Origin of the sequence: Bacillus sp. FSL R5-0512 (assembly GCF_038593295.1) — a bacterium.
In the GTDB taxonomy this organism is placed as follows: domain Bacteria; phylum Bacillota; class Bacilli; order Bacillales; family Bacillaceae; genus Bacillus; species Bacillus safensis.
This window is the reverse complement of record NZ_CP151982.1, coordinates 57,672-115,342: the sequence shown is the minus strand read 5'-3', so window position 1 is coordinate 115,342 and position 57,671 is coordinate 57,672. Positions and strand designations below refer to the sequence as shown.

Sequence of the window (57,671 nt, the reverse complement as noted above, 5' to 3'; positions counted from 1 at the left end):
GTCAGCTGCTCACTTACCTTGCCTGCCTTTTGAAGATGTGGAAGTGTTAGTGCCACAACCTGATCAAGATCAAGAGCTTTCACGTATTGGTTGTTCACCCATTTTAGTTTATGCATATCGAATAGAGCTGGTGACTTAGAAAGTCGGTTCACATCAAAAATGTCGATGAATTGCTCTTTTGTAAACAGTTCTTCTTCGCCTACTGGAGACCATCCAAGTAATGCAATGAAGTTAAACAGGGCTTCAGGTAAATAGCCTAAATTCTTATATTGCTCGATGAATTGAATAATCGATTCATCACGTTTACTTAATTTCTTGCGGTTCTCGTTCACAATCAGCGTCATATGTCCGAATAGCGGAACATCCCAGCCAAATGCATGAAAAATCATGATTTGTTTAGGGGTATTTGAAATATGATCCTCTCCGCGAAGAACGTGAGTCATTTTCATCAAATGATCATCCACGGCAACTGCAAAGTTATAAGTTGGCGTGCCATCTTTCTTCACAATAACAAAGTCACCAATGCCGTCTGTTTCAAATGAAATATCACCTTTGACCATGTCGTCAAATTTGATGATTTCTCCTTTTGGTACTCGGAAGCGGATGCTTGGCTCTCTTCCTTCAGCAATCAGCTTGTCCTCTTCTTCTTTTGATAAATGACTGCATTTACCAGAATATCGAGGCATTTCGCTGCGGGCGATCTGTGCTTCACGCTCTGCCTCTAGCTCTTCTGCCGTACAATAGCACTTATACGCCAAGTCCTTCTCTAGCAGCTCATCATAATATTTTTTATAAATATCATTACGCTCTGATTGTCTGTAAGGACCGTAGCCGCCATCTTTATCAATGCTCTCATCCCAATCAATACCGAGCCATTGCAGGTGGCGAAGCTGGCTTTCCTCCCCGCCCTCTACATTACGCTTTTGATCCGTATCCTCGATTCGAATAATAAATTTGCCGCCTTGGCTGCGTGCGAACAAATAGTTGAAAAGAGCCGTTCTAGCATTCCCAATATGTAAATGACCAGTTGGACTCGGTGCATAACGAACACGCACTTCATTTCCCATGAGTTTAACTTCCTTTCATCTGCATCATGTTGTCTGACACCAATTTTTTATAAACGTATTTTATCATCAAAACCCATTCTCATCAAAATGGATTTTACTTTTTCTGAAGAAGCACTGTTGCCTGAGAGGCAATTCCTTCGCCTCTTCCTGTAAATCCAAGTTTCTCTGTCGTTGTTGCTTTGACATTCACCTGTGTGACATCTGCCTCAAGCGCTTCTGCAATTTTCTCACACATTGGTTGAATGTAAGGTGCCATTTTTGGCTTTTGCGCCATGATGGTGCAGTCAATATTCACAAGTGTGTAGCCCTTTTCTTTCACAAGTGCCCACACATGCTGCAATAATTTAAAAGAATCTGCATCCTTAAACTCAGGGTCAGTGTCCGGGAAATGTCTGCCGATATCTCCTTCAGCAATCGCACCCAGGCATGCATCTGCCACTGTGTGAAGCAGTACGTCAGCGTCTGAATGACCTAGCAGTCCCTTTTCATAAGGGATGGTGACCCCGCCAATAATCAGAGGTCTCCCCTCTGTTAATTGATGTACATCAAAACCTTGTCCTATTCTCAACATGATCTAGTACCCTCTTTCCGCATCCATAATTGCTTTGGCAACCAATAAATCATCCGGTGTTGTCAGCTTAATATTGGTATAGTCTCCTTGGACAATATACACATTCTCACCCTGTAATTGTTCAACAAGACTGGCGTCGTCTGTTCCAAAGAAGCCTGTCCGCTCCGCATATTCATGCGCCTCTTTTAAAATAGAATGACGAAAAGCTTGTGGGGTCTGGACTGCCCACAAGCTCTGACGTTCAATGGTTTGTTCCACTTTGCCTTCTTGAACGCGTTTGATTGTGTCTTTCACTGGTACCGCTACAACTGCGGAGCCTTTTTCAATCGCTGCTTTAACGAGCAAGTCAATCTGTGTATGCTTAATAAAAGGCCTTGCTCCATCATGAACAAGCACGATGTCCGCATCTTTCACAGCCTTTAATCCTTCGTATACACTTTGCTGACGTTCTTCACCGCCAGTGACAAGTGAAACAGGCGTTTGAAAAGCGTGTACCTTGAGTAGCCTTTCAAAGTCTTGACGCTCCTCTTCATTGATCGCTAGGATCATGCGTTTGCATTGCGCATGAGCGTCAAACACCTTTAGTGTATGAATGATGACCGGCATTCTTTTCAGCTCAATAAAAAGCTTATTACGGCCGGCCTTCATTCGTTTCCCCTGCCCCGCAGCCGGAATAACTACTTCATAATACATGTTCGTTCTCCCTTTAGAGCGCCTTCTCCAGAAGTTTTGGCTTCGCAAAAATCATTCTTCCAGCAGCAGTCTGCAGCACACTTGTGACGAGCACGTCAATGTCTTTTCCAATGTAATTGCGTCCTTCTTCGACCACAATCATCGTACCGTCATCTAAGTAAGCAACACCTTGGTTATGCTCTTTTCCATCTTTGATGACCTGTACCTTCATTTCTTCCCCAGGCAGTACAACCGGTTTAACGGCATTGGCTAGATCATTGATGTTTAACACTGCTACTTTTTGAAGTTCGCATACTTTATTTAAATTAAAATCATTGGTCACAACAACACCTGAAGTTAATTTCGCCAGCTTCACAAGCTTGCTATCAACCTCTTGAATGTCTTCGAAGTCACCTTCGTAAATTTCAACTTTGATATCCAATTCTTTTTGAATACGATTTAAAATATCTAGACCTCTTCGGCCTCTATTTCTCTTTAATACATCTGAAGAGTCTGCAATATGCTGTAATTCCTCGAGTACAAATTGAGGAATGACCATGACGCCTTCTAAGAATCCAGTTTGACAAATATCTGCGATTCTTCCATCAATGATAACACTTGTGTCTAAAATTTTCAGCTTTTTATCTTCTATTTCAGGTTCATCATCAGCTGCTCCCTTTTTCTTTGTGACCTTTGCAGATCGGGAGAACAGCCCTATCATTTCATCCTTCTTCTTAAATCCTACCTGAAATCCAAGGTATCCTAAAAAGAAAGCCAGGAAAATCGGAATAATGGTACCAAAAATATGATATGGGATATTGTTTAGCGGGATCACGTTTACAATAAGATATGCTAGAATAAGTCCAAATACTAATCCGAAACTTCCAGATATAAGATCAGGAAGAGGCGCCTTCAATAGAGAATCCTCGATCCATTTCACCCAATTTACCACATAACCTGTGCACCATTTACCAATGATGAAGAACACAACGGCTCCTATTAGTGCTGATGAGTAAGCATTTGTTATGAAAGGTATGTCCTTTACATTTAAAAGCAGAAATAACTCTGGAATGATAAAAATCCCTACAACTGCACCCAAAATGATAAAAAACGCCTGAACGATTCTTTTTAACATACCTTCACCTCCTTTATTTTTCATCTGTCAATCCACCTTCATCTGACATTAATATATGTTTGAGTTTCCTATCATGAGCAACAGAAAACAAAACCATCATTAATATACCCATATTCATCCATTTTTAACCGTAATAGAGAAAAATTTCTCTTCTTAAAGCTGACGGTCAATGTAATGTTTTTCTTGTAACCTTTTTAATCCTTTTTTTATCTTTTTCGCTCTTACTTCTCCAATTCCTTCTACTTCATCCAATTCTTGTACATCTGCTTCCATAATTCGATCTAGCACACCGAATGCTTCAACCACATTTTCGACGATTGGCATTGGCAGTCTAGGGATTTTATGGAGCAATCTATATCCTCTTGTGTACACATATTCGTCAATATTTGTAGAAGCTGGATATCCAAGTAACTTGTACAGAATGGAATCATCTAAAAGCTCAAAGCTCGACATATCTTGAAGTTGTTTAAGCAGCACATACGGATCTTTGATCTTTTCTTTCACGTAATCTTTAATAAATAAAGCTGCTTCCTGCTCCATATCTGTAATCAATTCATTGACTTGCAGGCGGATCAAGTGTCCCTCTGTTCCGAGCTCTTTGATATACATATTGATTTCATTTTTGATCCTGAGTACCATTTCGTAGCGGTGCAACACGGATAATACATCACCAAAGGTCACAAGCTCTTCAAATTCTAGGGCGCTTAACGCAGAAATGGCGTGATCTAAAATCGTTTTATATTTCTCAAGTGTTTGAATGGCTTGATTGGCCTTTGTTAAAATAAAGCCAATATCTTTCAGCGTATAACGACGATTCCCTTGGTATAAGGTAATGACGTTCCTCCGTTCAGAAATGGCAATGATTAAGCAGCCTGTCTGCTTTGCTACACGTTCAGCCGTCCGGTGCCTCATGCCTGTTTCCGATGAATGAATGGTTGCATCTGGCATCAGCTGTGTATTCGCATACAAGATTTTTTGACCAGAATCGCTAAGAATAATGGCCCCGTCCATCTTCGCCAATTCATATAAATGTGCTGGGGAGAAGGCCGAATTAATGTGAAATCCTCCATCTACCACACTCTTTACTTTGTCATTATAACCAACAACAATGAGCCCGCCAGTATTGGCTCTCAGGACGTTTTCAATCCCTGCCCGCAGAGGTGTTCCTGGTGCCACAAACTGTACAATATCTAAGAGATCGAGTTCTCTCGCTCCTTTTTTCTCTTTTTCCATTTCTATGATCCCCCTAGTGAAATTCGAAGTGCCTCCGCTACATTTTCTACACCAACTAACTCAATCCCTCTCGGCTTTTTCCATCCGTCTATATTCGCCTGAGGAATAAACATTCGCTTAAATCCTAGTTTTGCAGCTTCCTGCACTCGCTGTTCAATTCTTGATACTCTTCTGACTTCTCCCGTCAGACCGACCTCTCCTATAAAGCAATCCGCTTGATGCGGCGCTGCATCTTTAAAGCTTGATGCAATACTGACAGCAATAGCTAAGTCAATCGCCGGTTCGTCAAGCTTCACACCGCCTGCGACCTTTAAATACGCATCTTGGTTTTGCAGCAGCAGCCCCACGCGTTTTTCTAAAACTGCCATGAGCAGCGATACTCGATTATGATCAAGGCCAGTGGCCATTCTTCGCGGATTCCCAAAGCTTGTCGGGGAAATTAATGCCTGTATCTCGACAAGTACGGGTCTTGTTCCTTCCATTGAGGCAACAACACACGAACCAGATACACCTGCCGACCGCTCTTCTAGAAAGATTTCTGATGGGTTTAATACTTCCGTGAGCCCTTCCTCTCTCATTTCAAAAATTCCCAATTCATTCGTTGAACCAAATCGGTTTTTGACCGCCCGTAAGATACGAAACGTATGATGACGCTCGCCTTCAAAATAAAGAACTGTGTCCACCATATGCTCTAAAAGGCGTGGACCTGCGATCGAGCCTTCTTTGGTCACGTGACCAACGATAAAAATAGGAATACCATTTGTCTTGGCAATCTTCATCAGCTGCGCTGTACATTCTCTAACTTGAGATACAGAGCCGGGAGCTGACGTGATATCGCTTTGATAAACGGTTTGAATCGAATCCACCACAACAAAAGCAGGTTTCATCTCCTGTATAGCAGACGTTATATACTCCATATCGGTTTCAGCCAAAACATGTAAAGAGGCGCTTTCAATGCCAAGGCGGTCCGCTCTTAGCTTCGTTTGTTTAATGGACTCCTCACCAGATATGTATAACACATTCTGATTTTTGTCTGAGAGCTGTGCTGATACTTGTAATAATAATGTGGACTTCCCAATCCCAGGATCTCCGCCGATGAGAACAAGAGAACCTTTGACAATTCCACTTCCTAATACTCGGTTAAATTCTTCTAAATTTGTTTTAATTCGGGGTTCTTCGGATGTTTCAATTGCAGATATAGGTGAAGGTTTTTGAATGGTTTGAACAGAATGATTAAAAGCACTTCGACGGTTTGCCGGCTCTTTGCGAACGACCTCTTCTGTCATACTGTTCCACGTGCCGCAGCCTGGACATTTCCCCATCCATTTGGCTGACTCATAACCGCACGATTGGCATATAAATTTTGATTTTGTCTTAGCCATAGATTGAAGAATACAACTCCTTATACTGGTCAGAAAATAAGTAAAGGGAGGCATACACCTTACTGGTATGCCTCACACTTTTTTCTTACTATATTAGTTCGTAGCAGCCGTCGCTTTTACGACAATCTCTCCATCTTCCACATCTAATACGATATGTTGACCTTTTTCAATATTCCCCTTCAGAAGCTCTTCAGAAAGTCGATCTTCTACATGCTTTTGAATCGCTCTTCTTAACGGACGCGCACCGTACTCAAGATCTACTCCTTCGTCGGCAATCTTCGCTTTTGCTGCTTCCGTCAATTCAATTGATAGGTCTTGTTCTTTTAATCGTTTTGTCAATTGATCAGACATGAGAGACACGATCTCTTTTAGATGTTTCTTCTCAAGCGAGTGGAAGACAATGATTTCATCAATACGGTTGATAAACTCAGGTCTAAACGCACGTTTCAACTCGCCCATCACTTTGCCTTTCATATCCTTGTAATTTTGACTTTCATCCTGCACGTTAAACCCAACATATTTATTGCGCTTCAGCTCACTAGCTCCAACGTTTGATGTCATAATCAAAATCGTATTTCTAAAGTCAACGGTACGCCCTTTAGAATCAGTCAGACGACCATCTTCTAACACTTGCAGTAAGATATTAAATACATCTGGATGCGCCTTTTCAATCTCGTCTAAAAGAACGACAGAATAAGGTTTTCTTCTCACTTTTTCAGTCAGCTGTCCACCTTCATCATAGCCCACATAGCCTGGAGGTGACCCAACAAGTCTGGATGTAGAGTGCTTCTCCATGTATTCAGACATATCAATACGGATCATTGCTTCTTCATCACCGAAAATAGACTCAGCAAGTGCTCTTGCAAGCTCCGTTTTACCAACCCCTGTTGGACCTAAGAAGATAAAGGAGCCGATTGGGCGCTTCGGATCTTTCAGGCCAGCACGCGCACGTCTCACCGCTTTTGCTACAGCGACAACCGCTTCATCCTGTCCGATCACGCGAGAGTGGAGCAATTGTTCCATATTCAGAAGCTTATCTGTCTCCGTTTGAGCAATTTTCGAAACAGGCACTCCCGTCCAGCTGGAAACGACCATTGCGATATCATCTACAGATACCTCTGAATTCTCTTGTCCCTGCTTTTCTTTCCATGATTTCTTTGTAACTTCTACTTTTTCACGCAAACGCTGTTCTGTATCGCGAAGAGAAGCTGCTTTTTCAAATTCTTGGCTTTGAACTGCCGCATCCTTTTCCTTGCGTACTTCATCCAGCTTTTGCTCTAATTCTTTTAGGTTAGGCGGTGTTGTGAACGAACGTAAACGGACTTTCGAACCTGCCTCATCAATTAAATCAATCGCCTTATCTGGAAGAAATCGGTCAGAAATATAACGGTCAGACAGCTTCACCGCCGCCTCAATCGCTTCATCTGTAATAGACACACGGTGATGTGCTTCATACCGGTCTCTAAGCCCTCTTAAGATTTGAATACTTTCATCAACAGACGGCTGATCTACTTGAATTGGCTGGAAACGTCGTTCAAGCGCAGCATCCTTTTCAATATATTTACGGTACTCATCTAACGTTGTCGCCCCAATACATTGAAGCTCTCCACGTGCTAGGGATGGCTTCAAGATATTAGACGCATCAATCGCGCCCTCTGCTCCACCAGCACCAATAAGTGTATGAAGCTCGTCGATAAAGAGAATGATATTTCCTGCCTGGCGAATTTCGTCCATCACTTTTTTCAAACGATCCTCGAATTCACCACGATATTTCGTACCAGCTACAACAGTTCCCATATCCAGGGTCATTACTCGTTTATCACGCAGGATTTCAGGCACTTCATTATGAATAATTTGCTGTGCAAGACCTTCTGCGATGGCTGTTTTACCAACACCAGGCTCACCAATCAGCACAGGGTTATTTTTTGTTCTTCTACTTAGGACCTCAATGACACGTTGAATTTCTTTGCTTCGGCCAATGACAGGGTCCAAGCTGTCCTCTTTTGCGATAGCTGTTAAATCTCTTGCCAGGCTATCTAGTGTTGGTGTATTTGCATTGCTATTAGAGCCAGCTGCAGATGCACCTGTTTCATTGCTTCCAAGCAGCTGCAGGACTTGCTGGCGTGCTTTATTTAAGCTCACTCCGAGGTTATTTAAGACACGGGCAGCGACACCCTCTCCCTCACGAATAAGACCTAATAGAATATGTTCTGTCCCTACATAGGAATGACCTAGCTTTCTTGCTTCATCCATTGAAAGCTCAGTGACCTTCTTCGCTCTAGGCGTATAATGAGGAATAGCTTGAGACACCTCTTGCCCTCTTCCAATCAAGCTTTCGACTTCTTTTTGGATTTTATCTGAAACAAGGCCCAGTGCTTCTAACGCTTTGGCAGCGATGCCCTCACCTTCACGTACAAGGCCAAGTAAAATGTGCTCAGTACCAATATTCTTATGGCCTAGGCGAATGGCTTCTTCTTGTGCAAGTGCTAATACCTTTTGAGCTCTTTCAGTGAATCTTCCAAACATCATATCGTTTCATCCTCCTGTCCATTCCTATGCATTTCTAAGCGCAGCCTTTCTCTAATAATCGCTGCTCGTTTTATATCTCGTTCATTTGGCTCTAAGGCTCCTCCTGAATATTGTTGAAGGAAGCCGGGCTGAGTCAAAATCATGAGTTCATTCAGTATATTACTTGAAAGCCCCTTAATGATACCTAAATCAATTCCAAGCCGCACATCTGACAAACACTTCGCTGTTTCCTTTGATTCAATCATACGACAATTGGCCAAAATCCCTAAAGAGCGGTACACTCTGTCCTCAAGTTCAATTTTAGATGTTTGATATAACGCTTTTCGTGCAGATCGCTCTTGTTCAATGAGCTGAGCGGTCACACTATTCAAGTCATCTACAATGTCTTCTTCTGATTGACCAAGTGTCATTTGATTTGAAATTTGAAAGATGTTCCCTATTGCTTCGCTGCCCTCACCATAAATTCCTCTGACCACAAGACCTAATTGATTAATGGCCGGAATAATCCGATTCATCTGTCTTGTGAGCGCTAATGCTGGTAAATGCATCATGACCGAAGCCCTAATACCTGTACCTACATTGGTCGGACAGCTTGTTAAGTATCCTCGCTTTTCAGAAAACGCGTAATCCACTTGCTCTTCAATCCAGTCATCTACCTGATTAGCCGCTTTTAGTGCATTGGCTAGCTGAAAACCTGGGAATAAGCACTGGATTCGAATATGGTCTTCTTCATTCAGCATCACACTGATTTCTTCATTTTCAGAAAGCAAACAGCCGCCAAATCTTGATTCAGCTAAATTGGGGCTAATCAAATGCTTTTCAACAAGTACCCTCTTTGCTAAAGGCTGCGTTTCATTCATTCGAATCAGAACAAAGTTTCCAATGTCCTTCACTTCCTGGCTAGCAAACTTTTGCTCGAATTGCTGGAGAACAGCTTCAGCTTCAGCTTGAGAAAACTGAGTTGGGAAACGAACATGCTCTAGATTGCGAGCTAGCCGGATACGACTACTTAGAACAATGTCACTTTCTGGTCCTTTTTGTTTCATCCACTGACTAAGAGCGTCTTGAATAAAATGCTGGAGCGACATGACGTTAATCTCCCTCCCTCTGCTGAGATTGCTCATGCTCTAATGCACGAATTTGATCTCGAACTTCCGCTGCCTTTTCGAACTCTTCCTGTTCAATCAGCTGCTTCAGCTCTTGCTGCATTAACTCAAGTTTCCGGCGAACATGCAGGCTGCCGGCAATTCGTTTTGGTACTTTTCCATTATGGACTGTATTCCCACTATGGACTTTCCGTAAAACAGGGTTCAGATACTGATCAAATGTACGATAGCATTCTGCACAGCCAAATCGGCCTGTTTTTCTGAACTGCTGAAAGGTTAAGCCACACTTAGGACATTGATCCACTTCTTTCGCTTCTTGAAAAATAGACGAGCCCTTGTTAGCACTTGTGGTGAAGCTAGGATCAATATTCAATAAGCCTGATAATAAGTTGTGAATCGAGAAACCTTGGTTTCCACTCATAGCATATGAATCACTGTTTTCTTTTGCACATTGTTCACATATGTGCATTTCTTGTTTTTCTCCATTTATAACTTTCGTAAAGTGAAAAGTGGCTGGTCTCTCATTACATTCTTGACAAATCAATCTTTTCACCCGCTTTACTTTAATTTCAAAGCATTTAACATCGCTTTCATCATCCGAGCCCGCAGTTCATCTCGTTCAGGTAAATCAATATGCAATACAGAACGGTCCATGACACTAATCATCATCTTAGCTTCTCTTTCAGATAATATGTTATTTTCAACAAGACGCATGATGATATGATCAGATGCAGCCTGTGATAACCGATGATATATTTGGGAAATAATATTGTTCAATAAGTCGACTTCATCATTCATTTTGACTTTAATGATGCGGATATAGCCACCGCCGCCACGCTTACTTTCAACGATATAGCCTCTCTCGCTCGTAAAGCGTGTATTGATAACATAGTTTATTTGTGAAGGTACGCATTGAAACTTATCTGCAATTTCATTGCGTTTAATTTCTAATATTTCTCGACCGTTCTGATCCAAGACTTCCTTCAAATACTGCTCGATGATATCAGAAATATTTTGTGCCACTCCGCCTCCTCCTCCATTGACTTTGACTATATTTGACTTTAATCTTACTATAAATTTTTTCGATCAATTTTTCAAGATAATCGCTCAACTAACAATATTATTTCCACATTTATATGGTGTCAAACCTCCCAAAAACACAAAAAAGACCAGTTCCGACTGGAACTGATCCTAATAGAAGCTTGGCGGCGTCCTACTCTCACAGGGGGAAACCCCCAACTACCATCGGCGCTGAAGAGCTTAACTTCCGTGTTCGGTATGGGAACGGGTGTGACCTCTTCGCTATCGCCACCAAACCTGATGGAGAGAATGTTCTCTCAAAACTAGATAACAATGTTCATGCTTCACAATAGAATATAGGTTAAGTCCTCGATCTATTAGTATCTGTCAGCTCCACGTGTCACCACGCTTCCACCTCAGACCTATCAACCTGATCATCTTTCAGGGATCTTACTTCCTTGCGGAATGGGAAATCTCATCTTGAGGGGGGCTTCATGCTTAGATGCTTTCAGCACTTATCCCGTCCGCACATAGCTACCCAGCGATGCCCTTGGCAGAACAACTGGTACACCAGCGGTGCGTCCATCCCGGTCCTCTCGTACTAAGGACAGCTCCTCTCAAATTTCCTGCGCCCGCGACGGATAGGGACCGAACTGTCTCACGACGTTCTGAACCCAGCTCGCGTACCGCTTTAATGGGCGAACAGCCCAACCCTTGGGACCGACTACAGCCCCAGGATGCGATGAGCCGACATCGAGGTGCCAAACCTCCCCGTCGATGTGGACTCTTGGGGGAGATAAGCCTGTTATCCCCGGGGTAGCTTTTATCCGTTGAGCGATGGCCCTTCCATGCGGAACCACCGGATCACTAAGCCCGACTTTCGTCCCTGCTCGACTTGTAGGTCTCGCAGTCAAGCTCCCTTGTGCCTTTACACTCTGCGAATGATTTCCAACCATTCTGAGGGAACCTTTGGGCGCCTCCGTTACATTTTAGGAGGCGACCGCCCCAGTCAAACTGCCCACCTGACACTGTCTCCCTGCCCGATAAGGGCAGCGGGTTAGAAGGTCAATACAGCCAGGGTAGTATCCCACCGATGCCTCCACCGAAGCTAGCGCTCCGGTTTCCAAGGCTCCTACCTATCCTGTACAAGCTGTACCAACATTCAATATCAGGCTGCAGTAAAGCTCCACGGGGTCTTTCCGTCCTGTCGCGGGTAACCTGCATCTTCACAGGTACTATAATTTCACCGAGTCTCTCGTTGAGACAGTGCCCAGATCGTTGCGCCTTTCGTGCGGGTCGGAACTTACCCGACAAGGAATTTCGCTACCTTAGGACCGTTATAGTTACGGCCGCCGTTTACTGGGGCTTCAATTCGCACCTTCGCTTACGCTAAGCGCTCCTCTTAACCTTCCAGCACCGGGCAGGCGTCAGCCCCTATACTTCGCCTTACGGCTTCGCAGAGACCTGTGTTTTTGCTAAACAGTCGCCTGGGCCTATTCACTGCGGCTTCTCGGGGCTTTAACACCCTAAGAAGCACCCCTTCTCCCGAAGTTACGGGGTCATTTTGCCGAGTTCCTTAACGAGAGTTCTCTCGATCACCTTAGGATTCTCTCCTCGCCTACCTGTGTCGGTTTGCGGTACGGGCACCTCTCACCTCGCTAGAGGCTTTTCTTGGCAGTGTGGAATCAGGAACTTCGCTACTAAATTTCGCTCGCCATCACAGCTCAGCCTTTACGGGAAACGGATTTGCCTATTTCCCAGCCTAACTGCTTGGACGCGGATATCCAATACCGCGCTTACCCTATCCTCCTGCGTCCCCCCATTGCTCAAATGGTGAGGAGGTGGTACAGGAATATCAACCTGTTGTCCATCGCCTACGCCTTTCGGCCTCGGCTTAGGTCCCGACTAACCCTGAGCGGACGAGCCTTCCTCAGGAAACCTTAGGCATTCGGTGGACGGGATTCTCACCCGTCTTTCGCTACTCATACCGGCATTCTCACTTCTAAGCGCTCCACCAGTCCTTCCGGTCTGGCTTCACAGCCCTTAGAACGCTCTCCTACCACTGTTCGTAAGAACAGTCCGCAGCTTCGGTGATACGTTTAGCCCCGGTACATTTTCGGCGCAGAGTCACTCGACCAGTGAGCTATTACGCACTCTTTAAATGGTGGCTGCTTCTAAGCCAACATCCTGGTTGTCTAAGCAACTCCACATCCTTTTCCACTTAACGTATACTTTGGGACCTTAGCTGGCGGTCTGGGCTGTTTCCCTTTCGACTACGGATCTTATCACTCGCAGTCTGACTCCCAAGGATAAGTCATCGGCATTCGGAGTTTGACTGAATTCGGTAACCCGGTAGGGGCCCCTAGTCCAATCAGTGCTCTACCTCCGAGACTCTTACCTTGAGGCTAGCCCTAAAGCTATTTCGGAGAGAACCAGCTATCTCCAGGTTCGATTGGCATTTCACCCCTACCCACACCTCATCCCCGCACTTTTCAACGTGCGTGGGTTCGGGCCTCCATTCAGTGTTACCTGAACTTCACCCTGGACATGGGTAGATCACCTGGTTTCGGGTCTACGACCACGTACTCATGCGCCCTATTCAGACTCGCTTTCGCTGCGGCTCCGCATCTTCTGCTTAACCTTGCACGGGATCGTAACTCGCCGGTTCATTCTACAAAAGGCACGCCATCACCCGTTAACGGGCTCTGACTACTTGTAGGCACACGGTTTCAGGATCTATTTCACTCCCCTTCCGGGGTGCTTTTCACCTTTCCCTCACGGTACTGGTTCACTATCGGTCACTAGGGAGTATTTAGCCTTGGGAGATGGTCCTCCCGGATTCCGACGGAATTTCACGTGTTCCGCCGTACTCAGGATCCACTCTGGAGAGAACAATATTTCAGTTACAGGGCTGTTACCTTCTTTGGCGGGCCTTTCCAGACCTCTTCGCTTATATCATTCCTTTGTAACTCCGTATAGAGTGTCCTACAACCCCAAGAGGCAAGCCTCTTGGTTTGGGCTGTTCCCGTTTCGCTCGCCGCTACTCAGGGAATCGCATTTGCTTTCTCTTCCTCCGGGTACTTAGATGTTTCAGTTCCCCGGGTATGCCTTCTCATACTCTATGTATTCAAGTATGGATACTACTCCATTACGAGCAGTGGGTTTCCCCATTCGGAAATCTCCGGATCAAAGCTTGCTTACAGCTCCCCGAAGCATATCGGTGTTCGTCCCGTCCTTCATCGGCTCCTAGTGCCAAGGCATCCACCGTGCGCCCTTTCTAACTTAACCATTTCTTACTTTAGAAAGAATCACTATGTGTGATGAACTTTGCATTGCATTCAATGTGAATGTATTACTTATTGTTATCTAGTTTTCAAAGAACAATCCTGTCTCGCTAGAGACATGTTTTGAAGGAATGATCCTTCAAAACTAAACAAGACGAAAACGTACGCTGCTCCATATATCCTTAGAAAGGAGGTGATCCAGCCGCACCTTCCGATACGGCTACCTTGTTACGACTTCACCCCAATCATCTGCCCCACCTTCGGCGGCTGGCTCCATAAAGGTTACCTCACCGACTTCGGGTGTTGCAAACTCTCGTGGTGTGACGGGCGGTGTGTACAAGGCCCGGGAACGTATTCACCGCGGCATGCTGATCCGCGATTACTAGCGATTCCAGCTTCACGCAGTCGAGTTGCAGACTGCGATCCGAACTGAGAACAGATTTATGGGATTGGCTAAACCTTGCGGTCTTGCAGCCCTTTGTTCTGTCCATTGTAGCACGTGTGTAGCCCAGGTCATAAGGGGCATGATGATTTGACGTCATCCCCACCTTCCTCCGGTTTGTCACCGGCAGTCACCTTAGAGTGCCCAACTGAATGCTGGCAACTAAGATCAAGGGTTGCGCTCGTTGCGGGACTTAACCCAACATCTCACGACACGAGCTGACGACAACCATGCACCACCTGTCACTCTGTCCCCGAAGGGAAAGCCCTATCTCTAGGGTTGTCAGAGGATGTCAAGACCTGGTAAGGTTCTTCGCGTTGCTTCGAATTAAACCACATGCTCCACCGCTTGTGCGGGCCCCCGTCAATTCCTTTGAGTTTCAGTCTTGCGACCGTACTCCCCAGGCGGAGTGCTTAATGCGTTAGCTGCAGCACTAAGGGGCGGAAACCCCCTAACACTTAGCACTCATCGTTTACGGCGTGGACTACCAGGGTATCTAATCCTGTTCGCTCCCCACGCTTTCGCTCCTCAGCGTCAGTTACAGACCAGAGAGTCGCCTTCGCCACTGGTGTTCCTCCACATCTCTACGCATTTCACCGCTACACGTGGAATTCCACTCTCCTCTTCTGCACTCAAGTTTCCCAGTTTCCAATGACCCTCCCCGGTTGAGCCGGGGGCTTTCACATCAGACTTAAGAAACCGCCTGCGAGCCCTTTACGCCCAATAATTCCGGACAACGCTTGCCACCTACGTATTACCGCGGCTGCTGGCACGTAGTTAGCCGTGGCTTTCTGGTTAGGTACCGTCAAGGTGCGAGCAGTTACTCTCGCACTTGTTCTTCCCTAACAACAGAGCTTTACGATCCGAAAACCTTCATCACTCACGCGGCGTTGCTCCGTCAGACTTTCGTCCATTGCGGAAGATTCCCTACTGCTGCCTCCCGTAGGAGTCTGGGCCGTGTCTCAGTCCCAGTGTGGCCGATCACCCTCTCAGGTCGGCTACGCATCGTCGCCTTGGTGAGCCATTACCCCACCAACTAGCTAATGCGCCGCGGGTCCATCTGTAAGTGACAGCCGAAACCGTCTTTCATCCTTGAACCATGCGGTTCAAGGAACTATCCGGTATTAGCTCCGGTTTCCCGGAGTTATCCCAGTCTTACAGGCAGGTTACCCACGTGTTACTCACCCGTCCGCCGCTAACATCCGGGAGCAAGCTCCCTTCTGTCCGCTCGACTTGCATGTATTAGGCACGCCGCCAGCGTTCGTCCTGAGCCAGGATCAAACTCTCCGAAAAAGTACAAAACCGAAGTTTTGCTTTTCGCCAGTTTGACTGACTACCTATGAAGTTTCATAGGATTTTTTTATAAAAACTCGAATTAACAGGTACGTTTTGTCTTGTTTAGTTTTCAAAGATCATATTGGTGGAGCCTAGCGGGATCGAACCGCTGACCTCCTGCGTGCAAGGCAGGCGCTCTCCCAGCTGAGCTAAGGCCCCATAAAAGATGGTCGGGAAGACAGGATTCGAACCTGCGACCCCTTGGTCCCAAACCAAGTGCTCTACCAAGCTGAGCTACTTCCCGATCTTAATGGCGCGCCCGAGAGGAGTCGAACCCCTAACCTTTTGATCCGTAGTCAAACGCTCTATCCAATTGAGCTACGGGCGCTTATTTATAATGCCGAGGGCCGGACTTGAACCGGCACGGTAGTCACCTACCGCAGGATTTTAAGTCCTGTGTGTCTGCCAATTCCACCACCCCGGCGTGGATGGTATAAGCGGAAGACGGGATTCGAACCCGCGACCCCCACCTTGGCAAGGTGGTGTTCTACCACTGAACTACTTCCGCATTACAGGATTTCTTTATTTTATTTGGCAATGCGGGTGAAGGGACTTGAACCCCCACGTCATAAAGACACTAGATCCTAAGTCTAGCGCGTCTGCCAATTCCGCCACACCCGCATGAAACATGGTGAGCCATGAAGGACTCGAACCTTCGACCCTCTGATTAAAAGTCAGATGCTCTACCAACTGAGCTAATGGCTCGCTTTAAAAGCGACTTGTCTATCTTACCATATGAAAGTGGTGCCGGCAAGAGGACTTGAACCCCCAACCTACTGATTACAAGTCAGTTGCTCTACCAGTTGAGCTACACCGGCTTTATCTATCCTAACATTATGTAAGAATAAATATGGTGGAGGATGACGGGCTCGAACCGCCGACCCTCTGCTTGTAAGGCAGATGCTCTCCCAGCTGAGCTAATCCTCCATATTGTGTCGTTTCGAAGTGTCTCTCGATCTGACAAATAGTATTATATAACGATAAGATATTGTTTGTAAAGACTTTTTTAAAATAATTTTTGAATTTATTTTAAAGCTGTTTTTTCACCTTTTCGTTAAGGCACCTAAAGAATTTTACCACTTGTCTCATCATTTTAAAAGCCTTTTTTTCATTTTTTTATGTTTTTTTGTTAAAAAGAGCGCTTATATGGCTCTATCATTGCAAAAACAGCAATTTCGAAGCTTTCATATCCTTGTTTTATTTCATATATCTCTGGATAAAAAACATCCAAAAAAGAAATTCTATTATTATTTTATTTTTCTGAGAAATCTTTTTTGCCTAAAAAAGTGTAAAAATAATTACTGGTCTTTACTATTTTTCAACAAATCGTTTCACATTAATTTTTCTGCTGCTTCAAACACTCAACAGTCTTATCATCGATATAAAGTTTTACCAGGAGAATTAATAATAGTATTGTTTCTTTCTCCTTTTAAGTTAAAAATTTAGCAATAGCTGACTATCCCCTTTGGGGTGAGGGTGCCTTTCTATCTCGTGACCCTATACATCACCTCTTTACATCTATTTAGTCCAAGGAGAGGTTTTCTTATGCTTTTAGTGTTGACCCTTGATAATTTGAACTACTGGTTCATATATGACTGAAATGTTAAATTGAAGGAAAGTAAAGTTTGATTTATTTAGCAATCAACGAGGAAACAACGTATTTTTACTTTACGAACCTATTATATAGAAGCAAGTCATTCAAAAACACAAAAAAGACCAGTTCCGACTGGAACTGATCCTAATAGAAGCTTGGCGGCGTCCTACTCTCACAGGGGGAAACCCCCAACTACCATCGGCGCTGAAGAGCTTAACTTCCGTGTTCGGTATGGGAACGGGTGTGACCTCTTCGCTATCGCCACCAAACCTGATGGAGAGAATGTTCTCTCAAAACTAGATAACAATGTTCATGCTTCACAATAGAATATAGGTTAAGTCCTCGATCTATTAGTATCTGTCAGCTCCACGTGTCACCACGCTTCCACCTCAGACCTATCAACCTGATCATCTTTCAGGGATCTTACTTCCTTGCGGAATGGGAAATCTCATCTTGAGGGGGGCTTCATGCTTAGATGCTTTCAGCACTTATCCCGTCCGCACATAGCTACCCAGCGATGCCCTTGGCAGAACAACTGGTACACCAGCGGTGCGTCCATCCCGGTCCTCTCGTACTAAGGACAGCTCCTCTCAAATTTCCTGCGCCCGCGACGGATAGGGACCGAACTGTCTCACGACGTTCTGAACCCAGCTCGCGTACCGCTTTAATGGGCGAACAGCCCAACCCTTGGGACCGACTACAGCCCCAGGATGCGATGAGCCGACATCGAGGTGCCAAACCTCCCCGTCGATGTGGACTCTTGGGGGAGATAAGCCTGTTATCCCCGGGGTAGCTTTTATCCGTTGAGCGATGGCCCTTCCATGCGGAACCACCGGATCACTAAGCCCGACTTTCGTCCCTGCTCGACTTGTAGGTCTCGCAGTCAAGCTCCCTTGTGCCTTTACACTCTGCGAATGATTTCCAACCATTCTGAGGGAACCTTTGGGCGCCTCCGTTACATTTTAGGAGGCGACCGCCCCAGTCAAACTGCCCACCTGACACTGTCTCCCTGCCCGATAAGGGCAGCGGGTTAGAAGGTCAATACAGCCAGGGTAGTATCCCACCGATGCCTCCACCGAAGCTAGCGCTCCGGTTTCCAAGGCTCCTACCTATCCTGTACAAGCTGTACCAACATTCAATATCAGGCTGCAGTAAAGCTCCACGGGGTCTTTCCGTCCTGTCGCGGGTAACCTGCATCTTCACAGGTACTATAATTTCACCGAGTCTCTCGTTGAGACAGTGCCCAGATCGTTGCGCCTTTCGTGCGGGTCGGAACTTACCCGACAAGGAATTTCGCTACCTTAGGACCGTTATAGTTACGGCCGCCGTTTACTGGGGCTTCAATTCGCACCTTCGCTTACGCTAAGCGCTCCTCTTAACCTTCCAGCACCGGGCAGGCGTCAGCCCCTATACTTCGCCTTACGGCTTCGCAGAGACCTGTGTTTTTGCTAAACAGTCGCCTGGGCCTATTCACTGCGGCTTCTCGGGGCTTTAACACCCTAAGAAGCACCCCTTCTCCCGAAGTTACGGGGTCATTTTGCCGAGTTCCTTAACGAGAGTTCTCTCGATCACCTTAGGATTCTCTCCTCGCCTACCTGTGTCGGTTTGCGGTACGGGCACCTCTCACCTCGCTAGAGGCTTTTCTTGGCAGTGTGGAATCAGGAACTTCGCTACTAAATTTCGCTCGCCATCACAGCTCAGCCTTTACGGGAAACGGATTTGCCTATTTCCCAGCCTAACTGCTTGGACGCGGATATCCAATACCGCGCTTACCCTATCCTCCTGCGTCCCCCCATTGCTCAAATGGTGAGGAGGTGGTACAGGAATATCAACCTGTTGTCCATCGCCTACGCCTTTCGGCCTCGGCTTAGGTCCCGACTAACCCTGAGCGGACGAGCCTTCCTCAGGAAACCTTAGGCATTCGGTGGACGGGATTCTCACCCGTCTTTCGCTACTCATACCGGCATTCTCACTTCTAAGCGCTCCACCAGTCCTTCCGGTCTGGCTTCACAGCCCTTAGAACGCTCTCCTACCACTGTTCGTAAGAACAGTCCGCAGCTTCGGTGATACGTTTAGCCCCGGTACATTTTCGGCGCAGAGTCACTCGACCAGTGAGCTATTACGCACTCTTTAAATGGTGGCTGCTTCTAAGCCAACATCCTGGTTGTCTAAGCAACTCCACATCCTTTTCCACTTAACGTATACTTTGGGACCTTAGCTGGCGGTCTGGGCTGTTTCCCTTTCGACTACGGATCTTATCACTCGCAGTCTGACTCCCAAGGATAAGTCATCGGCATTCGGAGTTTGACTGAATTCGGTAACCCGGTAGGGGCCCCTAGTCCAATCAGTGCTCTACCTCCGAGACTCTTACCTTGAGGCTAGCCCTAAAGCTATTTCGGAGAGAACCAGCTATCTCCAGGTTCGATTGGCATTTCACCCCTACCCACACCTCATCCCCGCACTTTTCAACGTGCGTGGGTTCGGGCCTCCATTCAGTGTTACCTGAACTTCACCCTGGACATGGGTAGATCACCTGGTTTCGGGTCTACGACCACGTACTCATGCGCCCTATTCAGACTCGCTTTCGCTGCGGCTCCGCATCTTCTGCTTAACCTTGCACGGGATCGTAACTCGCCGGTTCATTCTACAAAAGGCACGCCATCACCCGTTAACGGGCTCTGACTACTTGTAGGCACACGGTTTCAGGATCTATTTCACTCCCCTTCCGGGGTGCTTTTCACCTTTCCCTCACGGTACTGGTTCACTATCGGTCACTAGGGAGTATTTAGCCTTGGGAGATGGTCCTCCCGGATTCCGACGGAATTTCACGTGTTCCGCCGTACTCAGGATCCACTCTGGAGAGAACAATATTTCAGTTACAGGGCTGTTACCTTCTTTGGCGGGCCTTTCCAGACCTCTTCGCTTATATCATTCCTTTGTAACTCCGTATAGAGTGTCCTACAACCCCAAGAGGCAAGCCTCTTGGTTTGGGCTGTTCCCGTTTCGCTCGCCGCTACTCAGGGAATCGCATTTGCTTTCTCTTCCTCCGGGTACTTAGATGTTTCAGTTCCCCGGGTATGCCTTCTCATACTCTATGTATTCAAGTATGGATACTACTCCATTACGAGCAGTGGGTTTCCCCATTCGGAAATCTCCGGATCAAAGCTTGCTTACAGCTCCCCGAAGCATATCGGTGTTCGTCCCGTCCTTCATCGGCTCCTAGTGCCAAGGCATCCACCGTGCGCCCTTTCTAACTTAACCATTTCTTACTTTAGAAAGAATCACTATGTGTGATGAACTTTGCATTGCATTCAATGTGAATGTATTACTTATTGTTATCTAGTTTTCAAAGAACAATCCTGTCTCGCTAGAGACATGTTTTGAAGGAATGATCCTTCAAAACTAAACAAGACGAAAACGTACGCTGCTCCATATATCCTTAGAAAGGAGGTGATCCAGCCGCACCTTCCGATACGGCTACCTTGTTACGACTTCACCCCAATCATCTGCCCCACCTTCGGCGGCTGGCTCCATAAAGGTTACCTCACCGACTTCGGGTGTTGCAAACTCTCGTGGTGTGACGGGCGGTGTGTACAAGGCCCGGGAACGTATTCACCGCGGCATGCTGATCCGCGATTACTAGCGATTCCAGCTTCACGCAGTCGAGTTGCAGACTGCGATCCGAACTGAGAACAGATTTATGGGATTGGCTAAACCTTGCGGTCTTGCAGCCCTTTGTTCTGTCCATTGTAGCACGTGTGTAGCCCAGGTCATAAGGGGCATGATGATTTGACGTCATCCCCACCTTCCTCCGGTTTGTCACCGGCAGTCACCTTAGAGTGCCCAACTGAATGCTGGCAACTAAGATCAAGGGTTGCGCTCGTTGCGGGACTTAACCCAACATCTCACGACACGAGCTGACGACAACCATGCACCACCTGTCACTCTGTCCCCGAAGGGAAAGCCCTATCTCTAGGGTTGTCAGAGGATGTCAAGACCTGGTAAGGTTCTTCGCGTTGCTTCGAATTAAACCACATGCTCCACCGCTTGTGCGGGCCCCCGTCAATTCCTTTGAGTTTCAGTCTTGCGACCGTACTCCCCAGGCGGAGTGCTTAATGCGTTAGCTGCAGCACTAAGGGGCGGAAACCCCCTAACACTTAGCACTCATCGTTTACGGCGTGGACTACCAGGGTATCTAATCCTGTTCGCTCCCCACGCTTTCGCTCCTCAGCGTCAGTTACAGACCAGAGAGTCGCCTTCGCCACTGGTGTTCCTCCACATCTCTACGCATTTCACCGCTACACGTGGAATTCCACTCTCCTCTTCTGCACTCAAGTTTCCCAGTTTCCAATGACCCTCCCCGGTTGAGCCGGGGGCTTTCACATCAGACTTAAGAAACCGCCTGCGAGCCCTTTACGCCCAATAATTCCGGACAACGCTTGCCACCTACGTATTACCGCGGCTGCTGGCACGTAGTTAGCCGTGGCTTTCTGGTTAGGTACCGTCAAGGTGCGAGCAGTTACTCTCGCACTTGTTCTTCCCTAACAACAGAGCTTTACGATCCGAAAACCTTCATCACTCACGCGGCGTTGCTCCGTCAGACTTTCGTCCATTGCGGAAGATTCCCTACTGCTGCCTCCCGTAGGAGTCTGGGCCGTGTCTCAGTCCCAGTGTGGCCGATCACCCTCTCAGGTCGGCTACGCATCGTCGCCTTGGTGAGCCATTACCCCACCAACTAGCTAATGCGCCGCGGGTCCATCTGTAAGTGACAGCCGAAACCGTCTTTCATCCTTGAACCATGCGGTTCAAGGAACTATCCGGTATTAGCTCCGGTTTCCCGGAGTTATCCCAGTCTTACAGGCAGGTTACCCACGTGTTACTCACCCGTCCGCCGCTAACATCCGGGAGCAAGCTCCCTTCTGTCCGCTCGACTTGCATGTATTAGGCACGCCGCCAGCGTTCGTCCTGAGCCAGGATCAAACTCTCCGAAAAAGTACAAAACCGAAGTTTTGCTTTTCGCCAGTTTGACTGACTACCTATGAAGTATCATAGGATTTTTTTATAAAAACTCGAATTAACAGGTACGTTTTGTCTTGTTTAGTTTTCAAAGATCATTTTCGTTATCGCTCGTAAGCGACTTTAATATCTTAACATTTTGCGTCGGTTAAAGTCAAGAACTTTTTTCAATTTCTTTTTTTAACCTCGTTGCTGTTTTGCGGCAACGAATAATAATATACCATCTGGATTCTTTCCTTGCAATAGTTTTTTTAAAAAAAGTTTCATTTTATGAAAAATAAAAAGCGCCATAGATAAAATGGCGCTTTGATTGATGTATTAGCGGTTTCTCATTTGCGGGAAAAGCAGTACATCTCTGATTGATGGAGAATTTGTTAAAAGCATGATTAATCGGTCGATCCCTATTCCTAAACCACCTGTTGGAGGCATGCCGTATTCTAATGCTTCAACAAAATCGTCATCCATTAGGTGTGCTTCGTCATTTCCTTCTTCACGTTCTTTTAATTGAGCTTCAAAGCGTTCTCTTTGATCAATTGGATCGTTTAGCTCTGTGAATGCATTTGCATGCTCACGGCGTACGATAAACAGCTCAAAGCGATCTGTGAAGCGAGGATCCTCAGGATTTTTCTTAGCTAATGGAGAAATCTCCACTGGATGTCCGTAAATGAATGTAGGCTGTACCAATGTTTCTTCTACTTTTTGCTCGAAGAACTCATTGATAATATGACCTACTGTCATATTTTTCGTGATTTCAACACCATGATCAGCAGCATGCTGTTTTGCTTCTTCTACAGACATCTCCTGCCAGAAGTCTACACCTGTTGCTTCTTTGACCGCTTCAACCATATGCAGTCTCTTCCATTCAGGCTTGAGATCAATTTCATCTTCTCCATATTGAATGGTTGTTGTTCCCAGCACCTCTTGGGCAATATGAGCAATTAAGTTTTCAGTCAGATTCATAATGTCTTTGTAGTCTGCGTATGCTTCATACAGCTCAATCATAGTGAATTCTGGGTTGTGGCGAGTCGATACCCCTTCATTACGGAATACGCGGCCAATCTCGTATACTTTCTCTAGGCCACCGACAATTAGGCGTTTTAAGTGCAGCTCGATCGCAATACGCATGTAAAGCGGCATATCAAGTGCATTGTGATGAGTAATGAAAGGACGCGCTGATGCACCACCAGGAATGCTGTGCATTGTTGGTGTTTCAACTTCTAAGTATCCTTTAGAATCTAAGTATCTTCTCATGGATTGAATGATTTTGCTTCGCATAATAAACGTCTGCTTACTTTCTGGATTTACAATGAGGTCCAGGTAGCGCTGACGATAGCGTTGTTCAACATCTTTTAATCCATGATATTTATCAGGAAGCGGGCGAAGTGCTTTTGTCAGAACCTCAAAGCTAGTCGCTTTAATAGAAAGTTCTCCTACATTAGTTTTAAAAACAGTTCCTGTTACACCAATGATATCGCCTAGGTCTGAGCTTTTGAATAATTCATAAGCTTCTTCCCCTACACTATCTTTACGAACATAGATTTGAATTTGTCCTTCTAGGTCTTGAATATGCGCAAAGCCAGCTTTTCCTTTTCCGCGCTTTGTCATCATACGACCAGCGATTGTTACTTGAGCCGCTTTTCCTTCTAAGTCTTCTTTAGATAACTCGTCATATTCAGCGATAATTTGCGCAGATTGATGAGAACGGTCATATCGTTCACCGAATGGATCGATACCCTCTTCTCTCATTTTATTCATTTTGTCACGTCTGACCTGGAATTGGTCATTTAATTCTTCGTTATTAAGCCCTTCATTACTCATTTATATCACTCCAATAATGTATTTTGCAGAGAAAAGCAGAAAAACTGCCAGTACATGCACTAGCAGTGAGCTACAAAAAGAAAGATAGTCTTATCCTACTTTTATACTTTGAAGCTCTTTTGCCTCGGCTTCGATCGTAAAGTCATCAAGAACTTGTACAAGCTCCGCTCTCGTTTCACTTTGATTGATTTGGTTTCTTACGTCAGCGTTGCCGCGGACCCCTTTTAAGTACCATGCTGCATGCTTTCTCATTTCTCTAACAGCGACATGCTCGCCTTTCAGGTCAATGAGTCTGTCTAAGTGAAGTTTGCACACTGACATTTTCTCACGCACGTTTGGCTCTTCTTTCAGTTCACCCGTTTCTAAATAATGAACCGTTCGATAAATCATCCACGGGTTTCCAAGTGCGGCTCTTCCGATCATAACAGCGTCCACACCTGTTTCATCAAGCATACGTTTTGCATCTTGAGGGGTTTTGACATCGCCATTGCCGATGACAGGAATTGATACAGATTGTTTAACCTCTTTTATAATATCCCAATTCGCTGTTCCTTCGTACATTTGCACGCGTGTCCGTCCGTGAAGCGCAACCGCTTGTCCACCAGCTCGTTCAACAGCACGGGCATTGTCGATAGCAAAGATATGATCTTCGTCCCAGCCCATTCTCATTTTCACTGTAACTGGTTTGTCTACAGCTTCTACGACAGCAGAGACCATTTCATAAATCTTGTTTGGATCAAGGAGCCATTTCGCTCCTGCATCACATTTCGTAATTTTTGGTACAGGACAGCCCATGTTGATATCAATAATATCAGCTGTGGTATTCTGGTCTACGAACTTTGCCGCTTCGACGAGTGTGTCTTTTTCCCCTCCAAATATCTGAAGGCTCAAAGGCTTTTCCCGTTCATCAATGTATAGCATACCCATTGTTCTCGCATTGTTGATCAGGATCGCTTTGTCACTGACCATTTCAGCGCAGACTAAGCCCGCTCCAAACTCTTTCACCGTCAGTCTGAAGGCAGAGTTGCACACACCAGCCATTGGTGCGAGCACTACTTTGTTTTTAATCTCGATATCTCCGATTTTAAACATTTTTCCCCCTCCTTTCTTCTTCAAGAATTGGCGAAAGTTCTTCCACCGTTATATTTAAAGCATCTGCTATTTGACCAACCAATTGGTTTGTTGGTAATCGATTGCCTCGCTCAATTTCTCCTAAGACAGAGACAGAGATGCCAAGTCTTTTCGCGAACCCTTCCTGAGTATACCCTTTTAGCTTTCGGTATGCACGAATTCTTCTACCCCACATGTCTTTTTCCATATGCTTACACCTTCTTGGTCTGTTACGGCATTTATTTGTACTTCGCCGATTTCTGGGCAAATCTCACTCATCGGGACAAGAACGAATAAACGTTCGTACATTCTGGGATGCGGCACTACAAGTTGTTCTGTTTCAATATTTTCACGATTATAAAGTAAAATGTCAAGGTCAGCCGTTCGCGGTCCCCATCTCACTTCTCTTGTTCTGCCTAACTCCTGCTCGATTTTCTGAGTAAGAGACAGTAGTTCCTCCGGACGAAGTGAAGTGGTAATTTTCACGGCCATGTTTAAAAAGTCATCTTGGTTTTCATAGCCTACAGGTGCTGTTTCATATATCGATGAGATTAATTCCACTTGAACCTCTGGATGTTCATGCAGTTTTTTGACGGCTTCTTTTAAATAGGTTTCTTTTTTACCTATGTTTGAGCCTAATGCGATGTATGCTGTATTGTTCATGTGCGCGATCTCGTCATTTCAATTGCAACGGACTGATAATGTCCTGGAATTGGGGGATCTGGTTTGATCACCTTCACTGTACATTCCTGAACTGTCGGAAAGTCCTTTAACACTTGGTTTGCAATTCTTTCTGTCAGTGTTTCAACAAGATTGACCGGCTCGCCTTCTACAATGCTTTTGCAGATTTGGTAAAGCTCTGCATAGTTGATGGTCTCATTGAGGTCATCAGTTTGTCCGGCTTTACTTAAATCAAGTGAAGCTGTTAAGTCCACGCGGAATCGCTGCCCTAATTTATTTTCTTCTGCAAATACACCGTGGTACCCGTAAAATTCCATTCCGTTTACATATACTTTATCGATGATAAGCGCCTCCCTTATTCAGCATGGCATCCATCATTTTTGCCATTCTTGCTATTTCTTTTACATCATGTACACGGACCATCGCACTGCCCTTTTGAATCCCAAGGCAGACCGTCGCACCTGTTCCTTCAGTACGTTCTTCAGGCGGCAGGTCTAAGACAGCACCAATGAATCGTTTTCGAGATGTAGCCAGCAGCAGTGGATACCCAAGGTGACAAAAATGTTCGAGTTCATTCATGACCTTCAGGTTGTCCTCTTTATTTTTCGCAAATCCTACACCTGGATCTAATATGATCATGTCATCACGGACACCCGCTTGCTGGGCAATTTGGACACTTTCTTTCAAATCGGCGATCATATCTGAAATCAGATGTGTGTAGTTTCGTTCTGGCCGATTGTGCATTAAAATGATTGGGACATTGTGCTTCGCCGCCACATGTGCCATTTGGGGATCTGCCTTCGCTCCCCATACATCATTAATGATGGAGGCTCCAGCTTTCACCGCTTCATCTGCAACACGGGCTTTATACGTATCAATAGAGATAGGGATATCTAATTCTTTTGTGATTTTCTCAATGACAGGAATGACCCTTGAAAGCTCCTCTTCTTCCGAGACAAGTGCCGCTCCCGGGCGAGTCGATTCTCCGCCAATATCAATAATATGCGCCCCGTCTTCTATCAGCTGCGCTGCATGAGCCAGCGCTTTATCTACTTGATTAAACTTTCCTCCATCTGAAAAAGAGTCAGGAGTGACATTTAAAATGCCCATGACCAATGTCTTTTCTTCATAGCTAAGGGTGTGATGCTTGGCCTGAATGATTTTAGGCTGTTTTATCAATTGTTGTGTCATTGTGTCCACCTACTCTTTATGGTCTTGACGTTCTTTTGTGTATTGCATTCTTAACTTTGTTGAGATGGTCCGGCTGTTTTTGAGCAAGTGGATGTCTCCTATACACCCGAAAGGTACAACTCCCTGAACAGAATTGGTCATCCATGCCTCATCAGCTGAGAGCAAATGTGAGACTGGGTATCGTCCTTCCTTTAGCGAGACCCCCATCGCGTGGAGCGTTTCCATACAGTATCGACGAGTGACCCCATTTAAAATGCCTGTATCAAGTGACGGTGTATAGACCACATCATCTTTTCGCCAAAATAGATTCGAGGTAATGCCTTCTGCCACATCATCTTCTTTTGTTAAAAAGATGCCTTCTAACGCCGGGTCGTTCCCCACTTCTCTTTTCGCGAGCAGGTTGTTCATATAGTGATGAGACTTGAGGCGTTTTGGCCCTTCTGGTGTATTTCTTCTTGTTTGAAGAATGACTCCCTTTTTCTCATCCAAAATAGATTCTGGACGGAATGGAGAGATCATGACAAAAACGACAGGCTCTTCATAAGGGTCTGCAGAAAACCCATTGCCTCTGCCCGCAGAAACATTCAAGCGAATTCTCGCATGGCCGCCGGCTATTTGGTTTTTATTTAGTAAAGTATGAATGATGTCGAGTACAAATGGTTTCTCTATTGTGGATTCGATGCAAAGGTCACGTAATGATTGATTGAGCCTTTCAAGATGCCAATCTAACAGGAAGACTTGTCCTGCCAGGCTGGTAAATGTTTCGAATACACCGATGCCATATAGAAAACCATGATCAAAAGGAGAAAGAGTCGCGTCTTTCTCCTCTATATACTGACCGTTCAGATAAATGATCATGCGTTTACTTCATGCCCCTTTTTACGATAGGTTTCAATGAAATTTTTCAGCATTTCTTTTCCGAAGGACGTCATAATCGATTCAGGATGGAATTGCACACTTTCAATCGGCAGTTCTTTATGACGAATCGCCATGAGCTCGCCTTCCTTTGTGCTGGCTGTTGCGTCAAAGCACTCTGGCAGCGTCTCGTTTTTGACAATTAATGAATGATATCTCGTTGCGACGAGCGGATTTTGAAGTCCTGTGAAAACACCTTTTCCATCATGTTTAATCTCTGACGTTTTACCGTGCATTAGGCGCTCTGCTCGAACGACATCCCCGCCAAAGACTTGCGCGATGGATTGGTGACCTAGACACACACCGAAGATTGGAATGCTTCCTGCAAAGTGCTTGATCGCCTCCATACTAATTCCCGCTTCATCAGGACTGCATGGTCCTGGAGAAATCATGAGAAAATCCGGCTTGAGCTCTTCAATTTCTTGAATGGTTACTTGATCATTCCGTTTCACGATCAATTCTTCTCCAAGCTCACCTAAATACTGGACCAGGTTGTACGTAAATGAATCATAATTATCAATCATTAAAATCATACTCTGCTCACCTCTAACTCAAAATAGTCTCTTCTTTGCTCAGCTGTAATGCTTTTTTCACTGCATAGGCTTTTTTAATCGATTCTTTATATTCGTGTTTAGGGACAGAATCTATGACGATCCCCGCACCTGACTGCATAAAGGCTTTTCCTTCTGTACAATACGCAGTACGAATGACGATATTAAAGTGCATATCTTGATTGAATCCAAACCAGCCTATAGATCCAGTATAAAGCCCACGTCTTGTTGGCTCAAGTTCTTCTATGATTTCCATCGTCCTCACTTTTGGAGCACCTGTAATCGTTCCACCTGGGAATACAGCTCTCATGACATCTACCGCGTCACATTCATCACGCAGCTCTCCTTGTACATTGGATACAATATGCATCACGTGCGAATATTTCTCAATCGCCATAAATTCGTTCACTTTTACGGATCCATAAGTGGATACGCGTCCAAGATCATTCCGCTCAAGATCAACGAGCATCACATGCTCTGCGCGTTCTTTTTCATTTTCAATGAGCTCTTTTGCCAGCGCTTGATCCTCAGCGTCGTCTTTGCCTCGTGATCTTGTTCCGGCAATTGGTCTTGTTTCTAGCTGAGTTCCTTTTTTCTTAATAAGCAGCTCTGGAGATCCACAAACAATCTGGAAGTCAGGCGTATGCAGGTAAGACATATAAGGAGATGGATTGACTTGACGTAACGTTTTGTATAAATCATACGGATGAGTGTGAAGCTGTTCATCTTGTCTGATGGATAAGTTCACTTGGAACACATCACCGTTTGCGATATATTGCTTAATTTTCTCTACTGCTTCCCCAAAGGTTTCTTCAGTGAAAGGTGCTGCTGGTACAAATTCTGTGGAAGATTCATTGACAGGTGATTGTGCTGATTCTTCTGAAGAGCTTGTCCATTTTTGCTTCCATTCTTCAAGCCTTTGGTTCGCTTCACTCCCTGATTCCGCTTCCTCTATGTGCGTAATCAGCCACAGCGCGTTTTCTTCATGATCAAAAACTGCAACATCATTAAACACGAGGAAATAAAGGTCTGGTGTTTGTAGATCATCAATTGCCAGCATCTTAAAATGCTCGATGTATCTAGCATAATCGTAGCTTAAAAACCCAATCGCTCCGCCTTGAAAGTCGGGGTATTCGTCGTTCGTTTCGGTTTGAAGGGTTTGAAACCAATCTGTAAATGCTCTGAATGGATCACCTTCTTTGAACAGCACCTCATCTTGATAATGGATGGTCGTCATCCCATCTTTCCCCTTCGCTTTAGCGATCGGGTGAATACCAGCGATGCTATATGAACCGCCGCGTGCACTTTCAAGAAGCACATGATGTGTTTCACGAGCAGTTAATTGTTCGTATCTTTTCAAGAATGCATCTTTCGTAAAAGGAATTTTGATGCCCATCGGCCTGCGTTGTGTCATGTTATCATCCTTTTTCATTTTCATTAATCTTATTGTAATGCAATCCAATTTATTTAGAAAATAGTATTTGCTTTCCATCTTCAGAAATCATGAAAAAACCCCAGCAAATGCTGGGGTGATTGGTTTAATCGAATTGATAAAGAGGTGTACTGAGGTAACGCTCTCCATTACTTGGGATGATGGCGAGAACCTTTTTCCCTTTACCAAGCTTCTTCGCTGTTTGAAGCGCTGCGTAAATAGCTGCTCCTGAAGAAATACCGCCAAGAATTCCTTCTTCTTTCGCTGCTTTTCTTGCAAGCTCAAATGCATCTTCGTTTTTCACTTGGATGATGCCGTCATATATTTCTGTGTTCAAGATTGAAGGAACAAAACCTGCTCCAATTCCTTGAATTTTATGCGGACCCGGCTTCCCGCCTGACAATACAGGGGAATCTGTCGGCTCTACTGCATAAAGCTGGATGGATGGGATGGCTTCTTTTAGGACTTCACCAGCACCTGTAATCGTACCGCCCGTACCAACACCTGCAATAAATGCATCAAGCTCGCCGTCAAATTGTTCAAGGATTTCTTTCCCAGTTGTACGACGGTGAATCTCCGCATTGGCTTCGTTGCTAAATTGCTGAGGCATGAAGTAACCATGCTCCTCTGCCAATTCTTCCGCTTTTTTGATGGCACCTTTCATTCCTTCTGCACCTGGTGTTAAGACAAGCTCCGCACCATAAGCGCGTAAAAGGTTGCGGCGCTCCTGACTCATTGTGTCCGGCATAACCAAAATCGCGTTAATTCCTTTAGCAGCCGCTACCATTGCAAGGCCGATTCCTGTGTTTCCGCTTGTTGGTTCAATAAGCGTATCGCCGGCTTTTAATGTTCCTTTTGCTTCAGCATCTTCGATCATCGCTAAAGCAATACGATCTTTGACACTGCTGCCCGGGTTCATATATTCAAGTTTCAAGTAGACATCCGCACTGTCTTCATCTACTAAACGGTTTAATTTAACGACTGGTGTATTTCCTATTAGTTCAAAAACTGAATTTGCAATACGAGCCATCACTAACACCTCTATCTCCGAGTAATTTTATTGTATTAATATTAAATTATCAATTTCAAAAAATTTTGTCAATGCTTTTAGTCCTGCTCTCCATCGTAAAACCATGTGACTTTTGCTTCTTTCCATAGGGTTTTGACATTCGCCTTTTCACCTAGATCTTCCATGGCGATCTGCCTTTTAATCTGGTCTTTGACTTCGTCATAGGAGAAAGAGCGGCCATTTAATTTTTCTTTTAACTGAATAATGGCATACCCGTTTTTGGTCTGAATCGGCTCTTTCGTCCATTCATCTGGCTGAAGCTTTTGAGCTTCTTGTATGTATAGGGCTGGGATGCTTTCCTGCTCTTCTGTCACAAATCCAAGATCTCCGCCGTATGGTGAGGTGTAACGGTCGATTGAACGTTCAGCTGCTACGGCTTCGAAGCTAGATCCACCTTTTAAATCTTTCAATACATTTTCAGCCTCGCTCTTTGTCTTCACGACGATATGGCGAATGCGGTATGAATCATCATATTGATATAAGTCCTTGTTTTTTTCATAAAACGATTTCGCTTCTTTTTCAGAAACGACGGCATCTCTTGTTAAAAGCTGCTCCAATAAAATTTGATAACGAATCTGTTCTTTCCATTCCTTCTCACTTGTATGTCCATCTTCATAGAAATTATTAGACACCGCTTTGAGCATGAGCAATTCACGATTGATCTCTTTTGAAGACACCTCCAGCTTGTTTTGCTTGGCAAGCTGATTGACCACCTTTTGATTGATCATTTGCTCAAGTGTCGCCTTTCCGTAGCGGTCTTCCATTTTCTTTAGCCATTCTTGACGCGTCACCTTCTCTTTTCCAATCGACGCAATTTCTTCACCGCTCTTCCCGTTAGAAGAGGCCTGTGACATTTGTGACTTTGTTAATACATATGCAATGACAACGGCATTAATCATGAGCAACACGAGGATAAATGTCCATACCACTCTTGCTTTTAGTCTCATCTTTCGGCTCCTTTCCATTTTAAAAAGAAAACCCGCTGCTTAGAGCTTAGCGGGTTAATTCTTCACGTAGCTCTTCCAGCTCTTCTTTTGTAAATACATACGTTTCGTTACAAAAATGGCATTGAGCTTCTGCTTGTCCGTCTTGTTCAATCATATCATCAATTTCGGCTTTTCCTAGGCTGATAATGCCATTTGCAAACCGTTCTTTTGAGCAGTTACAAGAAAATTCGACGGGTACAGTTTCTAAAATTTGAGGCTTTTCACCGAGTACTTCTTCTAATATTTGTTCTGGTGTCATCCCTTTTTCAATGAGTTTAGAGATTGGTTCAATGGTTGACAGGCGCTTTTCTAGTCTTTCAATGACAGCATCTTCTGTACCAGGCAGCAATTGAATGATGAAACCGCCTGCTGCGAGTATCGAATTATCTGGATTGACAAGGACACCTACGCCTACAGAGGAAGGCACTTGCTCAGAAGAAACAAGATAATAAGTGAAGTCATCTCCAATTTCACCTGAGACGATTTCCGTTTGTCCTGTAAAGTGGTCCTTCAGCCCGATATCTTTGACAACACTTAACGTTCCAGATGTTCCGACTGCACGTCTCACATCCAGCTTGCCATGTTCATTTAAGTCAAAGTGAACTTGTGGGTTTGAGACATATCCTCGTACCTGGCCTTTTGCATTTCCATCAGCAATAATGGCGCCGATTGGTCCACCGCCTTCTATTTTGACAGTTAGCTTATTCTCACCTTTCAGCATAGCACCCATCATGACTGTTGCTGTCATCGTTCTGCCGATGGCTGCTGATGCAGTCGGCCACGTATGATGTCTTCTTTGTGCTTCGTTGATTGTATCTGTTGTGTTTGCAGCATATGCGCGGACTTTTCCGTCATATGCTAACGCTTTAACTAAGTAATCCATTTGATTTAAACCTCCTATAATACACCGACACGATTACGTTCATAAATGAGCTGCAGTCCTTTTAATGTGAGGAACGGATCGACAATATCAATACAGTCTGATTCATTTCCAATCAATGTAGACAAACCGCCTGTTGCAATGACTTTCGGTGTTTGTTTGGCTTGCTGCTTCATCCGTTTCACTATTCCCTCGACTTGGCCAACATATCCATAAAGGATGCCGGATTGCATCGCACTGATGGTGTTTTTTCCAACAATGTGATCTGGACGGACAATTTCAATTCTCGGCAGCTTCGCCGCTCTTGTATATAAAGCCTCAGTTGAAATGGTAATACCCGGTGCAATCGCTCCACCCATGTATTGTTTTTGTTCATTGATATAACAGTAGGTTGTTGCTGTTCCAAAGTCTACCACAATAAGAGGCGCCCCATATAGGTGAATGGCTGCTACTGCATTGACAATTCGATCTGCCCCGACTTCCTTTGGATTGTCACACATAATGTTTAAACCAGTCTTCATTCCAGGCCCTACAATTTGGGGTGTTATGTGAAAATACTTTTCGCACATTCTTTCAAGTGCGAACATCATAGGCGGGACAACAGACGAGATGATAATCCCTTCTATTTGGTCAAACATCAGCCCCACATAATCGAATAAAGCCCTGATGGACATACCAAATTCATCTTCTGTTTTATGACGGCTTGTTTCAATTCGCCAATGGTAGTTTAGATCGCCATTATGATAAACACCTAAAACGGTATTTGTGTTTCCTACATCTATCACGAGTAACAACTTCATCACCACTTTGAATAGTTTCTCAAAAAGAGCATTTTTCGACTTTCTATCATACCATACACGAATTGAGTTCCATTTGTAAACAATTCGAAACCGATCCATTCATGAATCGAAATAAAAAAAGCTGCCGGTGATCCCGGCAGCTTTCACAGAAGGAGATTAGATCTCCTCATCTTCTTTTTTCTTGATGTTTACTTTCACATCATCGTTTTTCTCTTCGTCATCTGCGTATACACGCTCTGGAAGCTTTCCAGTTTCGTAAAGAGATTTAATTTGCTCAGCATCTAATGTTTCAACTTCTAGAAGGGCCTGTGCGATGATTTCTAGCTTATCTTTATTCTCAGTGAGAATTTGCTTCGCACGTTCGTAGCTCTCCTTAATGAAACGCTGAACTTCTTGGTCAATTTCGTAAGCGATCGCTTCACTGTAATTCGGCTCATTGTTGAAATCACGGCCAAGGAATACTTGACCTCCTTGTGATTGACCGAATTGAAGCGGACCAAGTTTATCAGACATACCGAACTCTGTAACCATTCTTCTTGCAATGCCTGTTGCACGCTGGAAGTCGTTGTGAGCGCCTGTACTTACTTCGCCAAACGTAATTTCCTCTGCAACACGACCGCCGAGCAAGCCGACAATTTTATCAAGAAGCTCTGGCTTCGTTTGGAAATAACGGTCTTCTCTTGGAAGCATGACCGCATATCCGCCTGCCTGACCACGAGGAACGATCGTTACTTTATGCACCATGTCCGCTTCGTCTAGGATAAGACCAATGACGGTATGACCTGCTTCATGGTAAGCCACGATATTACGTTCTTTCTTCGAAATGACGCGGCTTTTCTTCGCCGGCCCAGCGATGACACGGTCAGTCGCTTCATCGATATCACGCATATCGATTTTCTTTTTGTTTTGACGGGCAGCAACAAGTGCTGCTTCGTTTAGTAAGTTCTCAAGATCTGCTCCAGAGAACCCTGGTGTTCTGCTTGCAATGGCTTTTAAGTTGACTGACTCGTCAAGCGGTTTGTTTTTCGCATGAACTTTCAGTACTTCTTCACGGCCAATAACATCTGGGCGGTCAACCGTAATTTGACGGTCAAAACGTCCCGGACGCAGCAATGCAGGGTCTAGAATATCTGCACGGTTCGTCGCAGCAATGATAATAATACCTTCGTTGGCACTAAAACCATCCATTTCAACAAGAAGCTGGTTAAGCGTTTGTTCACGCTCATCATGACCACCGCCAAGACCGGCTCCACGCTGACGACCAACTGCATCAATCTCATCAATAAAGATTAAGCAAGGTGCATTCTTTTTCGCATTTTCGAATAAATCACGTACACGTGATGCACCGACACCGACGAACATCTCGACGAAGTCAGAACCACTGATGCTGAAGAAAGGAACGCCTGCTTCTCCTGCAGATGCTCTCGCAAGCAATGTTTTACCTGTACCTGGAGGTCCTACTAGTAAAACCCCTTTAGGGATTCTTGCGCCAAGCTCCGCAAATTTACGTGGATCCTTCAGGAATTCAACCACTTCTACAAGCTCTTGCTTCTCTTCATCTGCACCGGCAACATCTTTAAATTTCACACGTTTCTTCTCTTCTGTGTAAAGCTTCGCCTTACTCTTACCAAAGTTCATGACTCGGCTTCCGCCGCCCTGAGCTTGGTTCAATAAGAAGAAGAACAGGATAAAGATGATGATAAACGGAATGATGGTTGTCAGAACTTGCAGCCATCCATTTGTTTCAGGTGCTGGTTCTACTTTTACATCTGTATTCTTCAGTGCACTGTATATTTGGTCAACACCTTGACCATCTGGAACATGGGTAATGAAGTATTGATCTTTCTTCGCGCCATCTAATTGACCACGAATTTCATAAACCCCTCTTACAGGCTGAATGGAGATACTCTCCACTTTTCCCGCACTTAGATTTTGCGAAAATTTGCTGTAAGACATGTTCTCAGGCTTTTGATTTGGGGATCCTAACCAACTGACGACCCCTATCACAAGTAATAAAATAAGTATATAAAAAATCGTATTACGAAAAACCCGATTCATTCCTTACCTCCTCCCACAGTAAGCACAACTATGTTCAATAGTATCATAGAAAATCATTCCAACACAACCAATAACCTCATGTATACGTATGCTGATCAGCCTTCGTAAACAGATGGTTTTAACACTCCAATATACGGGAGGTTTCGGTAACGTTCAGCGAAATCCAATCCATAGCCGACAACAAATGCATCTGGCACTTCAAATCCAACATAATCTGCTTTGATGTCTGCTTTGCGGCCGCTTGGTTTATCAAGCAATGTCACAATTTTAATGGAATTTGCTTTACGGTATCGGAAAAGCTCTACCAGATAGCTCAAAGTTAACCCACTGTCGATGATATCTTCCATAATCAAAATATCTCTTCCTTCAACAGAAGTATCTAGATCCTTAATGATCTTTACTTCTCCAGAAGATACGGTAGACTTTCCGTAGCTAGATACATCCATAAAATCAAGTTCTAAATATGTATCAATGTGTTTGATCAGGTCTGCCATGAATGGAAGAGCCCCTTTCAAAACACCAATAGCCAGGGGAAATTTACCATCATAATCGCTGGTTAATGTTGCACCCAGTTCCTTCACTTTTTGCTGGATCTCTTCTTCTGAGATCAAAATCTTTTCAATATCTTGTTTCATGCTTTTGCTTGCCCCCTACAAATTTTCGTGCTGTCTATATTGTAATACAATGAGATCGCTGTTTGTCATATCAATTTCTTCAAAAACGGATTTTTTCAGACCTGGGATCCAGATGATTTGATGATCCGAGTCAGTGACGATCGGCCAGCTGTCTCTTTCTGCAAGAGGCACTTTTTTATCAATAAATATATCCTTCACCTTTTTTGACCCATTCATCCCTTTAAGTTTGATTCGATCACCATTTTTTCGTGAGCGAATGATCAAAGGGAGACGAACATGATCTTTTTGAAACAAGAAAAAATGGTTTCCGTTCCGTGCATCCTTCGGAACATGATTTGATACGGCGATAGACTGTCCATTTGGGAGAAAAAGCTCTTCTCCGAGCTCAACCTTTAAGTGAAGAGCATAAGACTGGTCTAATACATGCGATCGTTCAAAGGTAAACATACAGTGATCATAAGACTTGACAGCTTGTAAACCTTTTGGCAAATCTAATGATCCAGACGGTTGATCTGTATGAGATAACCAGTCTAAAGTCCCTAGAATATGCTGGTTTGAAAACGCTGATTGAGTGTTTTCATAAAGATAGTTTAATATTAGTTGAATGCCTCTTCTTTGTAAAGGCAAAGGCAGGTCAAGCAAAGGCTTCGTTTTGATCTCAATTTGCTTAGGCGATTGACTAGTTATCACTTGGTTCATTTGTTCCTTTGTTAAAGCCTGCAAGTATTGCTCATCCTCAGTCAGCATGTCACTTACAAACTGAAAGCTTTCATGTACATGAGGTGCCTCTTCTTTTAACACGGGAAGAATATGTCTTCTTACCCGGTTTCTCAAGTAGTCATCCGTATGATTGCTTTGATCAATGACATAGGGGACATGTTCTTTTTCACAAGCTTTTAGCACGTCGTCTTTAGAGTATCCAATGAGCGGACGAATCAGCCATCCGCCTTGAAAAGGACGTTTTGCTTGGATACCCGCGAGTCCAATACCAACAGTCCCTCTCACAAGTCTCATCATCATTGTTTCTACTTGGTCGTCTCCATGATGTGCAAGCGCTATAAATTGAGCGTTGTATTGCTCCATCAATTGACGAAAGAAAGCATATCTGCACTCCCTTGCAGCTGCCTGTTTGTTTAAGCGGTTTTCTTTTGCATATTGGGTGACCTGTATGCGGGACGATTCAAAAGGGATCTCGTGCTCCTTACAGTAAGCCTCAACAAATGCCAAATCAGCGAAGGACTCTTCTCCTCTGAACATGTGATCTACATGGGCTGCAATCAGCTGATAGGAACCTTTGCGGCGCTTGTTAAGTTCATGCAGTAAGAGCATGGAATCCGGTCCGCCGGAAACCCCGACAATGACTGTCGTATTTTCAAGGTAAACATCATGTTTTTTCAAAAAAGATTCAATTCTACTCACAACTTCCTCCTCACAAAAGAGCAGGTAATTTAAAGATATACATATCCTATCACTTTCAGTAGCTCCAAGCAAAGAAGAAGCCTGCTTTTTTCCGGCTCTACAACAGGAACAAAACCACATATGCACAGTAAAGAGCGAGTACACTGCACACGATAAGAATGGTTTCAAAAAGTCCGCCTGATTTTTTACGCACTGACGTTCTTTTTGCTGCTGCAGCCCGCGATCGTGAGGTCACTTGTTGATTTTGATTAACAGCAGGTTTTGGCGCGTTTTTTTGCTGCTGCTTCTTCTGGCGCGATTTCCTTGATGCAATCAGCTGTCCTTCTTTCAGCATCGCACTTTTCATGTCTGCTGCTGATTGATATTTACCTTGTAGAGCAGCCTTTAACACCCTTTCATATCGCTTTAATAAAGGATGTCCTTCAATAGCTCGATAAAGCTGCTTTTCTGGTTCTGCTCCTTTTTTGAATTCTTTCTTATACGCACAGTTCACCATCACCATCGTCAGAGCAAATAAATCATAAGTTGGTTCAGCTTTTCGTGTACCGAATCCCCAATAGCCTCGATCAAAAAACTCGGTATACTCCTTAATTGCCCTGCCCGCTTTCGTCGTTCCTCCCACATCAATGCACCGGATCGTGGCCGGGGGCCCAGAAACAATGAGATTATCCGGCTTTAAATCACCAAAAATCCAGCCTTCCTGATGTAAATGAGCCAAGCTAGATAAAAGCTGAATCATTAAAACCACAATCCACTCATCACCCTTTTGTTTCACAAATTCAAGCAGTAATGGGCCTCTGACATATTCCATCACATAAAAAGAGCGTTTTTGAGGCATACCAGGATAAATCGCATCATCCATATCATAAAAAAAAGGCCCCATGGTTTTCACAGGAGCCTTTGAAAAGGATTTTAAAACATTGACTTCAGATGCAATGAGCATACTGTCATCACTCACTTTAAGGGCCGCTTGCCCATGTGGCGATTCGGCCAGATAGACAACACCGTTCGCCCCTTTTCCAAGCTCTTTTACAATACGGTAATGATGGTGGTGCCATTTCCCTTGAATCACCGTGCCTAACGGTATGTTAGAAGCCGAATTCATCATCATGCTCTTCCTTTGCTTCAAGCAGCCCTTTGCGTGAACGAACTGATTTGAAATGCTGAAGTGCTTCCCGAAGCGCTGGTCCCGTTGGGGTGATTCCTCCAGTGGTCAGTTTTGGGAAAATAGATGATAATGAATCGAATCGAGGCGTCCAATTCAACACAATTTCAGCATCTGAGTTTTTCCCGGGAAATACACACATCCCAAACTGATTTTCTCCAATTCTTGAATTTAAACTGATGGAAAGGTCGATGAGTGCTTCTTTTACGGTCGGCAGCTTCGGTTTCATACTTGCACTTGTATCAACAAGCACGAGTACTTGAAGGTGAACCGTCTCTCCTAACTCATCTACAACCTCCATTACTTCCCCGCGCTTATCAGGTGGAAGTTCTTCAATTTCAGCATCTTTGCCGAGAATTTGCTGCAATTCTTTATTCACAACACCTTGCAGGGTTTGTGTCATCGCTTTTTTTGTGACCATTTGTACTGTTTGAGATAACTGCTGGACGTAGACAACTTGATGGATGCCTCCGCCTGCGAGAGCAATCCCCTCTACTTCCTTCATCGCTTCATGATCGTGTCTGTTTTCTTCCATAATGCCAATGACATTGACTGTAATCCCTTGTTCCTTTGCCAATGAGGCAATCGCAAGCGGATCTTCCCCGTGATTTGAGCAGCCATCTGTAATCAATAAGATTTGGTTGACGTGACCTTTTCGCATCTTCATTCCTCCTGGGATTGTAACTGAATGCTTATATCCCCATCATCGCCAGAAGAAATTCATATTATACGATATTTTAAGAAATCTCTTGTTTCTCAAGATAGAATGTACCGGTCGGAATGGAAGCCCATTTTGGTGTGTTGTGGTCGAGCCTGATGACAACAACTGTCATATCGTCATCAATTTGGCCTGCTCTTGTTCGAATGACCTCTTCCATTAATAAATCAGCAATTTCTTGGGGATCTTCTGTTTTAAAGCTTTTCATTTTCCGTTTCACCCACAGATCATGATTTTCAATATGCTTTGGCCCTTCAAAAATGCCGTCACTCATCATAATCAATAGATCTCCTGCCTTCATCTGTTCACTCACAACCTCGACTTCGAATTCATCAATAATACCGATTGGCAAGTTGCTTGCTTGTACCTTCATCACCTGATCACCCCGTTTAATAAAGCTGGGTGTTGAACCAATTTTGAGGAACTTACAGCTCGCATCCTGTAAATCAATGATCGATAAATCCAATGTTGAGTAGATCTCGTCCGTCGTTCTTAAAGATAAAATACTATTAATGGTTTTAATCGCCACTTTTTCATTGATACCTGACGCCAATATTTTTTCTAACAGCTTAATCGTTTCATTGCTTTCAAAATGAGCCCGTGCTCCGTTGCCCATTCCATCACTAATAGCTGCAGCATACTTGCCCGCACCAAGCTCCATCATGCTGTAGCTGTCTCCAGATACCAGTCCTCCGCCTTTTGCTGCATGTGCCACGCCTGTAGCCACTCGGTATGATTTAGCAGAGCCAAATACAACGTGGCAATAGCCTGTTGGATGCTCTGCACACTGCTCTGCTTTGACTAAAATCTGTTCTTCTAAAATATCTGAAAGCATTGGAGCAATGATTTTTTCACATTCCCCATGCCCTTGGCAATATGGGATTCTCATTTCAATATCCACATTTCCCTGCTCCAAGCTATAGATTTCTACTTGCTGGATTTCAATGCCAAAGTGCTGAAGCGCTTCTATCATCTGCTCTTCCTGAATAAAGTGCTGTTCTCTTTCTCGTTTTATTTCCCGGGAAAAATCCTCCATTACTTGCGAGACCCCCATCAGCTGTTCAGCCACAAGACGTCTGCTGTCTTGGACTTTTTTCTTCAATGTCTGATTGGCTTTATAGTAAGCGATCTCCTCTTCGATCAATTCCTCGACATGTTTTGATTTTGAGCAGTGCTGACTAAATTTCTTTTTCAATTTTCGGTTATGCTCATACGTTTTTTCATCAGATTCATGCATAACTTGTTTCATTAGTTCATAGGTTGTATCAAAGTTCTGCACCCAGCATTTATTTTTCTTATAGCACGTTTGACAGGATCGTTCTGTGATCGTACTTAAAAAAAGATCTACATCCTCTTCCTGCTTCTTCTCTTCAGGAATGGATTCGTAAAATGTCGCAAAACTCTCAGACAGCGCATGAAATACATGAGAGAACTGATCTACCTTTTTTGCTGTCACGTCTCGTACCTTCCGAGCATATTGCTGCTGCTCTTGTACATGCTCTACCGTACCAGGAATGTATTTCGCTACCTTGGAAGTAACTGATTGCGGCGTGAGCAAAAAGAGTGCAACCGCTATAAGTGATTCATACAGTGTGGTCAGGAGACCTGCTGATCCTTCCCCGTACAGTGAAATGAGTAAGGAACCCACAATTAAGCCGATGGCTGCCCCTGCTTTCTTCCCTTCTTTCAGCAATCCGCCTAATAATCCTGAAAAGGCAAGAAGACTCATCTGATAAAGGTTTCCGATGTTAGCGAGACCGAGAATTAATCCTGTCACAACACCGACCGTACACCCAATACTGGCTCCGCCAATAAAGGCAAATGTCAGCACTACATAACGTGACAAAATATGCTCTGCCTGCATTCCTTGAAATGTGATCCCAGCAAGACCAGTTAAAACTGAGGCAATTAAAATCATAAAACAAATAATTTCTTCGACCTTTAATGAGTGTTTAATTTTCCTGACTGTAAAAATCGGCAGGCTTTGAAGAAAAATCAGAGTCAAAATGAAGGCAAGTCCTGCTTCGACACCCGCCATGACGTAATCATAGCTTTGCACAGCACCTTGCTCTAAGTAAACAAACGCTCCTCGGGTGATCAGCATTGAGAGAACAATGACAACCGGTAATGTTTTCACTGGGTCTTTGATGATGAAAGAAACCACCTTTGACATAAGGAGAAACATGAGCAGCGACGCAAACACAAACAATGCATTTTGAGGTGATATCGTCATCGCCCCTGCGAGTAAAGCTAGACAAGCAAGCATCGCCTTATCTCTTTTAATAAGCAGCATGGAGCCAAAGAAAGGCAGAGCAAACGGCATAATTTCAGATAATATAAAGGCTCGTCCTAATAAAAAGCCTAGAACCACATAAATAAACCCTTTATAGAAAAAAAGAGAATGCGTGTGATGAAGAAACAGGTTTTTCATCTTTTTTAATCCCGCACTGATTCTTTCAAACCCCGCTCCTGTTAAATCAGTTCTTCTTTCTAGTTTTTCCATCTTCTCATCCCCCACCTGATATTCGTTGCTTGTCATTATAGCGAAGGTGAAAAAGAAATTTTGTCAAAAGAAGTTGTCGTTTCCATAAAACGTTCGACGCTTTATTCGTCAAAGAGGCATACTTTCATGAAAGTCGATGTCTTTCATCAGAATTTTACGAAGGCACAAAAAAACAGCTTTCCTATAGAAAGCTGTTTCGAAGATGACCCGTACGGGATTCGAACCCGTGTTACCGCCGTGAAAGGGCGGTGTCTTAACCGCTTGACCAACGGGCCTTGCTTTATGTTCTAGTTAAAAGGATAGCGGCGGAGGGGATCGAACCCCCGACCTCACGGGTATGAACCGTACGCTCTAGCCAGCTGAGCTACACCGCCATAATGAAAATGCGCTAAGAAGCACAAGAACTATAATACAAAGGATTCGCTTGTCCGTCAATAGAAAGTTTTAAATTAAATGACGAAATCTCAAAAAATGTCGTATGGATCATGAAAAAAAGCACCTGCTGAACACAGCAGATGCTTTGTTGTGAAAATATATAGAAAGCAGCAACAAGTTAACCTCTTCTTGCTCCGCGCCCCCCACGTTTTGATTCCGTGTTACGTTTTAAAGATGTTAAGCGATCTTCGCTATCTTTTAAGAATTTGTTCATTTTTTGTTCAAACGATTCCTTCGGACGGAAATCATTTCTGCTTGGTCTTGATTGTTGTTGAGGACGATCTTTTGCTTTTTTAATGGACAAGCCGATTTTACCGTCTTTTTCAACGTTAATCACTTTCACTTCAACTTGTTCACCGACTTTTAAATGCTCATTAATATCTTTTACATAGTTATCGGCTACCTCACTGATATGAACGAGACCAGTTGAACCGCCTGGCAACTCCACAAAAGCTCCAAAATTTGTAATGCCCGTAACTTTCCCTTGTAACTTGCTGCCAACTTCAATCGACATAAAAAAAGTGCTCCTCCTTAGACTTATAAAAAAATCTCATTTGTTCAATTATACATAAACTGAATTTTAAGTGTCAACAAGGCTAATCGCTCTTATTGCCCACATCAAAGATTTTTTCGCCTTTTTTGGACATATAATAGTCCCGTCGTGCCAGTTCGAGTACGTATTCCTTGCTTTTCAGCTTCTTAATTTCATCAGAAATATCTTCCTGCTTTGTTTGTAATTGCTTCAACTCTTTTTCGAGCGCAACCTTCTTCTCTTCTTTTTCCTTTAGTGAAGACGATTGCGACCAGAGGGCACTTGTCACCAAGACAGCAAACATGAGCGCGATTACACCAAACACGGTAAGCCTTCTAAGGAGTCCGCGACGTTTGCGTTTTAAGCGCTGCGCTTGCTGTTCCATTTGTTTTTGGTAATCATTTTGAATTTGTGCGATATTTCTTTTTCTCTTGTTCAAGATTGAAGGCCTCCTCTCTCACTTTGTCCAGAATTGTTTCCATTTCGTTTTGATGGTACCAGATAATTTCTTGGCCCCTTGTAAAATTCCTGCTCCTTTTGAGAAAAACAATCTCATTGATGTTCGCCATTTTTCGGGAATCCGATGAATAATGGTCACATTGAGTAACCAGATGAGCGGATAACAAACAATCGACAGCACCTTCCACACGAGCCGAAACGTAAAACGAACTAGACGTAAGAGCGAGTGGAGCAAGAACAGTATAGCACTTATGACCAATGTGATCATCCAGCGGATCGGCTGGAAGACAATCGACATGACCAGCCTTTTCAGGAAGAGAACGGTCTGATATACACACATCATGATAAACTTGAGAATCTTAAGATACAGATGTTTCATCAATGCCTGATACATCGAGAAACCTAGAGCAACGGCTAGAAAAATATAAAGCCTGAATTCTCCCTCATTTGTCAGCAGCAGGACGTAAAAGAATAAGAGACCCTGTACCATCCAAAAAAGGAGATCGTGGATAACCAAAAGCCATTTTGCTGTTTTTTCCCGATTCACAAACAGCTTGTACGTATCAAGCGATGCGCCCAGCCAGATGCCCATCGCCGCCATGGAAAGCATCGTATAAAACTGGACTGTCAGCGTCATTTAAACAGCTTGCTAAAAAATCCTTTAGCTTTCTCCCCGTGCTGCTCATCCACATAGATTAAATCAAAAACACGCCCTTTAATCGACACAACGCCCTTTTCGACGTCTAGGTTTTTCATTTGCAGATTTTCTCCGCGGATGGCGAGAATCCCCATGAGCGTCTCCAGCAGAAATTCCTCACTATCAAAACTTTCCACTTGTTTGACACCAGTAATATCTAAATGCTTTCTGTTTCGCATTGTGACATTATGCTCCGCGTCTGATGACAGCTTCGTGCCTTGAGGTTGATTATAATATTGATTCATCTATACATCCCCCATATCTCATACTTGCATGTTACTGCATTGTATGTGATAAGAGGGTCATTTAGAACAAGCCCTATTCTGCTGTTTTTTCTTCTTTTAGCACAGTATACATGCCAGCCGCTTCTTCTTTTTTCGTCGTGTCCTTTAACTCGTTGACTTGAACAGTCACTAGTTTTTGACCAAAGCGGATTTGCAGCTCATCTCCTTCTTTCACGTCAGAGCTTGCTTTCGCCTGTGTTCCGTTAATAGAAATCCTGCCTTGATCAGCTACTTCTTTTGCCAATGTTCTTCTTTTAATTAAACGGGACACTTTTAAAAATTTATCTAGTCTCATGTGTCTTCACCTCTTTCTATGCGTTTTGCATCGTTCCATAGATCGTCCATTTCCTCTAGCGTTAAGTCATCTAATGAACGGCCTATTTCCTTTGCTTTTTGTTCGATATGCTGAAAGCGCCGTATGAATTTTGTGTTGGCAGAAGCGAGTGCCGTTTCAGGCTCTAAGTGATAGAACCGGCCAATATTGACGAGAACAAACAAAAGATCTCCAAATTCATCTTTCATCTGCTTCGTTGCACCATCGTCCGTCTTCTCTGCCACTTCATCGAGAAATTCCTGCTTTTCTTCTTCGTATTTGTTCCAAATATCTTGAACATCTGTCCAATCAAAGCCTACCTTGGCAGCTTTCTTTTGGAGCTTATATGCCTTTGTTAGTGCTGGAAGTGTCGCCGGAATCGATTGCAAAATAGAACCGGTCCGCTCTGGCTTCTCCTGCTGCTTGATTTTTTCCCAGTTGGCAACCACATCTGCTGCCTCAGAAACATTCGTGTCACCAAACACATGGGGGTGCCGCCGAATCATTTTTTCTGTGACATGCTGAATGACGTCATCGATTGAGAAATAACCGTCATCTTCGCCAATTTGAGCGTGAAGCAGCACCTGCAGCAGCACATCGCCAAGCTCTTCCACCATATGATCTGGGTCATCTTCATCTATCGCTTCAAGCAGTTCATAGCATTCTTCAATTAAATATGGTTTGAGTGATTCATTTGTTTGTTTTTGATCCCATGGACAGCCGCCCGGACCTCTTAATGTACGTATAACGTCACGGAAGGTGTCAAATTGTTGATAAAGCAGCTGTTCATCTTGAATTGGAGGAACATAAACACTCGTTAAGTTATTTATCGACACATCTCGATCAAGTTCAAATAAAGGAACGGCAGTAATCTGTTCCTGACTGCTTCCAGCTGCAGTCACAATATAAACTTCATAATCGTCGGGAAGCTTTTCCATCAGTGTGAGTTTCACATTCGAAGCTGTCATCTGATCATATACCTGACAAATCAGGACGTGCTGGGTTAATTTCAGATCATCCGCTCTCATATCCCCTGCATCAACGAATTGTAATCCCTCGATGGGATCAATCTGCAAGGAGTTGAATGTCGCATCTAGAAAGCTTTGTCCACCAGCGACAGACACCTCAATCCCGCGCTCTTTCTGCCCGGAAACGAGCAGCTGTACGGTCTTTTCCGCCACAAATGGATGACCAGGTACTGCGTACACAATGTCTTTTTCCGCTGCCTCTGAAAATAATATTTCGGTAATTTCCTGATACACCTGATCAAACTGATCGTGCTTTTCATAAATTTCATCAAAAAAGGTGAGAGCTGGGACCTCCTGCATCAACTCTGCGGTAAGCGGATGATCCTGCGTTCTCATAAATACTTCTTTCGCCTGCTTCAGCTGCCTATATACACCGAGCGTCAGCTGATCCATGTCGCCTGCCCCGAGACCGACGACGGTAATCTTACCTGCCATTTTGATTCCCTCTCATCTGTTTAAAATATAAAATCTTTTCTCCTAATGGAATGAGTCTCCATTCATCGTCCGTAAATACTTCTAGCTTAAGAATACTATATAAAAAGGCGAAACCACCAATAAAAACTGATGTCAGGCTCTCTAAAACGGAAAACGGACGTTTTTCAAAGGGGATGACCCATGAAAACAGAGCCTGATATCCTATTAAGACCACAGCCATGAAGGCGGCTGATAAAAGAATTTTCACCGGGAACAGCTCTCTCAACGAAATCCATCCTTTATGCTTCAAATAAACGGCATTGAGCACGGCTGCTGTGAGAAAACCACATACAGTTGACCATGCGGCACCTTGGATGCCAAATAACGGTACAAGCGCAATCGTTAGAATCCATTTCACCAGCACGCTGAGGACCACCACAACAGCAGGGTACACAGTATGCCCGAGCCCTTGCAGTAAAGCCGTCTGCGTAATGGCAATCGATGTAAAGGCGATCGATATACAGAATATTTGCAAGGCATCGGTGCCTAAATCATTACGAAAAAGCATTGTATTGACTGGTTCTAAAATACAAATCAGTCCAACCGCTGACCCTATCCCTAATACCGACGTGGTCTTAACCGATGACCGAACTTTTTGCCGTATCGTTTCATGCTCTCCATTCCTCATGGCTGCTGATAAAAATGGCACAAGTGAGGTTCCGATGCTGATGGCAAACACCGTTCCGAGCTGTAAGAAAGGCTGGCCTCGGTCATATACACCTTTCGCCGCCTTTGCCGCCGCTTCACTGAGACCCTCGCTGCGCAGCAGCGCATACAGATGAAAAGCATCAATCATTTGCATCCATAAAATGAGCAAACCGCTGACACAAATCGTCAATGTATACAGCACCAAATTCTTCATAACATCTTTTTTTCGAAGTGTCGCCTGTTTGCCTGACATACTTTCAGCAGCCTGCTTTCGATAGGTCAGCCAAAGGAAAAGAAGCAAAATGAGCGAGGCCGCACTTCCCGCGATAGAAGAGAACACTGCACCCGCCCCTGTTTCATAAAGCGAATAGCCGTGCCTCACGAAATAGAAGGATAAAACAAGCAGGACACCTACCCTGATGAGCTGCTCAACCAACTGAGAAACAGCCGTTGGAAGCATCAGACCGTCACTCTGAAAAACTCCCCTCAGCATCACAGTGAGCGGCAGAAATAGAAACACAAAAGCACTCATCTGGATGAGCAGAATTAATTGACTGTCTGCCATAAGACCCGCAATTGTGCCTGCTCCTATGTAAAGACAAAGAAATAAGACCAGGCTCAGTAAAGTGATATAGACCAAGGATACCCTTGTAATGATCCGTCGATTCTCTTCCCCATACTCACTCAAAAGCTTGGACACCATGACAGGAAAACCTGTTGTACCAAGCATGATGGCAATGCCAAGGAAAGGATATACCTGCTGATAAATATAAAACCCTGTGTCCCCTACGATGTTTTGAAACGGGACACGGTAAACGGCACTTAGTACCTTTGATAACAAGCCTGCGATGGTCAAAATCACCGCACCCTGGAAAAGCCAGTGCGGCTGATTCACAGCATTTTTCATGGATGACTCCTTTAAAATAGATCTACAGTTAAACGCACTCATTATATCATACGTGAAAAAGACGTTCCTTTCTAAGGAGTAGACGGCACATGTCTCGTTTTGTTTCATTCCATATAAAAAACCGACAAAATCAAATGATTTCATCGGCATTCTTTCGTTTTATCAAAATGATATAGAGTTATTAGACCTAATGTTCCATTTGACGGGCTAAGAAGCCAGCTGCTGTCTCTGCCGCTTTATGCTCCACTTCTCCCATTGAACGCTCTTTAGAAAATAAGACGACGGCGCCAATCGGATCTCCGTTTGCAACAATAGGTGCAATGGTATAAGAAGATACGTCATCATCAATACCATCGACAAGTTGAATTTCTTTTTTGCTTTCTTCTAACACAGAATTACGCTGATCCATTGTTCGTTCAAGTAAATCACTGATGGATTTGTTTAAGTACTCTTTTTTCGAACTGCCGGATACAGCAATATACGTATCTCGATCACAGATCAGGATGGAATGACCCAAACTGTCGAATAATGCATCAGCATATTCCTTCGCAAAGTCTCCTAGCTCACTAATCGGCGAATACTTCTTCAAAATCACTTCTCCATCGCGGTCGACGAAAATCTCAAGCGGATCTCCTTCCCGAATGCGCAATGTTCTGCGAATCTCCTTCGGAATAACCACTCTACCTAGATCATCGATGCGGCGTACAATTCCAGTTGCTTTCATTCACTGCTGCCTCTCTTTCGTTTGATGATGTGTTGGGTGAATGGAACAAAAGCGTCCACTTTATGCAACATTCACCACTTGACCCTGAGTTTAGTATCCGTCACATCAAACGTAATATACACGAGAGACAAACAAAATTTTATGAAGATGGAATGGTTTCTTTTTTCACATCTTGAAGGCCTCGAAGCATGTTAAGAACAACCTCAAGCCATTCCTCTGTCTTCTTGCCTTTCGTTTGGACAGAAATAATCAGCTTGCTGCCTTCCATTCCCAATCCGATTTCACGTCCATATTTACTGCCGAGCTCAAATAATTTTTGACCGTCGATTTCACCGCTTGCTTTCTCATCAAGGGTCATTCTGACAATGCCTTTCTCCATCTTGATCAGCTCGACACGTTCCTGGACAGCGTACACCTTCATTGTCGCAATCGTAAACAAGTCAGCCACTTCTTGCGGATATTCACCAAATCGGTCGATCATTTCATCCTGAAGCTCTTTTCTCTCTTCAATCGATCCAATTGCTCTGAACTGTTTATACATTTCAATCTTTTGCTTGCCATCCGAAATATAAGTGTCTGGGATGTAAGCATCAATTTGCAGATCAATTTCTGGCTCGAATTTATCTTGAGCCGTTGTATCGCCTCTTCTTTCCTCAATGGCTTCTTTCAGCATTTGAGAATAGAGATCGAATCCAACCGAATCAATGAAGCCATGCTGCTGAGCACCAAGTAAATTCCCTGCTCCTCGAATCGTTAAATCACGCATCGCAATTTTAAACCCAGATCCGAGCTCTGTGAATTCTTTAATGGCTTGAAGTCTTTTCTCCGCAACTTCAGAAAGAACTTTATCTTTTCGATACGTGAAATAAGCATAAGCGACACGGTTCGAACGCCCGACTCGTCCTCTTAGCTGGTACAGCTGAGAGAGCCCCATTTTATCGGCATCGTGGACGATGAGCGTGTTCACATTTGGAATATCGACTCCCGTTTCAATGATGGTGGTACTGACCAATACATCTGATTCACCTTCAAGGAAATTGATCATCACTGATTCCAGCTCGTTCTCACTCATTTTCCCGTGCGCATAACTGACTTTTGCGTCTGGGACCAGCATGGAGATTTCGTCTGCTTTTCGTTCAATATCCTCAACACGGTTATAAAGGAAGTACACTTGACCGCCGCGTGCTAATTCTCGCTCAATCGCTTCTCTGACTAGAGCGCCATTGTACTCGACCACATAGGTTTGAACAGGGAATCGATTTTCAGGCGGTGTTTCAATCACTGATAAATCCCGCACGCCTAGCATGGACATATGAAGCGTACGCGGAATTGGCGTAGCCGTTAATGTCAGTACGTCGATATTGGCTTTCATCTGTTTAATTTTCTCTTTATGCGTCACACCAAAACGCTGTTCCTCATCAATGATCAACAGTCCTAAATCCTTGTAGACGATGTCTTTTGAAAGAAGACGGTGTGTGCCGATAACCATATCGATCGTTCCGTTTTTCAGCCCTTTTAACGTTTCAGTTGTTTCTTTTCTTGTACGGAAACGGCTCAGCTGCGCAATTTTGACAGGGTAGTCTTGGAATCGGTCCATGATTGTGTCAAAATGCTGCTGCGCTAAGATGGTTGTCGGAACTAGCAGGGCTACCTGCTTCCCGTCAGCAATCGCTTTGAAGGCCGCACGAATAGCCACCTCCGTTTTTCCGTAACCCACATCTCCACAAAGCAGACGGTCCATTGGACGTTCCCGCTCCATATCCTGTTTAATTTCGTGAATTGAACGGATTTGATCATCTGTTTCCTGGTAAGGGAACGCGGATTCAAACTGGCGCTGCATCTCATGATCAGGCGAGAAAGCATATCCTTTGCTTGCCTCGCGTTCTGCGTACAGTTTAATCAGATCATCTGCGATGTCCTGTACAGATGTTTCCACTTTTTTCTTCACACGTTTCCAATCGCTGCCGCCTAGTTTGTACAGCTTTGGTTCTTTACCTTCTGATCCTACATATTTCTGCACCTGATCAATTTGTTCAACCGGTACATAAAGCTTATCGCTTCCTTGATAATGAATATTTAAATAATCTTTATGAATGCCGCCGATTTCAAGCGTTTCAATTCCTAAATATTTACCGATCCCGTGGTTAATGTGCACCACATAATCGCCGACTTGAAGCTCTGAATAGCTCTTGATCCGCTCTGCATTGGTCAGCTTTTGCTTACGTGCCTGCTTTTTCACACGTTTCTTGAAGAGTTCACCTTCTGTGATTACAGCAATTTTTGATAACGGCAATTCAAAGCCCGTTTGCAGCTCACCTTGTAAAATATACACCTGTCCGCTTACAAGCTCAGCGTCCGGTTTAGCAAGAGCGGCTTCAATGTCATAATCATGCAGAACAGACGACAGCTTTTCTGTCCGCTCTTCATCAGCACCTAAGAAGACAACCGTGTATTGCTGTTTTTTATAGCGTTCAATTTCACTCGCCAGCACATTCATCTGCCCGTGGAAATTCTGCATTTGCTTACTAGATACATTGACGATATTTTGCGGATTTGTCTGCTGGACATGTCTCAGGAACAAAGAGTAGTACAGAATGGATCTCGATTGCTGATTGATCAGTTCTTGGAACGGGAAAGATAGAGATAAATCATGGAGAATATTGCCTTCTTCAAGCAGACTAATTGTCCAATCGGCTTCTTCCTGTTCAAGCTGTTCTTCCATCTCCTGAATTCTGCTGATTTCATCTAAAATAATAATCGTATCCTGCGATGTGTAATCTAGCAAACTAGCAGGCTTTTCATAGAAATAGGACAGGTACTTCGTCATTTCCTGTGTCACGATGCCTTCAAGCAGCTTCTCGCGATCAGCAGAAATATTTTGATGAAGCAGTTCTTTTTGCTGATCTGAGTTGAATTTCTTTAAGCTCTTCGCCAGCCCTTGATCAAGCTGTTCAATGGCTCTCACTCGTTCAGGACCTCTCACAATTAACTCTTTTGCAGGACCTATTTTGATTTCTTGAAGGGTTTCTAATGAACGCTGTGTATCCGAATGAAACGTTCGAATCGAGTCTACTTCTGTATCAAACAGTTCAATACGGATTGGATGATCTTCCGTTAACGCATAGATGTCGATGATTCCTCCGCGCACACTAAAATCTCCGGGCGCTGCAACCATCGACGTCCGGTCATAACCAATTTGTACGAGCTGTTTTGAAAACGCCTCCAAATCAATTTCTTCACCGATCTTTAAATGGATCTGACTCTCCTTCCAGAGCTCAACTGGCGGAAGCATCCTGCGAACCGCAGCAGCGGGAGTGACGATAATGGGGTTTTCTCCATTCGCAAGTCGATTCAAGACATCCAAACGCTGTGCTCTCAGCTCAGGACTGGCCACTGCAATTTCTGAAGCGATGAGTTCATTGACAGGATAGAGAAGAACCGAGCGATCCGGCATCACACTTGCTAGATCATCTGTTACCTTCTGCGCCTGATATAAATTGTGAGTCACAATAAACATTGGCCGCTTCAGTTCGTCTGATATCGCGGCTGTAAATAAAGATCTGACGGAGCCTGATAGTCCGGCAAGCAGCTGTTCTTTTAACCCTTCCTTTAGCCCATTAAAAATGGACTGAAAATCATCACTTTGTTTGATAAATGATTGTATGTTTTTCATTTGGCTCCTCCTCCCTGTTTGTTTAAAACAGAAAAACGCTTTGGTCTAATATCTACACCAAAGCTTTTTTATTGAATAAAAGTATGATACTGATGGTAATCAGGATTTCTTTCAAGCGCCTCTTGGCAATCCTCACAAATGGTTTGTACATGTAAATCACCATTTTCCCTATAAGAAATCATATCGTTTCTTTCCTCATTTGTTAAGTGATGAAATCCAAGCGCTTCACTTTGGACAGCAGATTCATCTAGACTGCCAACCTTTACACCACAGTGGCGGCAGTAATAATGCAAAGCCATACGTGATCCTCCCATGCTGAGATTTTATGATCAGTATGCGCTTCGCTTATCATTCTTATACCTTCTTGTTAAAATCATTCATCACTTCTAAAAATGGCTTTTTTAAAGCCGCTTCACAAGCCTCGACAGACGATTGAATGGCTGATGCGATGTCAGGCTGTTCTTCTTCTGAGAAACGTCCTAGTACGTAATCAACGACCTTCATGCCGTTTTGAGGACGTCCAATGCCGATACGGAACCGGTCAAATTCAGGTGAACCTAAATGCTGAATTAATGATTTGATTCCATTATGCCCGCCTGCACTTCCTTTTGTACGTAAGCGAATCCGGCCAGTTGGCAAATCAAGATCATCATAGATCACTTTCAAATGTTCAAGGGGAATATCGTAATAGTCCATCAGCGGACGCACACATTCTCCTGATAAGTTCATATATGTAAGCGGCTTTACAAGTAGAACCTTTTGCCCCGAAACAAACCCATTTCCAAATTGTCCATGGAATTTTGATTGATTTAAAGGAATGTCCCATTTTTTTGATAATTCATCTATTGTCATAAACCCGACATTATGTCTTGTTTTTTCATATTCTTTTCCTGGATTGCCTAATCCAACGAATGCAATCATGAAACCAATAACCTCCTTTGTCACACAGCACACGCCTAAAAAATGAGCCAATCAGATTGCCTCATGTAAAAACGTATGAATTCTTTTCATTCTAGCACAAAAGACGCAACCGCGGGAGGGTTACGTCTCTAAATGACCAGTTATTCTCCATCGTCATCCTTTTCTTTAATGGCCTCAGGCTCTTGCGGCTCTTCTTCGCTATCTGGCTCAGGAACCTCTGATTGCTGAGGCGGCAGAATGGAGGCAACGACTTCTTCTGGATCGTTATTGATTTGATAAGATGACTGAACAGGCAGATCAGCAACTGTTAAGACATCATTGACTTCTAGGTTTGTAATATCAGCTTCAATATTCTGCGGAATATCTTTTGGTTTCGCTGTAACAGATAGTTCAAATAGTGGCTGCTGAAGCACACCGCCATCTTTTACCCCTTTAGACTCGCCAATCAGCTGTATTGGTACATCTGCCTCAATTTCACGCTGTAAGTCAACGACTTGGAAATCAGCATGAACAAGTTCGTTTTTCAGCGGATCTGTTTGTAATTCTGTCACCATCACAGATTTCGTTTCACCACCCACATCTAAGGTGATGATTGTATTCTTCCCTTCATCACGTAAGGTTTTTAATAAATCGATGCTGTCTAATGAAACAGCCAGATTGTCTGTATTTTTTCCGTATATGACACCAGGAACGTGTCCTGAATGACGGATTTTTTGCAGTGTGGAACGTTTGAAATCAGTTCTTTTATTTGCTTTTAAAGTTGCCATATTCAGCACCATCCTATTTCTTTTTTGTCACTACTCTCATAATTACCCATAACCGAATCATTTTAAACCTATTTGCCGTGAATGATGATAGCAAAAAGACCCCAAGCTTGATGCCTAGGGCCTTTTTTAATCAGAAAATCAGCTAAAAAGGTAGCTCACAGATTCTTCTTCATGTACACGGATGATGGCTTCTGCAAGCAAAGGCCCAACTGAAAGCGGAATGAATTTTCCAGCTTTCTTGTCATCAGTTAATTGAATACTGTTTGTCACAACTAATTCTTTAATTTTAGAGTTTGTGATGCGTTCTACTGCTGGTCCAGACAAGACTGGGTGCGTACAGCAAGCATATACTTCAGCTGCTCCATTTTCGACTAGCGCATTTGCAGCAAGTGTAATAGTACCAGCTGTATCAATGATATCATCGATTAGAATGGCCGTTTTGCCTTCAATGTTACCAATAATGTTCATGACTTCAGCAACGTTTGGCTTTGGACGGCGTTTGTCGATAATTGCGATTGGCGCTTTCAGGCGGTCTGCCATTTTACGCGCACGTGTCACACCACCGTGGTCAGGAGACACAACAACGATATCATTCAAGTTCTTCTGTTCGAAATAGTTTGTTAAGATTGGCACAGCCATTAAGTTATCGATTGGAATATCGAAGAAACCTTGGATTTGCGGCGCATGAAGATCAAGCGCAATCACACGTGTAGCACCTGCTGTTTCAAGCAAGTTTGCAAAAAGCTTCGCAGTGATTGGCTCACGAGGTTTTGCTTTACGATCTTGACGTGCATATCCGTAATAAGGGATCACAATATTGACAGTTTTCGCAGAAGCGCGTTTTAGTGCATCCACCATAATGAGCAGTTCCATAATATGCTCATTGACTGGCGCACTTGTTGATTGAATAACATAACAATCACAGCCGCGGATACTTTCTTCAATATTGATTTGGACTTCACCGTCACTAAAGCGTTTAACAGAGCTCTTTCCTACATCAACTCCGATACGATCGGCAATTTCTTTGGCAAGTTCAGGGTTTGAATTCAAAGAGAATATCTTTAAATTCGCATCAGCATAACGATTAGACATGGTAAACCTCCGGGTATTTGGATTATTTTTTATGAATATTTTTCACATAATCTTCTTTATTGACTTGTCTTGCTCTAGCAATAGACAATGCATCCTGCGGTACATCTTCTGTAACCGTTGAACCGGCTGCAACATATGCCCCTTTTCCGACAGTGACTGGTGCAACGAGATTTGAATTACAGCCAATAAATGCGCCGTCTTCAATCTTCGTTAAGAATTTGTTTTTCCCATCATAGTTGACTGTAATGGAACCACAGCCAAGATTTACATCAGTTCCGACCTCTGCGTCTCCAATGTAGCTTAGATGAGATGCTTTGCTGCGGTCTCCGAAAACTGTTTTCTTGATTTCGACAAAATTCCCAATTTTTACTTCATCGCCAATTTTCGACAACGGGCGAATATGAGCAAACGGTCCAATTGTCACATCAACTCCAACCTCACTATCGCAGACGACAGATTGCTTAATAACTGTTCGATCTCCGATGATGCTGTCAACAATTTCAGTGTTTGGCCCAATAGTGGCGTCTGCACCGATTTTTACATTCCCTTTGATGACCGTCCCAGGATAAATAACTGTATCTTCACCGATGACAGCATCTGGCGAAATATACGTGTTCTCAGGATCAATCAAGGTCACACCATTCTTCATATGCTGATGATTAATACGTCGCTTCATGAATTGCTCTGCTTGTGATAGAGCGATACGGTCATTAACTCCAAGTGTTTCTTCAAAATGCGGTGTTTGATAAGCTGCAACTGTTTGCCCTTCATTTTTTAGAATTTCAATAACGTCTGGCAAGTAGTATTCACCCTGAGCATTTTCATTCGACACTTGCTCAATCACACGGAAGAGATCTTCATTTGAAAAGCAATAAGTCCCTGTATTAATTTCATTCACTTGACGCTCTGCATCGTTCGCATCTTTATGCTCCACAATTTTCACGACAGCACCTGTTTCGTCACGAATAATACGGCCATAGCCTGTTGGATCATCCGCATGTGCTGTTAAAATAGTGACTTTTGCTTGATGTTTTTGATGCTCGCTTAACATGGCTTCCATTGTTTCCGCTGTCAATAATGGCGTATCACCACAAATGACAATGGTTGTTCCCTTTTCCTGCGCGAGAAACGACTTTGCTTGTTTAACGGCATGGGCTGTTCCCAGCTGTTCTTCTTGAAGTGCATACTCACTTCTGTCTCCAAGCTGCTCTTTCACGTCCTCTGCACCATGACCGACAATCGTCACTAGCTTGGCTAAAGAAAGCTTTAACGCTTCATCTGCCACATGCTCGACCATTGGCTTTCCGCAAACTGGATGAAGTACTTTATATAGCTTTGACTTCATTCTCGTTCCTTTTCCCGCTGCTAAAATCACTGCGAACCGCTTATCCATTGATTGGCCTCCAATATCCCTATTATCCATAGAAAAATATATCCTAAATAAAGACTGATTTCAAGGATACATAAGGAAGTACAATAATTTTCTAACAGATGAAAGACTTAAGAAACAAGAGAAAGAACGCAAAAAAGACAGCATTTAAAAGAAAACATTCATTTTCTCTTAAAGCTGTCTTTTTAGGTTCACGTATGATTAAGAAGCTCCAGCTTCTTCATATTCAATTGTTTCTTCCTCTTCGCCTAAGCGATGATATTCATTTAATACAGCATCTTGGATTTTACCCCGAGTGCTTGAATTAATTGGATGTGCAATGTCGCGAAACTCTCCATCGGGCGTGCGTTTGCTAGGCATTGCAACAAACAACCCATTATTTCCATCAATCACACGAATATCATGAACAACAAATTCGTGGTCCAGCGTGATGGATGCAATCGCCCTCATGCGACCATCGGTATTCACGCGGCGTAATCTTACGTCAGTAACTTCCACAGTAGTTCACCACCTTTTCCCAATATAAAAGCATTACTTAGGTATTCAACGATCGTGGTGATTCTCCTGCTCTTTTTTTAAACTTTTTTTGAAATATCGGGATATTTATACATTATTTGTCATATTCGTGACGACGCTTACATTCTCAGCATAAAAAAAGACATCATGATGATGTCTTTCCCTGCATATGATGAAACCAAACGGCTTTCATTGAGAGTGCCTGTTTATTTCACTAATGCAACTACTTCTATTTCTACAAGCGCATCCTTTGGAAGTCTTGCCACTTCCACACATGAACGAGCTGGCTTATGTGTATGGAAATACTCACCGTACACTTCATTCACTTCAGCGAATTGTTCCATATCTTTGATGAAAACAGTTGCTTTCACGACTGTTTCAAAGGAAGCACCTGCTGCTTCAAGTACAGCCTCAAGATTACGGAATACTTGATGTGTTTGTTCTTTAATATCTCCATTGACAAAATCTCCAGCTGGGGTTAATGGAATTTGCCC

45 protein-coding genes, 11 tRNA genes and 6 rRNA genes (2 of these 62 cut by a window edge) are annotated in these 57,671 nt (G+C 44.0%); all 62 read right to left on the bottom strand.

What is annotated here, in order from left to right; translation table 11 throughout:
- Nucleotides 1–1,067, bottom strand: partial view of a glutamate--tRNA ligase gene (gene gltX, locus NSQ25_RS00615; protein ID WP_046314367.1) — the 5' portion only. Its footprint begins 385 nt before the window's first position; the window shows 1,067 of its 1,452 coding nt (coding positions 1–1,067); the start codon lies at nucleotides 1,065–1,067; its stop codon lies beyond the left edge, outside the window.
- Between the two features lie 94 nt (nucleotides 1,068–1,161).
- Nucleotides 1,162–1,638 (bottom strand): 2-C-methyl-D-erythritol 2,4-cyclodiphosphate synthase, encoded by a 477-nt coding sequence (gene ispF / locus NSQ25_RS00610; RefSeq protein ID WP_003216928.1) that lies wholly within the window; start codon nucleotides 1,636–1,638, stop codon nucleotides 1,162–1,164.
- Between the two features lie 3 nt (nucleotides 1,639–1,641).
- Entirely contained in the window at nucleotides 1,642–2,331 is a 690-nt protein-coding gene (ispD, locus tag NSQ25_RS00605; RefSeq protein WP_041115162.1) for a 2-C-methyl-D-erythritol 4-phosphate cytidylyltransferase, read from the bottom strand.
- Nucleotides 2,332–2,344: 13 nt separating this feature from the next.
- Complete coding sequence (locus NSQ25_RS00600) at nucleotides 2,345–3,445, bottom strand: PIN/TRAM domain-containing protein (protein ID WP_024425582.1); 1,101 nt, start codon at nucleotides 3,443–3,445, stop codon at nucleotides 2,345–2,347.
- A 153-nt stretch (nucleotides 3,446–3,598) separates the two neighbouring features.
- Nucleotides 3,599–4,678, bottom strand: coding sequence for a DNA integrity scanning diadenylate cyclase DisA (disA, locus tag NSQ25_RS00595; RefSeq protein ID WP_024425581.1), 1,080 nt, complete (start codon nucleotides 4,676–4,678; stop codon nucleotides 3,599–3,601).
- Nucleotides 4,679–4,680: 2 nt separating this feature from the next.
- Entirely contained in the window at nucleotides 4,681–6,060 is a 1,380-nt protein-coding gene (radA, locus tag NSQ25_RS00590) for a DNA repair protein RadA (protein WP_025092231.1), read from the bottom strand.
- A gap of 93 nt (nucleotides 6,061–6,153) precedes the next feature.
- Nucleotides 6,154–8,589, bottom strand: coding sequence for an ATP-dependent protease ATP-binding subunit ClpC (clpC, locus tag NSQ25_RS00585; protein ID WP_007496263.1), 2,436 nt, complete (start codon nucleotides 8,587–8,589; stop codon nucleotides 6,154–6,156).
- The gene (locus NSQ25_RS00580) at nucleotides 8,586–9,677 is read right to left on the bottom strand and encodes a protein arginine kinase (RefSeq protein ID WP_024425579.1); all 1,092 of its coding nucleotides are present in this window, start codon (nucleotides 9,675–9,677) and stop codon (nucleotides 8,586–8,588) included. The genes clpC and NSQ25_RS00580 overlap by 4 nt, the downstream gene beginning before the upstream one ends.
- A gap of 4 nt (nucleotides 9,678–9,681) precedes the next feature.
- Nucleotides 9,682–10,239 carry a UvrB/UvrC motif-containing protein gene (locus NSQ25_RS00575; protein ID WP_024425862.1) on the bottom strand — a complete coding sequence of 186 codons (558 nt, stop codon included), beginning with the start codon at nucleotides 10,237–10,239 and terminating at the stop codon, nucleotides 9,682–9,684.
- A 14-nt stretch (nucleotides 10,240–10,253) separates the two neighbouring features.
- Nucleotides 10,254–10,718 carry a CtsR family transcriptional regulator gene (locus tag NSQ25_RS00570; protein ID WP_003217184.1) on the bottom strand — a complete coding sequence of 155 codons (465 nt, stop codon included), beginning with the start codon at nucleotides 10,716–10,718 and terminating at the stop codon, nucleotides 10,254–10,256.
- A gap of 177 nt (nucleotides 10,719–10,895) precedes the next feature.
- Nucleotides 10,896–11,011: ribosomal RNA gene (rrf, locus tag NSQ25_RS00565) — 5S ribosomal RNA — on the bottom strand.
- A gap of 61 nt (nucleotides 11,012–11,072) precedes the next feature.
- Nucleotides 11,073–14,003: ribosomal RNA gene (locus NSQ25_RS00560) — 23S ribosomal RNA — on the bottom strand.
- Nucleotides 14,004–14,185: 182 nt separating this feature from the next.
- Nucleotides 14,186–15,734: ribosomal RNA gene (locus tag NSQ25_RS00555) — 16S ribosomal RNA — on the bottom strand.
- Nucleotides 15,735–15,859: 125 nt separating this feature from the next.
- Nucleotides 15,860–15,935, bottom strand: a tRNA-Ala gene (locus tag NSQ25_RS00550).
- An 8-nt stretch (nucleotides 15,936–15,943) separates the two neighbouring features.
- Nucleotides 15,944–16,020, bottom strand: a tRNA-Pro gene (locus tag NSQ25_RS00545).
- Nucleotides 16,021–16,027: 7 nt separating this feature from the next.
- A tRNA-Arg gene (locus NSQ25_RS00540) sits at nucleotides 16,028–16,104 on the bottom strand.
- A 10-nt stretch (nucleotides 16,105–16,114) separates the two neighbouring features.
- A tRNA-Leu gene (locus NSQ25_RS00535) sits at nucleotides 16,115–16,200 on the bottom strand.
- 12 nt (nucleotides 16,201–16,212) lie between these two features.
- A tRNA-Gly gene (locus NSQ25_RS00530) sits at nucleotides 16,213–16,284 on the bottom strand.
- A gap of 30 nt (nucleotides 16,285–16,314) precedes the next feature.
- Nucleotides 16,315–16,397, bottom strand: a tRNA-Leu gene (locus NSQ25_RS00525).
- Between the two features lie 8 nt (nucleotides 16,398–16,405).
- A tRNA-Lys gene (locus NSQ25_RS00520) sits at nucleotides 16,406–16,481 on the bottom strand.
- Nucleotides 16,482–16,518: 37 nt separating this feature from the next.
- Nucleotides 16,519–16,594, bottom strand: a tRNA-Thr gene (locus NSQ25_RS00515).
- Between the two features lie 33 nt (nucleotides 16,595–16,627).
- A tRNA-Val gene (locus NSQ25_RS00510) sits at nucleotides 16,628–16,703 on the bottom strand.
- A gap of 820 nt (nucleotides 16,704–17,523) precedes the next feature.
- Nucleotides 17,524–17,639: ribosomal RNA gene (gene rrf, locus NSQ25_RS00505) — 5S ribosomal RNA — on the bottom strand.
- A gap of 61 nt (nucleotides 17,640–17,700) precedes the next feature.
- Nucleotides 17,701–20,631: ribosomal RNA gene (locus NSQ25_RS00500) — 23S ribosomal RNA — on the bottom strand.
- Nucleotides 20,632–20,813: 182 nt separating this feature from the next.
- A 16S ribosomal RNA gene (locus NSQ25_RS00495) occupies nucleotides 20,814–22,362 on the bottom strand.
- Together the 16S, 23S and 5S rRNA genes with 9 tRNA genes alongside form the textbook arrangement of a ribosomal RNA operon.
- A gap of 342 nt (nucleotides 22,363–22,704) precedes the next feature.
- Nucleotides 22,705–24,204 carry a lysine--tRNA ligase gene (lysS, locus tag NSQ25_RS00490; protein WP_326136777.1) on the bottom strand — a complete coding sequence of 500 codons (1,500 nt, stop codon included), beginning with the start codon at nucleotides 24,202–24,204 and terminating at the stop codon, nucleotides 22,705–22,707.
- A 90-nt stretch (nucleotides 24,205–24,294) separates the two neighbouring features.
- Nucleotides 24,295–25,296 (bottom strand): tRNA dihydrouridine synthase DusB, encoded by a 1,002-nt coding sequence (dusB, locus tag NSQ25_RS00485; protein WP_024425662.1) that lies wholly within the window; start codon nucleotides 25,294–25,296, stop codon nucleotides 24,295–24,297.
- Nucleotides 25,289–25,522 (bottom strand): helix-turn-helix transcriptional regulator, encoded by a 234-nt coding sequence (locus NSQ25_RS00480; RefSeq protein ID WP_024425661.1) that lies wholly within the window; start codon nucleotides 25,520–25,522, stop codon nucleotides 25,289–25,291. The genes dusB and NSQ25_RS00480 overlap by 8 nt, the downstream gene beginning before the upstream one ends.
- Entirely contained in the window at nucleotides 25,474–25,977 is a 504-nt protein-coding gene (gene folK, locus NSQ25_RS00475) for a 2-amino-4-hydroxy-6-hydroxymethyldihydropteridine diphosphokinase (RefSeq protein ID WP_024425660.1), read from the bottom strand. The genes NSQ25_RS00480 and folK overlap by 49 nt, the downstream gene beginning before the upstream one ends.
- A complete protein-coding gene (gene folB / locus NSQ25_RS00470) occupies nucleotides 25,974–26,336 on the bottom strand; it encodes a dihydroneopterin aldolase (protein WP_024425659.1) in 363 nt (120 codons plus the stop codon). The genes folK and folB overlap by 4 nt, the downstream gene beginning before the upstream one ends.
- Complete coding sequence (folP, locus tag NSQ25_RS00465; RefSeq protein WP_075621315.1) at nucleotides 26,329–27,186, bottom strand: dihydropteroate synthase; 858 nt, start codon at nucleotides 27,184–27,186, stop codon at nucleotides 26,329–26,331. Before folP ends, folB begins: the two co-directional genes overlap by 8 nt.
- Nucleotides 27,187–27,195: 9 nt before the next feature.
- Complete coding sequence (gene pabC, locus NSQ25_RS00460) at nucleotides 27,196–28,044, bottom strand: aminodeoxychorismate lyase (RefSeq protein ID WP_326136779.1); 849 nt, start codon at nucleotides 28,042–28,044, stop codon at nucleotides 27,196–27,198.
- Nucleotides 28,041–28,634 carry an aminodeoxychorismate/anthranilate synthase component II gene (pabA, locus tag NSQ25_RS00455; RefSeq protein WP_024425656.1) on the bottom strand — a complete coding sequence of 198 codons (594 nt, stop codon included), beginning with the start codon at nucleotides 28,632–28,634 and terminating at the stop codon, nucleotides 28,041–28,043. The genes pabC and pabA overlap by 4 nt, the downstream gene beginning before the upstream one ends.
- Before the next feature lie 13 nt (nucleotides 28,635–28,647).
- A complete protein-coding gene (locus NSQ25_RS00450) occupies nucleotides 28,648–30,066 on the bottom strand; it encodes an anthranilate synthase component I family protein (RefSeq protein WP_070326891.1) in 1,419 nt (472 codons plus the stop codon).
- Between the two features lie 124 nt (nucleotides 30,067–30,190).
- Nucleotides 30,191–31,114, bottom strand: coding sequence for a cysteine synthase A (gene cysK, locus NSQ25_RS00445; RefSeq protein ID WP_024425655.1), 924 nt, complete (start codon nucleotides 31,112–31,114; stop codon nucleotides 30,191–30,193).
- Nucleotides 31,115–31,191: 77 nt separating this feature from the next.
- Entirely contained in the window at nucleotides 31,192–32,100 is a 909-nt protein-coding gene (locus tag NSQ25_RS00440; RefSeq protein WP_024425654.1) for a peptidyl-prolyl cis-trans isomerase, read from the bottom strand.
- Nucleotides 32,101–32,146: 46 nt separating this feature from the next.
- Nucleotides 32,147–33,022: an Hsp33 family molecular chaperone HslO gene (hslO, locus tag NSQ25_RS00435; RefSeq protein WP_041105733.1), complete on the bottom strand. Its 876-nt coding sequence runs from the start codon at nucleotides 33,020–33,022 to the stop codon at nucleotides 32,147–32,149.
- Between the two features lie 14 nt (nucleotides 33,023–33,036).
- The gene (locus NSQ25_RS00430) at nucleotides 33,037–33,813 is read right to left on the bottom strand and encodes a type III pantothenate kinase (protein WP_024427185.1); all 777 of its coding nucleotides are present in this window, start codon (nucleotides 33,811–33,813) and stop codon (nucleotides 33,037–33,039) included.
- Nucleotides 33,814–33,975: 162 nt separating this feature from the next.
- Nucleotides 33,976–35,877 (bottom strand): ATP-dependent zinc metalloprotease FtsH, encoded by a 1,902-nt coding sequence (ftsH, locus tag NSQ25_RS00425; protein WP_034284252.1) that lies wholly within the window; start codon nucleotides 35,875–35,877, stop codon nucleotides 33,976–33,978.
- Nucleotides 35,878–35,972: 95 nt separating this feature from the next.
- Complete coding sequence (gene hpt / locus NSQ25_RS00420) at nucleotides 35,973–36,512, bottom strand: hypoxanthine phosphoribosyltransferase (protein ID WP_008357399.1); 540 nt, start codon at nucleotides 36,510–36,512, stop codon at nucleotides 35,973–35,975.
- Between the two features lie 15 nt (nucleotides 36,513–36,527).
- Entirely contained in the window at nucleotides 36,528–37,931 is a 1,404-nt protein-coding gene (tilS, locus tag NSQ25_RS00415) for a tRNA lysidine(34) synthetase TilS (protein WP_326136780.1), read from the bottom strand.
- A gap of 97 nt (nucleotides 37,932–38,028) precedes the next feature.
- Nucleotides 38,029–39,036 (bottom strand): protein kinase family protein, encoded by a 1,008-nt coding sequence (locus tag NSQ25_RS00410; protein WP_326136782.1) that lies wholly within the window; start codon nucleotides 39,034–39,036, stop codon nucleotides 38,029–38,031.
- The gene (locus NSQ25_RS00405) at nucleotides 39,020–39,757 is read right to left on the bottom strand and encodes a VWA domain-containing protein (RefSeq protein WP_034284249.1); all 738 of its coding nucleotides are present in this window, start codon (nucleotides 39,755–39,757) and stop codon (nucleotides 39,020–39,022) included. Before NSQ25_RS00405 ends, NSQ25_RS00410 begins: the two co-directional genes overlap by 17 nt.
- 76 nt (nucleotides 39,758–39,833) lie before the next feature.
- Nucleotides 39,834–42,317 carry a stage II sporulation protein E gene (gene spoIIE / locus NSQ25_RS00400; protein ID WP_041115224.1) on the bottom strand — a complete coding sequence of 828 codons (2,484 nt, stop codon included), beginning with the start codon at nucleotides 42,315–42,317 and terminating at the stop codon, nucleotides 39,834–39,836.
- A 203-nt stretch (nucleotides 42,318–42,520) separates the two neighbouring features.
- Nucleotides 42,521–42,592: transfer RNA gene (locus NSQ25_RS00395), tRNA-Glu, on the bottom strand.
- Nucleotides 42,593–42,617: 25 nt separating this feature from the next.
- Nucleotides 42,618–42,691 (bottom strand) — tRNA-Met (locus NSQ25_RS00390).
- A gap of 179 nt (nucleotides 42,692–42,870) precedes the next feature.
- Nucleotides 42,871–43,266, bottom strand: a complete 396-nt coding sequence (locus NSQ25_RS00385) for a S1 domain-containing RNA-binding protein (RefSeq protein ID WP_008357409.1) — start codon at nucleotides 43,264–43,266, stop codon at nucleotides 42,871–42,873.
- 82 nt (nucleotides 43,267–43,348) lie between these two features.
- Nucleotides 43,349–43,723, bottom strand: a complete 375-nt coding sequence (locus NSQ25_RS00380) for a septum formation initiator family protein (RefSeq protein WP_070326886.1) — start codon at nucleotides 43,721–43,723, stop codon at nucleotides 43,349–43,351.
- 18 nt (nucleotides 43,724–43,741) lie between these two features.
- A complete protein-coding gene (yabQ, locus tag NSQ25_RS00375) occupies nucleotides 43,742–44,380 on the bottom strand; it encodes a spore cortex biosynthesis protein YabQ (RefSeq protein ID WP_041115217.1) in 639 nt (212 codons plus the stop codon).
- A complete protein-coding gene (yabP, locus tag NSQ25_RS00370; RefSeq protein WP_326136784.1) occupies nucleotides 44,377–44,685 on the bottom strand; it encodes a sporulation protein YabP in 309 nt (102 codons plus the stop codon). The genes yabQ and yabP overlap by 4 nt, the downstream gene beginning before the upstream one ends.
- Nucleotides 44,686–44,758: 73 nt before the next feature.
- Nucleotides 44,759–45,019 (bottom strand): RNA-binding S4 domain-containing protein, encoded by a 261-nt coding sequence (locus NSQ25_RS00365; protein ID WP_008341839.1) that lies wholly within the window; start codon nucleotides 45,017–45,019, stop codon nucleotides 44,759–44,761.
- On the bottom strand, nucleotides 45,016–46,500 hold the full coding sequence (gene mazG, locus NSQ25_RS00360) for a nucleoside triphosphate pyrophosphohydrolase (protein ID WP_326136786.1): 1,485 nt from the start codon (nucleotides 46,498–46,500) through the stop codon (nucleotides 45,016–45,018). Before mazG ends, NSQ25_RS00365 begins: the two co-directional genes overlap by 4 nt.
- Complete coding sequence (locus NSQ25_RS00355) at nucleotides 46,490–48,094, bottom strand: polysaccharide biosynthesis protein (RefSeq protein WP_326136787.1); 1,605 nt, start codon at nucleotides 48,092–48,094, stop codon at nucleotides 46,490–46,492. The genes mazG and NSQ25_RS00355 overlap by 11 nt, the downstream gene beginning before the upstream one ends.
- A gap of 187 nt (nucleotides 48,095–48,281) precedes the next feature.
- Nucleotides 48,282–48,818, bottom strand: coding sequence for a stage V sporulation protein T (gene spoVT / locus NSQ25_RS00350; RefSeq protein WP_034284159.1), 537 nt, complete (start codon nucleotides 48,816–48,818; stop codon nucleotides 48,282–48,284).
- A gap of 139 nt (nucleotides 48,819–48,957) precedes the next feature.
- Nucleotides 48,958–52,491, bottom strand: a complete 3,534-nt coding sequence (gene mfd, locus NSQ25_RS00345; protein ID WP_041115203.1) for a transcription-repair coupling factor — start codon at nucleotides 52,489–52,491, stop codon at nucleotides 48,958–48,960.
- Nucleotides 52,492–52,559: 68 nt separating this feature from the next.
- Nucleotides 52,560–52,790 (bottom strand): anti-sigma-F factor Fin family protein, encoded by a 231-nt coding sequence (locus NSQ25_RS00340; protein ID WP_003217967.1) that lies wholly within the window; start codon nucleotides 52,788–52,790, stop codon nucleotides 52,560–52,562.
- 55 nt (nucleotides 52,791–52,845) lie between these two features.
- Nucleotides 52,846–53,412, bottom strand: a complete 567-nt coding sequence (gene pth, locus NSQ25_RS00335) for an aminoacyl-tRNA hydrolase (RefSeq protein WP_326136788.1) — start codon at nucleotides 53,410–53,412, stop codon at nucleotides 52,846–52,848.
- A 140-nt stretch (nucleotides 53,413–53,552) separates the two neighbouring features.
- On the bottom strand, nucleotides 53,553–54,179 hold the full coding sequence (locus NSQ25_RS00330; protein WP_034284155.1) for a 50S ribosomal protein L25/general stress protein Ctc: 627 nt from the start codon (nucleotides 54,177–54,179) through the stop codon (nucleotides 53,553–53,555).
- 138 nt (nucleotides 54,180–54,317) lie between these two features.
- Nucleotides 54,318–55,271 (bottom strand): ribose-phosphate diphosphokinase, encoded by a 954-nt coding sequence (locus NSQ25_RS00325; protein ID WP_034284154.1) that lies wholly within the window; start codon nucleotides 55,269–55,271, stop codon nucleotides 54,318–54,320.
- Between the two features lie 22 nt (nucleotides 55,272–55,293).
- The gene (gene glmU, locus NSQ25_RS00320; RefSeq protein ID WP_024425640.1) at nucleotides 55,294–56,664 is read right to left on the bottom strand and encodes a bifunctional UDP-N-acetylglucosamine diphosphorylase/glucosamine-1-phosphate N-acetyltransferase GlmU; all 1,371 of its coding nucleotides are present in this window, start codon (nucleotides 56,662–56,664) and stop codon (nucleotides 55,294–55,296) included.
- A 198-nt stretch (nucleotides 56,665–56,862) separates the two neighbouring features.
- Nucleotides 56,863–57,159, bottom strand: coding sequence for a septation regulator SpoVG (spoVG, locus tag NSQ25_RS00315; RefSeq protein WP_008357439.1), 297 nt, complete (start codon nucleotides 57,157–57,159; stop codon nucleotides 56,863–56,865).
- Between the two features lie 224 nt (nucleotides 57,160–57,383).
- Nucleotides 57,384–57,671, bottom strand: the 3' portion of a protein-coding gene (gene ridA / locus NSQ25_RS00310) for a 2-iminobutanoate/2-iminopropanoate deaminase (RefSeq protein ID WP_024425639.1). 90 nt of this gene lie beyond the right edge of the window; only the last 288 of its 378 coding nucleotides appear in the window; its start codon lies beyond the right edge, outside the window; its stop codon occupies nucleotides 57,384–57,386.

Coding starts and splice junctions, on each gene's coding strand:
- spoIIE (WP_041115224.1), bottom strand. CDS start 42,317: ATGGAAAAACTAGAAAGAAGAACTGATTTAACAGGAGCGGGGTTTGAA.
- mazG (WP_326136786.1), bottom strand. CDS start 46,500: ATGGCAGGTAAGATTACCGTCGTCGGTCTCGGGGCAGGCGACATGGAT.
- spoVT (WP_034284159.1), bottom strand. CDS start 48,818: ATGAAAGCAACTGGAATTGTACGCCGCATCGATGATCTAGGTAGAGTG.
- ispD (WP_041115162.1), bottom strand. CDS start 2,331: ATGTATTATGAAGTAGTTATTCCGGCTGCGGGGCAGGGGAAACGAATG.
- radA (WP_025092231.1), bottom strand. CDS start 6,060: ATGGCTAAGACAAAATCAAAATTTATATGCCAATCGTGCGGTTATGAG.
- NSQ25_RS00480 (WP_024425661.1), bottom strand. CDS start 25,522: ATGGAAAAAGACATGTGGGGTAGAAGAATTCGTGCATACCGAAAGCTA.
- NSQ25_RS00385 (WP_008357409.1), bottom strand. CDS start 43,266: ATGTCGATTGAAGTTGGCAGCAAGTTACAAGGGAAAGTTACGGGCATT.
- disA (WP_024425581.1), bottom strand. CDS start 4,678: ATGGAAAAAGAGAAAAAAGGAGCGAGAGAACTCGATCTCTTAGATATT.
- NSQ25_RS00405 (WP_034284249.1), bottom strand. CDS start 39,757: ATGCGAAAAGGTCACGTCAACCAAATCTTATTGATTACAGATGGCTGC.
- NSQ25_RS00440 (WP_024425654.1), bottom strand. CDS start 32,100: ATGAGACTAAAAGCAAGAGTGGTATGGACATTTATCCTCGTGTTGCTC.
- NSQ25_RS00450 (WP_070326891.1), bottom strand. CDS start 30,066: ATGACACAACGCAGGCCGATGGGCATCAAAATTCCTTTTACGAAAGAT.
- clpC (WP_007496263.1), bottom strand. CDS start 8,589: ATGATGTTTGGAAGATTCACTGAAAGAGCTCAAAAGGTATTAGCACTT.
- glmU (WP_024425640.1), bottom strand. CDS start 56,664: ATGGATAAGCGGTTCGCAGTGATTTTAGCAGCGGGAAAAGGAACGAGA.
- lysS (WP_326136777.1), bottom strand. CDS start 24,204: ATGAGTAATGAAGGGCTTAATAACGAAGAATTAAATGACCAATTCCAG.
- folK (WP_024425660.1), bottom strand. CDS start 25,977: ATGAACAATACAGCATACATCGCATTAGGCTCAAACATAGGTAAAAAA.
- yabQ (WP_041115217.1), bottom strand. CDS start 44,380: ATGACGCTGACAGTCCAGTTTTATACGATGCTTTCCATGGCGGCGATG.
- pabA (WP_024425656.1), bottom strand. CDS start 28,634: ATGATTTTAATGATTGATAATTATGATTCATTTACGTACAACCTGGTC.
- NSQ25_RS00340 (WP_003217967.1), bottom strand. CDS start 52,790: ATGGCTTTGCATTATTACTGCCGCCACTGTGGTGTAAAGGTTGGCAGT.
- NSQ25_RS00355 (WP_326136787.1), bottom strand. CDS start 48,094: ATGAAAAATGCTGTGAATCAGCCGCACTGGCTTTTCCAGGGTGCGGTG.
- pabC (WP_326136779.1), bottom strand. CDS start 28,044: ATGATCATTTATCTGAACGGTCAGTATATAGAGGAGAAAGACGCGACT.
- hpt (WP_008357399.1), bottom strand. CDS start 36,512: ATGAAACAAGATATTGAAAAGATTTTGATCTCAGAAGAAGAGATCCAG.
- yabP (WP_326136784.1), bottom strand. CDS start 44,685: ATGAATCAATATTATAATCAACCTCAAGGCACGAAGCTGTCATCAGAC.
- NSQ25_RS00325 (WP_034284154.1), bottom strand. CDS start 55,271: ATGTCTAATCGTTATGCTGATGCGAATTTAAAGATATTCTCTTTGAAT.
- NSQ25_RS00600 (WP_024425582.1), bottom strand. CDS start 3,445: ATGTTAAAAAGAATCGTTCAGGCGTTTTTTATCATTTTGGGTGCAGTT.
- NSQ25_RS00410 (WP_326136782.1), bottom strand. CDS start 39,036: ATGAATTCGGCTTCTAACATACCGTTAGGCACGGTGATTCAAGGGAAA.
- folP (WP_075621315.1), bottom strand. CDS start 27,186: ATGACACAACAATTGATAAAACAGCCTAAAATCATTCAGGCCAAGCAT.
- NSQ25_RS00330 (WP_034284155.1), bottom strand. CDS start 54,179: ATGGCAACTTTAAAAGCAAATAAAAGAACTGATTTCAAACGTTCCACA.
- NSQ25_RS00365 (WP_008341839.1), bottom strand. CDS start 45,019: ATGAGACTAGATAAATTTTTAAAAGTGTCCCGTTTAATTAAAAGAAGA.
- ftsH (WP_034284252.1), bottom strand. CDS start 35,877: ATGAATCGGGTTTTTCGTAATACGATTTTTTATATACTTATTTTATTA.
- mfd (WP_041115203.1), bottom strand. CDS start 52,491: ATGAAAAACATACAATCATTTATCAAACAAAGTGATGATTTTCAGTCC.
- cysK (WP_024425655.1), bottom strand. CDS start 31,114: ATGGCTCGTATTGCAAATTCAGTTTTTGAACTAATAGGAAATACACCA.
- pth (WP_326136788.1), bottom strand. CDS start 53,412: ATGATTGCATTCGTTGGATTAGGCAATCCAGGAAAAGAATATGAAAAA.
- hslO (WP_041105733.1), bottom strand. CDS start 33,022: ATGGATTACTTAGTTAAAGCGTTAGCATATGACGGAAAAGTCCGCGCA.
- NSQ25_RS00580 (WP_024425579.1), bottom strand. CDS start 9,677: ATGTCGCTCCAGCATTTTATTCAAGACGCTCTTAGTCAGTGGATGAAA.
- ispF (WP_003216928.1), bottom strand. CDS start 1,638: ATGTTGAGAATAGGACAAGGTTTTGATGTACATCAATTAACAGAGGGG.
- dusB (WP_024425662.1), bottom strand. CDS start 25,296: ATGTTTAAAATCGGAGATATCGAGATTAAAAACAAAGTAGTGCTCGCA.